Below are 57,210 nucleotides of genomic sequence, written 5' to 3'. Positions count from 1 at the left end.
ACCCGGCTCCGTACCTGATTGACCGGCATTATCTTCGCTATTGCTGCCGCTCTTATATAGGAATTGACCGATGAGATCTTCAAGCACCATCGCTGACTTGGTGTCCTGAATCACACCCCCGTCTTTCAGGATCGCGGTGCCCATTTCTTCATCTTCAAACCCAATGTTCAGCGCCAGATACTGTTCGCCCAGCAAGCCGGAGGTACGAATGGCCAGAGAGCTGGTATCAGGAATATGATCGTAGCGCTGCTGAATATCCATCGCCACACGTGGCAGGTACGTTTTCTCGTCCAGCGAAATATCCGCTACGCGGCCAACCACTACGCCGCCAATTCTGATCGGAGAACGCGCTTTCAGCCCGCCAATGTTGTCAAACGTCGCATACAGACGATACGTTGGCTCGCTACCAATCGATTTAAGATCGGCGACTTTCAGGCATAAAAAGAGGATGGCAGCCAGCGCGATCAACATAAACACACCAACCCAGACTTCAGTTTTCTTTGTTTGCATCGACTCAGTTCCCAAACATCAGTGCTGTCAGCACAAAATCCAATCCCAGTACCGCTAACGACGAGTGCACGACGGTTCGGGTCGTTGCACGGCTGATCCCTTCAGACGTCGGGATCGCGTCATAGCCGTTAAACAGTGCAATCCAGGTCACGGTAATCGCAAATACGATACTTTTAATCACGCAGTTCAAGACATCTTGACGCCAGTCAACCGCGCCCTGCATGGCAGACCAGAAGAACCCACTGTCGATGCCTTTCCAGTCCACACCGACCAGCGCGCCGCCCCAAATGCCCACCGCGACAAAAATCACCGCCAGCAGTGGCATGCTGATTAACCCTGCCCAGAAACGCGGCGCGACAACGCGGCGCAGCGGATCGACCGCCATCATCTCCATGCTGGAGAGCTGCTCTGTCGCCTTCATCAGGCCAATTTCTGCTGTCAGCGCGGAGCCCGCACGGCCTGCGAACAGCAATGCCGTCACCACCGGACCAAGTTCACGCAGCAGCGACAGTGCCACCATCATGCCCAGGCTGGCCTCAGCGCTGTAAGTCGTCAGGATAAGATAGCCCTGTAACCCCAGCACCATGCCGATAAAGAGGCCGGAAACCATGATGATAAGCAGCGACTGCACGCCCACGCTGTAAAGCTGTTTCACCAACAGCGGCCACTGTTTTCTGAATTCGGGTTTACCCACCAGCGCATTAAACAACATCAGCCCGGCGCGCCCAAACGAGGCACTGGTGGAAATTCCCTGACGCCCCAACGACGCCAACGTCCGTAATAACATGACTGCGTTAACCCCCTGAACCAAGCAGCGACGTTTTATAGTCACCCGCCGGAAAACGGAAAGGCACGGGCCCGTCGGCGATACCATCCAGGAACTGACGAACCTGCGGGTCATTGTTTGCCCTCAGTTGGTCCGCTGTCCCTTCCCCGACCACCCGCTTATCGGCCACGATGTACGCGTAATCGGCAATGCTCATCACCTCCGGCACATCGTGAGAAACCACAATGCAGGTCACGCCCAATGCATGATTCAACTCATCGATGAGCTTCACCAGTGTCCCGAGCGTAATCGGGTCTTGCCCGACAAAAGGCTCATCAAACATAATCAGCTGCGGGTCGAGCGCGATGGCTCTCGCCAACGCCGCGCGCCGCGCCATGCCGCCGGAAAGCTCCGCTGGCATCAGTTTCGCCGCACCGCGTAGTCCCACCGCCTCCAGTTTCATCATGACGATGCTACGCAACAGTTCTTCCGGTAGTTTGGTATGTTCACGCAGCGGCCAGGCGACATTATCAAACACGTTCAAATCGGTGAATAACGCACCGGACTGAAACAACATGCTCATTTTCTTGCGCGCGTTGTACAACTCACTGCGCGACAACGTCGGGATATTCTCGCCATCAAACCAGATTTCGCCGCTGTCTGGCGGTAGTTGTCCGCCAATCAGGCGCAACAATGTAGTTTTACCGATACCGGAAGGCCCCATGATCGCGGTGACCTTGCCTTTAGGCACATTCAGCGTGATGTCCGTAAAAATCTCTCGCTCTCCGCGCCGAAAGCTAAGACCACGGATCTCGACCAGATTAGTTGCCTCATGGTTCATTATTTCCATTCCTTACCCATCAGTACGCTCATACAGAGGTCTTTTACTCCAGCCTAACGGCTGGCTTTCATCAAGGTGCGAGTTTTACAAAAACTTACCGTAAGTTCTTGTCCAAAATGGCGGCACAAACCGTTACTGGGTTTTACTTATCGCGACAGGTTTTACTTTTTCGCCAAGCACCGTCAGAATTAGCACTCATCACAGAAAATGCTTTTTGTGCGAAAATCGTCCAGAAATACTGACTTATTCGACAACAGGCCGGTGATTATATCCTATTAAAGGACGCTGCATGCTTTTTGCAACACTACTCTTGTTCGTTGGTTTGCTATTACTGGTTTACGGTGCCGATCGTCTTGTCTATGGTGCCGCCGTGCTTGCGCGTTCTCTTGGCTTACCGCCTTTCGTTATCGGCATCACCATTGTCGGCTTCGGCACCTCGCTACCCGAGCTGATCGTTTCGGTTACCGCCGCGTTGAACGATCAGAACGACATGGCCGTCGGTAATGTTCTGGGTTCCAATATCACCAATATCTTACTCATTCTCGGCAGCGCAGCACTAATTCGCCCGCTAACGGTACATTCGGCCATCCTGCGCCGGGAATTGCCGCTCATGTTGTCCGTCACTTTATTGTGTGGCGTTTTACTGCATGATAGCTACCTGAGCCGCACCGACGGCATCATGCTGCTCTTTGCCGCCATTCTGTGTCTGGTGTTGATACTTCGCATGGCACAACAGGCGCAGTGGGAAGGCGGCGATAGCCTGACGCGCGAACAGCTGGCGGAACTCCCGCAGGATGACAGCAGCCAGATGGTCGCCGTGCTGTGGTTGATTCTCGGCATGATTATTTTACCCATGGCCGCCCGTATGGTGGTGGATAACGCTACCGTCATTGCACGCTACTTCGATGTCAGTGAGTTAACTATCGGGCTGACCATATTGGCGATTGGCACCAGTTTGCCTGAGCTTGCTACCGCCATCGTCGGGACGCTGAAGAAAGAAGATGATATTGCGCTGGGCAACCTGATTGGCTCGAACATTTTTAATATTGCGATTGTTCTGGGCGTACCTGCTCTGCTCTCGCCGGGCGCACTGAACCCTCAGGCTTTTCAGCGCGACTATTGGGTCATGCTGGCGGCGAGCGTGCTGTTAACCGCCCTGTGCCTCAGCAAAAAACGCCGTATAGGACAGGGCGCAGGCGCATTATTATGCTGCGCGTTCGTCGCCTATCTGACGGCCCTGTTCTTTTTTTCATAAGAACCTGTTTTTCATAAGACGCTCTGTATTTCATCATAATCAGGACTATTGGTATGTCACAGTTTGAACAAGATGCTCATCTAAAACAGCAGTCTGACCGTGCACTATCCGACCATGCACCACGAGCCGATCACACGCGACAAAAGGCTCATGAACTACCAGCCGATTTCGACTTCCAGCAAGCAGGCAAGCAAGTACTGAGTATCGAGCGCGATGGGCTTGCGCAATTAGACCAGTACATTGATGACAACTTTACCCTCGCCTGCAAAAAGATATTCGATTGCCAGGGCAAAGTGGTGGTAATGGGAATGGGCAAATCCGGCCACATCGGCTGCAAGATTGCCGCGACCTTCGCCAGCACCGGTACGCCTGCTTTTTTTGTTCATCCGGGCGAAGCCAGCCACGGTGATCTCGGCATGGTGACGCCGCACGATATCGTGATTGCTATTTCCAACTCTGGCGAGTCCCATGAAATTCTGTCGCTGATTCCGGTTCTGAAACGCCAGAAAGTGTTCCTGATCTGCATGACCAGCGCACCAGAAAGTACGATGGGCAAGGCTGCGGATATTCACCTGTGCGTTCACGTCCCGCAGGAAGCCTGCCCACTCGGTCTGGCGCCCACCACCAGCACCACCGCAACGCTGGTCATGGGAGACGCGCTGGCTGTCGCGTTGTTACAGGCGCGCGGCTTTACTGCCGAAGATTTCGCCCTTTCTCACCCCGGTGGCGCACTTGGCCGCAAACTTTTACTGCGCGTCAGCGATATCATGCATTCGGGTGATGAGATTCCCCATGTCCCACACGATGCCTCACTGCGTGATGCGCTGGTGGAAATTACGCGCAAAAATCTGGGTATGACGGTAATCTGCGAGGCGGATATGAAAATTCAGGGCATCTTTACCGATGGTGACCTGCGCCGCATCTTCGACATGAATATTGACTTGAACAGCGCGCGCATTGCTGATGTGATGACCGCGGGCGGCATCCGGGTCACACCGCAAACGCTGGCGGTGGATGCACTTAACCTGATGCAGTCGCGCCACATCACCTCAGTGCTGGTGGCAGAAAACGATCGTCTGGTCGGGATCGTCCACATGCACGATATGCTGCGGGCTGGCGTGGTTTAAAAAGAAAGGATAATAGTGAATGAGTGAAGTCAGGGCGCAAACCGATACCTGCTATGGGCCTGTCGATCAACAGGTACTGGATAAAGCCCGTGAGGTTCGCCTGTTAATTTGCGACGTTGACGGCGTGATGTCCGATGGTCTGATTTATATGGGTAATCACGGCGAAGAGCTGAAAGCCTTTAACGTCCGCGACGGCTATGGCATTCGCTGCTTACTGACGTCCGATATTGAGGTTGCCATCATTACCGGCCGTTCAGCAAAACTGCTGGAAGATCGGTGTAAGACGCTGGGCATTAACCATCTTTATCAGGGGCAATCGGATAAGGTTTTGGCCTTCAACGATCTGTTGGATAAACTGTCAGTAACGGCAAATCAGGTGGCGTATATCGGCGACGACATGATCGACTGGCCAGTGATGGCGCAGGTCGGGCTGAGCGTTGCCGTGGCAGACGCCCATCCGCTGCTGTTACCACGTGCAGATTATGTCACCCGCATTGCGGGAGGCCGTGGCGCAGTACGTGAGCTGTGTGATTTGATTCTGTTCTCGCAGGACAAGCTGGAGCATGCCAAAGGGTTGTCAATATGAGTAAAACCAAGCGTTGGCTCACCGCTTTTCTGGCCCTGTTGGTGCTTATCCTCATCGGCTGGAATATTGCAGATGACGACACGGTAGCAGCACCGGGTGCAAACGACCCCGCCGTGCCGGTTTATACCAGCGAAAAGACGAATACGCAGGTATACAGCCCTGCGGGTAAGCTGAGCTACAGACTGATTTCGGAAAAAGCGGAGTATTTCAACGACGAGCAGTTGAGCTGGTTTACCAAGCCTGTCGCCACGCTGTTCAATGAACAAGGCACCGCAACCTGGTCAGTACGCGCCGATCGCGCCAAGCTGACAAAAGACAAGATGCTCTATCTGTACGGCAACGTTGAGGTGAATAGCCTGACGAAAGACGCACAGCTTCAGCGCATCACAACGAATAATGCCCAGGTGAATCTGGTCACGCAGGACGTCTCTTCCGATGATGAAGTCACCCTGTACGGCGCCAGCTTCACGTCAAGCGGAATGAAAATGCGCGGGAATCTGCGTAACAAAACGGCCGAGTTGATCGAAAAGGTAAAAACCTCTTATGAAATCCAAAACCAATAATCTGATGCGTAACACCCTGATCGCCAGCTCGCTGTTCGCCGTCAGCGTTTCCGCCTTTGCCGTGACCGGCGATAGCAATCAACCTATTCACATTGATTCAGCACAGCAATCTCTGGACATGCAGGGCAACACGGTGACGTTCACCGGTAATGTTGTCGTGAAGCAAGGCACGATTGAAGTAAAAGCCGACAAGGTCGTCGTGACGCGTCCACAGGGCGCGCAAGGCAGTGAAGTGGTGGAAGGTTACGGTAACCCTGTGACGTTCTACCAGATGCAGGACAACGGCAAACCGGTAAAAGGTCACGCGCAGAAAATCCGCTACGAGCTGGCCACTGACTTTCTGGTGCTGACTGGCAATGCCTATCTGGAACAGCAGGACAGCAATGTCAAAGGCGATCGCATCACTTATCTGGTGAAACAGCAGCAGATGGAAGCGACCAGCGACAAAGGAAAACGCGTGACGACGGTGTTGGTTCCTTCCCAGCTTCAGGAGAAAGAGAACAAGAGCCAGCCTTCTCGTTCTCAGCAACCGCAACCACGGGTCACTGAATAAGTTATGGCAACATTAACCGCAGAAAATCTGGCCAAGGCGTACAAAGGCCGTAAGGTCGTGGAAAACGTCAGTCTCACCGTGAATTCCGGTGAAATCGTCGGCCTGCTTGGGCCGAACGGTGCTGGCAAAACGACAACGTTCTACATGGTCGTAGGCATCGTTCCGCGTGATGAAGGACGCATCGTCATCGACGATGACGACATCAGCCTGCTTCCTTTGCACGAACGCGCGCTGCGCGGCATCGGCTATCTGCCGCAGGAAGCCTCTATCTTCCGTCGCTTAAGCGTGTATGACAATCTGATGGCGGTCTTACAGATCCGTAAAGATCTGACGACCGAACAGCAGGAAGATCGTGCCAATGAGCTAATGGAAGAATTCCATATTATTCATTTGCGCGATAGTCTGGGACAATCGCTGTCCGGTGGAGAAAGACGCCGCGTAGAAATTGCGCGTGCGCTGGCAGCGAATCCGAAGTTCATCCTGCTGGATGAACCGTTTGCGGGCGTAGACCCGATCTCCGTACTGGATATTAAAAAAATCATTGAGCATCTGCGTGACAGCGGGCTCGGCGTGTTGATTACCGATCATAACGTCCGCGAAACGCTTGATGTCTGTGAACGAGCCTACATCGTGAGTCAGGGCAACCTGATCGCCCACGGTTCACCGACCGATATTCTGGCCGATGAACAGGTGAAACGCGTCTATCTGGGCGAAGGCTTCCGACTCTGATAGGGTAATATTTTATCTTTGCAGTACTTATGGGACGTTAGCGCGATTTATGAAGCAAGGTTTGCAACTCAGGCTTAGCCAGCAACTGGCCATGACTCCACAGCTCCAACAGGCGATCCGCCTGTTGCAACTGTCCACGCTTGAATTGCAACAGGAGATTCAACTGGCGCTGGAAAGCAATCCGTTGCTCGAACAAACGGATCAGCACGACGAAATCGAGTCATTTGAAAAGGCAGACAGCGATTCGCTGGATACCGGCGAAGCCCTTGAACAAAGAGACATGCCGGAAGAATTGCCGCTCGATGCCACTTGGGATGAAATCTACTCCGCAGGCACGCCGTCGGGCACCGGCACCGACTATCGCGATGAAGAACTGCCGATTTATCAAGGCGAAACCACGCAAACGCTTCAGGATTACCTGATGTGGCAGGTTGAGCTAACGCCGTTTTCAGACACCGACGCGGCTATCGCAACCTCTATCGTCGATGCAGTCGACAACACGGGTTACCTGACCGTACCGTTGCAGGACATTCTTGACAGCATCGGTGACGACGACGTGACGCTGGAAGAGGTTGAAGCCGTGCTAAAACGCGTGCAGCGCTTCGATCCCGTTGGCGTCGCCGCTCGCGATCTGCGTGATTGTCTGCTGGTGCAGCTTTCCCAATTCGCCGACGACACGCCACGCCTGACCGAAGCGCGTCTGATCGTCAGCGATCATCTCGATCTGTTAGCCAACCATGATTTCCGCAGCCTGATCCGCGTTACTCGTCTGAAAGAAGAGGTGCTGAAAGAAGCGCTGGCGCTAATCCAATCGCTCGATCCCCGTCCGGGACAATCGATCAACACCGGTGAATCCGAATACGTGATTCCTGATGTGCTGGTACGTAAAGTTCAGGGGATCTGGGCCGTCGAACTGAACACCGACAGCGTTCCCCGGTTGCAGATTAACCAGCAGTATGCCGCGCTGGGTAACAGCGCGCGCAACGACAGCGACGGGCAGTTTATCCGCAGCAATCTGCAAGAAGCGCGCTGGCTCATCAAAAGCCTGGAAAGTCGCAATGACACGTTGCTGAAGGTCACCCGCTGCATCGTCGAACAGCAGCAGGATTTCTTCGAGCAGGGCGAAGAATTCATGAAGCCCATGGTACTGGCAGACATCGCTCAAGCGGTGGATATGCATGAATCCACCATCTCACGCGTGACGACACAGAAGTTCCTGCACAGCCCGCGCGGCATTTTTGAGCTAAAATATTTCTTCTCCAGCCACGTTAATACCGATAGCGGCGGAGAAGCCTCGTCAACGGCAATCCGCGCGTTGGTGAAGAAGCTTATTGCAGCGGAAAACCCCGTGAAGCCACTGAGCGATAGCAAGCTTACGGCACTGCTCTCCGATCAGGGCATCATCGTGGCGCGTCGAACCGTTGCAAAATACCGAGAGTCTTTATCTATCCCACCGTCGAATCAGCGTAAACAACTGGTTTGATCTCAACAGAGAAGGAAGACACTATGCAGCTCAACATTACCGGACACCACATCGATATCACTGAACCACTGCGTGATTTTGTGAATGGCAAATTTGCCAAATTAGAGCAGTATTTTGACCGGATTAATCAGGTCAATGTGGTATTGAGAGTGGAAAAAGTTCAGCAAATTGCCGAGGCCACGCTCCACGTGAATGGCGGCGAGCTGCATGCAACCTCAGAGGCGGCAGATATGTACGCCGCGATAGATTTATTGATTGATAAGCTGGCGAGACAGCTCAATAAGCATAAAGATAAACTCAAGCAGCACTAATTTTCTTCTTTGCCATTTGGCAAAGGACAAACTCGGCCCATCCATCGGGTGGGTCGGGATCACCAGAAGTGAAAGCGTCGTTAAGTGAAAATAAAATGAACCACGATCCCGTATTGCAGCTCAGCACCGTATTACGTCCTGAGTGCACCCGAAGCACCGTCCACTGCCAGAGTAAGAAACGGGCATTGGAAATTATCAGTGAGCTGGCCGCCAGGCAGCTTAACATTCCTTCGCAGATTATCTTTGATGCCATCCTAACTCGGGAGCGGATGGGCAGCACAGGAATCGGCGGCGGCATTGCCATTCCTCACGGTAAGCTGGAAGACGATAATGCGCTGGGTGCCATCGGTGTTTTCATCCAGTTAGAGCAACCGATCGCTTTCGATGCCATTGATAATCAGGCCGTTGATCTGCTTTTTGCCTTGCTGGTTCCAGCGGAACAATGTAAAACCCATTTGCATACCCTGTCGCTTGTTGCCAAGCGGCTGGCGGATAAAACGGTTTGCCGACGCCTGCGTGCGGCGCAAAGCGATGAAGAGCTGTACCAGATTATGACGGAAGCCGGTTAAGCCGGATGGTTGTCATGTTCACGATGACGGGCGATTCGCCGTGGATTCAGAGAATGCTTGCAATCCCTGCGCTAAGCCGTCATTTTTTTAGCTATACATCACTTTATAAAAACAGTGGCAATGTAAATTCGCCATCACGTTGCCAGAGGGGAGTCGTCAGATGGTGCTGATGATTGTCAGTGGTCGCTCAGGTTCAGGGAAATCTGTCGCCCTGCGCGCACTGGAAGATATGGGGTTCTACTGCGTAGATAACCTGCCAGTGGTTCTACTGCCAGAACTGGCTAATACGCTTGCGGCACGTAACATTTCCGCAGCAGTCAGCATTGACGTGCGCAATATGCCGGAATCACCCGAGATCTTCGAGCATGCCATGGAGCAACTGCCGCCAAGCTTCTCGCCTCAACTGCTGTTTCTGGATGCCGATCGCAATACGCTGATCCGTCGCTACAGCGACACTCGTCGCCTTCACCCGCTCTCCAGCAAGAATCTGTCACTGGAAAGCGCGATTGATGAAGAAAGCGACCTGCTGGAGCCGCTGCGTTCACGCGCCGACCTGATTATCGACACCTCAGAGATGTCGGTACATGAACTGGCCGAAATGTTGCGAACCCGACTGCTCGGCAAGCGGGAACGTGAGCTCACGATGGTGTTCGAATCGTTCGGCTTCAAGCACGGTATCCCTATCGATGCGGATTACGTCTTTGACGTGCGCTTCCTGCCGAACCCACATTGGGATCCGAAACTGCGCCCGATGACCGGTCTGGATAAGCCCGTTGCGTCCTTCCTCGACAGGCACACCGAAGTTCACAACTTCATCTACCAGACTCGCAGCTATCTGGAACTGTGGCTGCCGATGCTGGAAACCAATAACCGCAGCTACCTGACTGTCGCCATTGGCTGTACCGGCGGTAAACACCGTTCCGTCTACGTCGCCGAACAGCTGGCAGACTACTTCCGCTCACGCGGTAAGAACGTACAGTCTCGCCACCGTACGCTGGAAAAACGTAAACCCTCGTAAGAATCGGCAAACCAGACCAACCAGGTAACCTATGACAGTCCGGCAAACGGTTGAAATCAAAAACAAGCTGGGCATGCACGCTCGCCCAGCCATGAAGCTGTTCGAGCTGGTGCAGAGCTTTGATGCAGAAGTGATACTGCGTAATGACAGCGGCACCGAAGCCGAAGCCAGCAGCGTGATTGCCATGCTAATGCTGGACTCGGCCAAAGGGCGGCTCATCGAGGTAGAAGCGACAGGCCCTGATGAAGAGCAGGCGCTTGCCGCCGTCATTGGGCTGTTCGAAGCCGGGTTCGACGAGGACTAGCATTTCCTTAGCAGGCTATCTGCCAGCCTTAGTGCTTCACTTTCCTCTCCGAACCTCCTACTATCTACCTCTATAAATCATAATATTTTCTTATACCCCCTGCTCCTTTGGGCGCGGGGGGTTATTTTTATATCATCTGAAAATACCAACTGGAGAGGAGTATGACGAAACCTAACCTGACAATCAGTGAATTGGATGCAGAACGTCTGGATATGTTATTGGAGCAGCCCGCCTTTGCGGACAGCGATATCGCACAGGCGTTGAATGAGGAGCTGGATCGGGCGGACATTCTGCCTGCGGCATCGATTCCCTCACATGTCGTCACCATGAATAGTCGGGTGCGTTTCCGCGATCTGAATACCAACGAAGAGCACATCCGTACGCTGGTTTATCCGGCCGCGGTGAAGGACAGTCAAGAACCGCTGTCGGTGATGGCTCCGCTGGGTGCGGCACTATTGGGAATGCATGTGGGAAACTCGATCACCTGGCAGTTGCCAAACGGTGAAGAAACACGAATTGAAGTACTAGAACTACTCTATCAGCCAGAAGCCGCAGGCGAGTACCACCGCTAAACCAGCGAGGTGCTACCCTGCTATAAATGCGTGCTAATAAGGCATAGAGTAACAGCCGTCGGACACTGCCGACGGCGACGGTTACTCACAAAGGGCAGGCTTATTCTCCTGCGATCTTCATCTCTGGCAGCAGCACGGAACCACACTGGATATTGCTTCGGGTTTCGATATCATTCCCCACCGTCACAATATTGCGCAGCATGTCTTTCAGGTTACCCGCGATAGTAATCTCGCTGACCGGATACTGAATTTCGCCGTTTTCGACCCAGAAACCGGATGCTCCACGGGAATAATCCCCCGTCACACCGCTCACACCCTGCCCCATCAGTTCGGTCACCAGCAGGCCTTTGCCCATCTGTTTCAACATACCGTTGAAATCCAGCCCCTGTCCGGCAATCCGCCAGTTATGAATGCCCCCCGCATGGCCGGTGCTCTGCATTCCCAGCTTACGCGCGGAGTAGCTTGTCATAAGCCAGGTCTGCAACACGCCCGCCTTCACAATGTCACGCGCCTGCGTCCGCACGCCTTCGCTGTCGAACGGCGTAGAGGCCAGCCCTCTCAGCAGATGCGGTTGTTCCTCAATCGTCAGCCACTCCGGCAGAATCTGCTGACCTAGCTTATCCAGCAGGAAAGTGGATTTACGATAAACGCTGCCGCCGCTGATGGCACCAACCAAATGGCCAAACAGGCCCGTTGCCACTTCCGCAGAAAACATCACCGGTGCCTGCATGGTAGGCAGCTTACGCGGTGACAGGCGGGATAACGTGCGGCGCGCGCACTCTTCGCCCACCCATTCCGGGCTGCGCAAGTCATCCAGCGCACGGCCAACGGTGTAGGCATAATCGCGCTCCATATCGCCATTCACTTCGGCAATCACGCAGCTGGACATAGAATGACGGCTAGAGCAGTAACTTTTCAGCAGACCGTGGCTATTGCCGAACACCTTAACGCCGTAGTGGCTGTTAAAGCTGCCGCCTTCGGTGTTGGTAATGCGCTTATCCGCCTGTAATGCGGCCTGCTCTGCGCGGGCGGCTAATTCAATACCGCGATCCGCATCCAGCTCGGTTGGGTGGAACAGATCCAGATCCGGCGCGTCGAACGCCAGAAGATCGCGATCCGCCGGGCCAGCAAACGGATCGACAGAGGTATAGCGAGCAATATCCAGCGCGGCCTGTACGGTACGAGCTATCGCATCTGGACTGAGATCGGTAGACGATGCGCTGCCTTTACGCTGTTGGTGATAAACCGTAATACCCAACGCGCCATCGCTGTTGAATTCAACATTTTCAACATCACCATAACGGGTACTGACGCTAATGCCCGTCGTTTTTGACACCGCGACTTCTGCCGCATCAGAACCGGCACGCGCCAGTTCCAGCGCCTGAGCCACCGCGAGCTCCAGCGCTTTACGCTGCTCTGCAACCTGAGTAGTTATCGTCATTGTTCTGCCATAATGAGTGGAAGAAAGCTCACCATCATCCCCACTCGAAAAATATGAGTAGAGAGAAATATGCTCTAAATAATTCAAGTTTCAGGAAGGCGGCAAGCGAAGGAATCCCGATGAGCTTACTCAAGTAAGTGATTCGGGTGACTGAACGCAGCCAACGCACATGCAACTTGAAGTATGACGAGCATAAAAAGGTGTAGCATAATGCTTTCTAGTCTAACAGGATCTACGGACAATTTCGCACAAAGCCCAAACCTGTTAGTATCAGCCTCTTTTTTCTGGTGGGCACGCTGTTCACCATCCCGGAGCCGCTACGCGTAGCGTTAAGAATTGCTCCTGGACACTTTTTAGGAGCCAACCATGAAGCAAAAGTACGAAGACTGGCTGAATGACGTCCCAGATAACCAAGAAGACGACGAAGATGATGAAATTATCTGGGTCAGCAAAAGTGAAATAAAGCGCGATGCCGAAGCGCTGAAAGATCTCGGCGCGGAGCTGGTCGATCTGGGCAAAAACGCGCTGGAGAAGATCCCGTTGGATGACGATCTGCGTGCGGCGGTGGAACTGGCGCAGCGGATCAAGAAAGAAGGCCGCCGCCGTCAGCTACAGCTGATTGGTAAAATGCTGCGCGCCCGCGATCCAGAACCGATCCAAACCGCGCTGGATAAGCTGAACAACCGTCATAATCAGCAGGTAGCGTTATTCCACAAACTGGAACAGCTGCGCGACCGTCTGATTGAAGAGGGTGACGATGTGGTTCCCGATATTCTGGCGCTGTATCCTCACGCTGACCGTCAGCAGTTACGTTCTCTGGTGCGCAATGCGCAGAAAGAGAAAGCGACGAATAAGCCGCCAAAATCCGCCCGCCAGATCTTCCAGTATCTGCGCGAACTGGCTGAAACCACAGACTAACGACGGCGATCGTGGGATGAGGAGTCTGACTCACTCATCCCACGTATTACCTATCTTGTTTTCCGGTATTCAATCGGATTCGATCAATGCCGATCACAACATCCTTTCAGATCACAACCCGCCCAAATGCCAGGTTTTCACTTCCAGAAACTCGTCCAGCCCCAGAACCGAGCCTTCGCGACCTAATCCTGACTCTTTCACACCGCCGAAGGGAGCTAATTCGGTTGAAACCGCGCATTCGTTAATACCAATCATGCCGCTCTCCAGCGCTTCAGCCACGCGGAACACACGCTGCAAATTCTGGCTGTAGAAGTAGGCGGCCAGACCAAACGGCGTATTGTTGGCGCGCTGAACCACTTCTTCTTCCGTTTTGAAGCGGAAACAGGGAGCAACCGGACCAAACGTTTCTTCCTGCGCCAGCAGCATCGCTTCGTTAGCATCAACAATCACCGTTGGCTCAAAGAAGCTATGGCCCAGCTTGTGCCGTTTACCACCGACAACCGCCTTGCCTCCCTTTTCCACCGCGTCATTGACGTGCTTTTCCACCTTCTCGACCGCAGCATCATCAATCAGCGGACCGAGCACGACGCCGTCATCCATACCGTTGCCGACCTTCAGCTTCTTCACTTCTTCTGCGAGCAGAGAGACAAACTCATCGTAGACGCCGTCCTGAATATAAAACCGGTTAGCGCTAACACAAACCTGACCTGCGTTACGGAAACGGTTAGCTATCGCGCCTTTTACTGCGGCCTGAATATCTGCGTCATCAAACACGATATAAGGCGCGTTGCCGCCCAGCTCCATCGACACTTTCTTCATGGTCTCTGCGGCATTGCGCACCAGCGTTTTCCCTACTTCAGTCGAACCAGTGAAGGAAATTTTGCGCACTTTATCGCTCGCCATGACGGTATCGCTGATCGCCTGCGTGTCGCCCGCCACGCCGTTGAGTACACCATCCGGCACACCCGCCTGCTGTGCCAATGCCAACAGCGCAAACGCAGACAGCGGCGTGTTGTTGGCGGGTTTTATCACACCGGTACATCCTGCGGCTAGCGCCGGCCCCAGCTTACGCGTCAGCATCGCCAGCGGGAAATTCCACGGCGTAATGGCAACAACGACGCCAACGGGTTCACGCGTGGCGTAAATCTTCGATCCGGGTTTCGCAGGCGGAATAATCTCACCGTTAGCCCGCTTGCCCTGCTCAGCAAACCACTGAATGAAATTCGCCGCGTAGACGACTTCGCCTTCGGCTTCCTGCACAGGCTTGCCCTGTTCGGCGGTCATCAGCTCCGCCAGATAGCGCTTATTCTCCAGAATCAACTCGTACCAGCGATACAGAATTTCAGAACGTTCTTTCGCGGTTTTACGCTTCCAGGCAGGAAACGCGGCATAGGCAGCGTCAATCGCCGCCTGCGTCTCTTTCTTTCCCGCTTTCGCCACGCTGGCAATCGACTCGCCCGTCGCCGGATTCATAACCTCGAAGGTAGCGCCGCTCTGCTGCCATTTCCCCGCAGCAAAGTAGCCCGTTTTGAACAGTTCATGATCCTGCAAATTTTGTCCTGACATCGTGTTACCTCCTGAAAAGGGTCATATTCCATGACGTTATGAGGGAAGCTATAGATAATTCAGTATAGAAGTGATGGGCGAGAGCTGCGGTACTCTCGGATTAATCGTCAGAGTTATCGCTCCACCTCGCCCACTGAGATTAGTTGCTCAGCGCATGCTGATAATCACGCAGGATCCCGGTCAATCGTCCCACCGGCGCTGTCACGCTCGGGGGAAGCTGCTGTTCTGTCAGCATCTGCTGATAGCGTTCAAGTTCATCCAACAGCTGCGTGAAATAGCGGCTGCGCGTGCTATCGCGTCGGGCCAAAATCACCTGCTCCGCCGTTGCACGAATCTGGCGATGGAAGGCAGACAGCACCGCGTTTTGCGGAATATCCAGCGTTCTCAGACGCTGGTGCATGATGATCAGCCACAGTGCGAGGCGATACTTGGCAATATCGTCAGGGAAGCGGTTCAACAGCAGGAACAGCTGCTGATACAGCGCAGGCAGGTGGTTTTCTTTGCGACGCGCCGTGTTGGTCGTTAGCGCCGAGACCGCGCCATACACAAAGCGGTTCAGCAGCGTTCTCCCCGTGTGTGCCTTGGTGTTATCCCGGATCAACAGGATCACCATCAACGCCAGAAAACAGCCGATGATCTGGCCGATCGCGCTATCCAGAAACTGGCTAACGTTGAACGTCATCGGGTTATCCAACACCAGAATATTGATCGTACTGGCCAATGCACCCAGTGAGCCGAGACGACGTTTTTGCACTTCAAGGCCGAGGAAGAAGGCCATTGCTCCCAGACTCAGGCATAGCAACAGCATACTTTGTTGCGTTGACGGCATGATAAACATAAACATCAACGCCCCCAGCGGCAGCGCGTAGATCGTCCCGAAAAGAAAATCCTTCGCCATCATCTGCGGGTTCGGCAACCGCATGGCAAGCGACGTCACCACCGCAATCATCACCATACACACGCTGCCAGAGGTCCAGCCCGTGCTCAGCCAAAATAGGCAGCCCAGCGCCGTCGCCACGCCAGTGCGTAAGCCATTAATCATGGCGTGATGCGTTTCGGCCGATGGCACTTTAATTTCCACCTCGCTGTTAAGCACGTCGGCTTCAATCGTATTGATACGCCCGTTGGTCTGCACGCCCTTCGCCAACAGCAGGTAGCGCGTCGCCGCTCCGACCCAACTGATCAGCATCGGCGGCACGTCACGACTGTCCGCCGCAATCAGTTGGCGCAACGCTTTCACACGGCAATGCACATCGCGAAACGACTCAACAGGCTGATCCAACACCAGTTTCAGGCTGCTTTTTACGGGAGTCGGAGCGTCCTGCAAAATCAGGTAGGTTTCACACGCCTGTGTAATCATCGTGAGCGATTGCGTATGCAGCGACGTTAAACGGCGATTGCTGTTCTGCCAGCGCGAGGACTCTAACATCAGGCTGCTGTGCATGCCTTTTAGCGCGGTTGTTTTGCGTACCAGTGCGTGCCATGCCGCATCTATCGCATCTTTCTCCGCCCCGCTCATGCAGAGTTGCAGTAACCGATACTGATCCACCAATAGTTCGCCGATACTGCGGTCAACGTCCTGCTTGATCGAGCGCGGCGAGAACAACAAATCCGCCAGAATCGCACAGACGATGCCCAACACAATCTCACTACAGCGTTCCACGGCAAACTGCGGCGTCAGCAGCGGTGTCCCCTGCGTCGACACAATAATAATCAACGCGGTATAGCCCGCCAGTCCAAACACATAGGCGTTTTCGACTTTAACCAGCGAGGAAACCCAGGTGCAGAGGCCAGCCCAAATACAGCACAGCATCAACATCACAACCGGTGCGCGAACGGTCGCGATAATGATGACAAGTGCGCCGATACAGCCGATAAAGGTGCCGACGACACGTAGCATGCCACGATGGCGAATGGCGCCAGAAAATGGCTCACCGCCCGCAGCAAACGCCGGACCAGCAGCGACAATCGCCGCCGTCAGCACCGACCAGCGCGGCGTTTCCAACTGGAGATGGAACCCCAGAAACAGAGACAGCACGATCGCGAAGCTCAGCTTGAAAGCAAAGCGCAAGCGTGCAAACTGTGGCGTCGTAAAGAACATAGAGCCTGTTAGCGACGGAGTTTTCATCATCGCCTCACTTAGCCGAACTCACGCAGACGATACAGGAGACGGATGAGCGGCGAAGGCGTTTTATCATTGTTGACCTGCTCACCGGTGATCACCACGGTGGCCGTGGTGCCAGCCGGGTAGAGGTCGCCCATTTGGCGATCGAGGCGAATTTTTACCGGCACACGCTGCGCCAGGCGCACCCACTCCAGATTGGAATCCACGTTAGCCAGGCCTTTACTGTTCGCGCTGTTACTGTTGTTATTCACCCCAGCCGCCACGCTATCAACCGTGCCGTAAAATATCTTTTCGCTACCCAGCGGCGTAATTTCCACACGGTAGCCACGACGCACGCCTTCAAGCTTGGTTTCTTCCATGTACGCCAGCAGATAGAACGAATCCTTCTTCACCAGCGCTACCGCCGTGTTACCTCGTTCAATGAACTCACCGCTCTGCACATGCAGGTTGGTCACCCAGCCGTCGGCAGGGGCGCGTACCACGGTGCGTTCCAGCTCCAGTTGCGCTAGTGACAATACCGCCTGCGCTTTAGCAAGCTGGTGCGTGGCGGTTTCCAATGCATTACTGGACTGATCGATATTTTCCTGTGACATCGCACTGATGCCCAGTCGCGCCCGACGCCCTGATTCCCGACGTTTTTCCGTCACCAGCGCCTGATAGTAGGCAACATCGGCTTCCGCTTGCGCCACGGCCTGATGGTAGCGCGGCTGATCGATGACAAACAGCACGTCACCTTTGTTCACCAGCTGATTGTCCGTCACGCGAACATCGCTCAGTAACCCGCTGACGTCCGGCGCGATTGCCACGACATCCGCCGTAAATTTGGCATCACGCGTCCAGGGTGATTCGGTATAGAACGCCCAGACACGAAAAATGGCCACGATCGCACACAGCACAATCACCAACGTGATAACCACGCGGCTCAGTTTTTTGATCAGCACGGCCTGCTGTTTAAACAAGGGTAACAAAAACGCTTTCACAGACACCTCACAGACCGTAACGGAACAGTAAATAAAACAGACAGCAGAACAGCGCGCTGTTAAACAGCGCAGGATGCCAGACGAAGTCATAGATCCCCGTCGGTTGCAGCAGGCGATTCACGACAAAAAACAGGGTCAGCGATACCAGCAAGACAAAAAATACGGGGGGAAATGACAGCCCGAACAGCACCATAACCGGGAGTGAACTCATCCTCTTTTCCTTTTTCTATTAGAGAGCGGTAACGAGCAGGTGCGCTACCGGGTGGTAAATTATGTCGTCTGGCGCGGCCTTTTCAGCACCGACAACAGAGCCTCATCCCGCAGGCGAGTAGCCAACGGATGGGATAGCGTTAAACTGATGAATAGCGATGTCAGCAGGGGCTGACTAACGATGGGAAATCAGCGTATTACTCTAATTGGGTAAATAAACACAATCATTGAATGGCTCTGTTCTGCCCAGAACCACCGGATAGGCTATATTATGGATGCTTATTATCACCTTATCTACATAGCGTGATCTAAATCACTTTTAAGCCAGAGTGAATAATGGAAAGACTAAAGAGTATGTCGGTGTTTGCCCGCGTGGTGGAATTTGGTTCTTTTACCGCAGCTGCCCGTCAGTTACAGATGAGCGTATCCGCCGTCAGCCAGACCGTAACCAAGCTTGAAGATGAGCTACAGATTAAGCTGCTTAATCGCAGTACGCGCAGCATTGGTTTGACGGAAGCAGGGAAAATCTATTACCACGGCTGTCGCCGCATGCTGCATGAGGCGCATGAGGTTCATGAGCAGCTTTATGCCTTCAACAACACGCCGATCGGCACGCTGCGCATCGGCAGTTCTTCTACGATGGCGCAGAATGTGTTGTCCACCATGACTGCCGCCATGCTGAAGGAATATCCTGGTTTGTCCGTCAATCTGGTCACCGGAATTCCCGCTCCCGATCTGATTGCCGACGGGCTGGATATCGTTATCCGCGTCGGCGCGCTACAGGATTCCAGCCTGTTCTCGAAACGCTTAGGCTCGATGCCGATGGTGGTCTGTGCCGCAAAAAGCTATCTGGCCCAGCACGGCACGCCGGATAAACCGGCAGATATGGTGAATTTTTCCTGGCTGGAATACAGCGTACGGCCCGACAGCGAATTCGAGCTGATCGCCCCGGAAGGCATTTCGACCCGCGTCACGCCACAAGGGCGCTTTGTCACTAACGACCCACAAACGCTGGTGCGTTGGCTTAAGACCGGCGCGGGTATCGCGTACGTGCCGCTCATGTGGGTCGTGGATGAAATTAACCGCGGTGAAATCGAGATCCTGTTTAACCGCTACCACTCCGACCCGCGCCCGGTCTACGCGCTCTACACCCGCAAAGACAACCTGCCGCTGAAAGTACAAGTCTGCATTAACTACATGACGGAATACTTCAAAAACGTCGCCCTGACCTATCAGGGCTATCGGCAGGATCATCGCGAGGAAAAAAAGTAGGTTTTGCAAAGAGGAAAATGCGAGGCGTTTCCCTCTTTCATACAAAACACATCCCGATCCCACCATTCTTGCGTTATATCTCTTCCCTTCGTTCAGGAAAGTAAAATCACATGGATAACGTACGAATAAATTCGTACAATATAGGTGAGGAATGGGATTCAAGGATGCCAAAAAGCAGCTTATTGTCTGTTTGCAGTCAGGTAATGTGCTGCATGAAGCCAGAGGGAACATCAGCACGAAGAATTTGCTGGCAACCGGACAAACATCAATAACAGAACTCATTGATATTATTTATCAATCTGCCGGGCCATCTTACTCCTCTTCACCCCATCATTTTGCAGCGCATATTGATGTTCATATCATCCGTTGCCGTTATCGGGGAATATCGTGGTATATCAAATGGTATTTTACCGAGCCGGATTGTGTCTTTATTAGCGTCCATCATTGAGGCGATGACATGAAAATTTTCAAAGTCGGCGATACACAAGCCGCTCTCTGTAACACATGCCAGTCACTTGAAACTGCGACATTTCAGCTTAAAGACGTCCCGTTCAGCGATAATAGCGGTGTGGTGAGGCAGGTTTTGGTTGGCGTTTGCGAACGCTGCGAAAATGTTGCCATCATCCCCCATCAGTCGACCCCCATGATTAAGAAAGCGCTGGATGTGCAGCGTAAAGCGCTGGAAAGTCGAGTGCCCGCGCACATGATAGACATCCTGAATCTGGCAAGTTGCGAATTAGGTGGGGAGCCCGATTTTATTCCCACGCTGATGAAATATTATCTGCACACGCTGGCAGCTGACCACGCAGCGGCAAAAGATATCCCGCGTTTTCTACAAAGTGATTTGGCAAAAGGAAAATCCGAGAAACGTCTTTCGCTTAAAGGCAGGCATGTCGCGACAGACATTGATGTACTAAAAACCGCGACAAATATCTCCAGCACCACAGATCTGTTAAAAGGCATTGTTCTCAAGATTAAGGAAGACGTTTTGGTACAGCGGGATGAAATACACATCAAGCAGCTCAAATCGATTATTGCCGCGGTGTCCTGATTGTGTGTTCCGTTACATAGCAACCCCTGAAAAAAACCGCGCTAATAACGCGCGGTCTTAAAGGAAACTCAGGACTCAGAGCAAATTACGCGGTGCCGCCGACGGTCAGGCTTTCCAGCTTCAGCGTAGGCTGACCCACGCCGACAGGCAGACTTTGCCCTTCTTTGCCGCATACGCCGACGCCTTTATCCAGCGCCAGATCGTTGCCGACCATTGAGATCTGCTGCATCGCTTCAATGCCGGAGCCAATCAGCGTGGCACCTTTGACTGGCGTGGTGATACGACCTTTTTCGATCAGGTAGGCTTCGGATGTCGAGAAGACGAACTTGCCAGAGGTAATATCCACCTGACCGCCGCCAAAGTTTGGCGCATACAGGCCGTATTCGACGCTGGAGATAATCTCTTCCGGCGTGGATTTCCCGGCCAGCATATAGGTGTTCGTCATACGCGGCATCGGCAGATGCGCATAAGATTCGCGACGACCGTTGCCCGTTGGCGCAACGCCCATCAGACGCGCATTCAGCTTGTCCTGCATATAGCCTTTCAGAATACCGTTTTCGATCAGGACATTGTATTGCCCTGGAACACCTTCATCGTCCATCGAGAGCGAACCACGACGCCCGGTCAGCGTGCCGTCGTCCACCACCGTACACAACTCTGACGCAACGAGTTTCCCCATCTGCCCGCTGAATACTGATGTACCGCGACGGTTAAAATCACCTTCCAGACCATGACCCACTGCTTCATGCAGCAATACACCCGGCCAGCCAGCGCCCAACACCACTGGCATTGGCCCAGCAGGAGCGGCCACCGCTGACAGGTTAACCAGCGCCATACGCACAGCTTCTTTTGCCCAGGCGTCAACGCGTGCTTCGCCGTCAGCCACTTCCCAGAAATAGTCATAGCCGCCACGCATGCCGCCGCCGCTGGAACCGCGTTCGCGTTTGCCCTCAGATTCGACCAGCACGCTGATCGACAGACGAACCAGCGGGCGAACATCCGCCGCCAGCGTACCGTCCGTCGCTGCCACCAGCACCAGCTCATACACGCCGGTCAGGCTGGCTGACACTTCCTGTACGCGCGCATCTGCGGCACGTGCAACCGTGTCGGCACGCTGCAACAGCGCAATTTTGTCCTCACGCGTCAGGCTATCCAGTGGGTTCAACGTTGGATAAAGCGCATGATGCGATACCGCTCCCAACGTGTGCGCAGTCCCTGTGCCTTGTTCCCGCACAATGCTGCGTGCAGCCTGCGCGCTCTGATGTAATGCGTTCAGCGTGATCTGATCGGCATAAGCAAACCCGGTCTTTTCACCGTCAATCGCACGGATACCCACGCCCTGATCGATATTGTAAGAACCGTCTTTAATGATGCGATCTTCCAGTACCCAGGACTCATGGTAGCTGGACTGGAAATAGAGATCGGCATAGTCCAGTCGACGCTCATTAAGCGACCCCAGCACAGCAGCAAGATCGTCAAGATTCAATTTATTGGCGGTGAGTAACTGCTCACTGACAAACGAAAGGCTCATAGTTTTTCACTCTTTATCAGATAATCGGCTGAGTACGCTGCGCTGCCCCAACGGCATTATTCGCCTTTCTTCTTGTTCGGCTCACGCAACACTTCCTGAATCTTTGGCTGATCGAGGCTACCGGAAATCTGGTAGCGAATCAGCGAAATCTTGTTCCATAGCGGTGCCAGCACTTTACTGGCAGCAAACACCGCGGCCCCGACAACCGGGTTAACGGCAAATGCGGTCGCCACGCCCACCGTCGCGGAAATTTCCGGGGCGATAACCGCTTCCATATTGACCTGTCGCTTAGCGAGATCGAGATCGCCTTTTATCGCGATATCGGCCTCCAGACCGTCGACCAACATATCATCAGTATGCAACACGCCGTCTTTAATCCATGCCGTGTTGCGAATCGAGTCGAAGTAAAATCCGCGACCAAACGTATCGCTAAAATCGAACCGCAGCTTACGCATCAGCGCATCAAAGCTCAATAAACGCAGCAATTGACCCGCCTGACCCGCGCCCACTTCGGCAATTTCACCTTTACCAATGCGCGTGTGCAATATTCCACTCAGGCTGGCAATATCCGGCGCCCAAGGCGTACCGCGCCAGTACAGATCGTAGTCCACATCGAAAGAACCGGCTTTCAGCGGTGAATCAACGCCAAACCAGTTAGCGTTCTGCTCCAGGCTATCCCCCGTCAGACGGCCTTTTAGCGCCGTCCGTACGCCTTCCGCGTTTTCCTGCCAGGAACCGTTTACCGTCAGACGGGCTTTGCCCGTATCAATCATACCGTCTGCCAGCGTTAATTTTTCCTTTTCTGTCAGCAGCGTTCCCTGAATACGTCCCATATTCTGCCCGATAATCCAGCACTGGCGACAGTTAACCGCCAGCGACGGCCAGTCTTCAAAGCTGATACTCGGGTCGTTTAGCGGTGATTTTTTCTCTGCTAATGCCACCGGGTTGGTCGCTTCATTCCCTTTCCACTGAGGATTGTAGTAGAGATAATTGATGTCGCTGCGCCACATGCCACGATTGGGTATCTCAACCGTTCCGTCAATTTCGCGTCCTTTTGCCTGCACTTCACTGCCAGCAAGCGTATTTTTACGCGTGATCTCCAGATCGTGCCACTGCTGCCCCAGCAGCTGTAGCTCAGGCGTCCGCAGCGTCACCGCTTCAGGAAAACGGAAAGCGCTCTGCGCTTTTTTCCCTTCTGCCGATGTCGAGGCTCGCAGCGAAGGCAGAAGCCCCAGCCAGCTTTCAGCATCCAGCGGCGGAAGATCGAGCACCAGCGAAGAATCGTCTGGCAATGCAGGCGCCACCGTTGCCCCGTTCTGCCAGCTTGCCCGCGCCAGCGTCACGGTATCGCCTTTCAGCAGCCATTGGCTATTGAAGTGGTTATCCTTGCCCAGCCGTCCCTGCATCGCGAAACCATTCAGGTCACCGCTGGCTTTTACCTCCAGCGGCAGGCGCTCGCCAGCGGGTTTACTTAGCGGGTTAGGTAAGTGACTACTTACTTTATTGAGATCAGCTTGTACATCAACATCATAGGTTGTTTTACCAGAATGCGGCAGGTTGACGGCCACCGTACTCTTCCAGCCAGCTGTGCCGGACAGGGCTTTGCTGGCCGATGCCGGTAAACCGGGCAAGAGCGCAGGCTGCCAGTCGCCCTGCAAGCCAACATTCACCAGAAAAGCCTTCGCTTGCTCTTCCGTCGTGAAATTGACCGCCATTGGCTGATTCATCCAGTTCGCCTGAAGCGTGTCACTGCGTAAGTTGCCGTTTTCATAGCGGAACTTACCGGTGAGATTCTTAATCGTGGTATCTAGCGGCTTGATGTAGAGGCTGTTATTGTTCAGCGCAATATCACCGCTGGCGCGAACATCATCACCAGCAAGCGGAATATCCAGATGCAGTGTGCCTTTCACCGGCCCGCCAATTTTCAGCTCATCCAGCGCCGCACCCAGCGAGGATTTCAGCGGCGTCTGATTAAAATAGTTCCCTACTTCCGGCCCCGGACCATCCAGTTCACCATCGACGAGCAGCATCTCTTTTTCATAATCGGGAATGACCGCGCTAATGTTTTTGCCTTCCACCTTGCCCAGCCAGGTTTGCGGTGCAAACATCCACAGGCCGTTGTTGGCAAAGTCCAGATTGATATCCAGCGGCGTCAGCGCAGGCCAGCCCGGCTGAAATTCAAAAGTGGCATCTTTAACCGGCACCCAGACTTCAAACTGGCCTTCGTTGTGCGTATACGGGAAGTGCTGCGGATTACCAGCAAAAATCAGCGTGGCGTTATCGACACGGCCGCCTTTCAGCGCACCGCTCAGATAGTCCACCAGCTCGGTGCCCATAAACAGTTCAGGGTAATAGCGCCAGGCATCCGCCGCATCGGTCAGCCGAATACCCGCCAGAATATCCAGCTTCGGCTCCTGCTTAGCGGGCTGTTCATAGCGGAAATCGCCGTTAGCCCATAGCGATTTCGCCTGCACGTCCAGCCCGTGACTCCAGAGCGCCAGACCCTGTGCATCATTACGCCAGTCAATCGTGCCGCTGGCCTGCTTGATTTCCAGCGGCGCACGGAACATATCCACATAGGGCAGCGTACTCTGATTTAACGCGACGCTGACCTGACCACGCTCGGCGCTACCGTGCGCAGAACCAGAGAAATGATCGACCCCCGGCAGTAATTTCCACTGCTTCCAGCTCACATCCTGCCAGTTGGCCTGAAAGCGGGTTCGCTCCGGCTGTTGCAGAGGGATATCGACAGCAACAGTATTCAGTGTGCCCGTCGGTTGCAGTTCATCCCAGCGCGCTTTCAATTCTGGCGTCGTCCCGGACAGCAATGGGAGCAGCGTACTGACCCGCTCCAGCGCCAGATTGCTGGCTCGAACGCGCAGCGCTTCCTGTCGATCGGGCCCTAACATGTGTTCATTTTTTGGCAGCCAGAGAGCAGAGAGCCGACCTTTCGGCCAGGCGACACCATCCGTTGCCAGATTCAATTCAGGCACATCGACCTGCCAGCCATTTTCCTGACGGCTGACGTGCAGCGTCATGTCATCCACATTCAGGCGATGCGCATCGCTACCTTCACCCCAGTTGGCCGTTCCGTGATTGAGGAACACATCACCGCTGTGGATATCGCCGTCACGGACGTTCAACCAGGCTGCCAGACTAAAATCGGCACTTTCCAGCCCGGTCGTGTTTTTCATCCAGCGGCTGAGCCAGGGCTTCATATCGATATTGTCAGCCTGCAGGTAGAACGTGCCGTTGCTGAGCAGCCCCTGATCGTCGTGCAAGTCCATACGCATCTGCACGACGCCGTGCTGACCATTAAAACTCGACAGGCTGATCAAGCCTTCTGCCCGGTGGCGCTTCTCGGAATTCAGCCAGGTCAGTTGCGGGATACTCAGCTCCGCGCGGGAACCGGAAGGGGTAAGAAAGGTAATGTGGCTATCACGCAGGTCAAAGTGGTCAAACTGGCGCAGAAAAAGATCGCTGACCTTCCCTGACTCCATCAGTTTGCTATCCTGCTTCTGCCCGGTAAATTGGCTATTAATATCCAGTTTTAACTGGTGAAACGTGAGATCGCGAAACTGCCAGCGCCCGTGCAGCAGCGACTGCCACACATCCAGCGCCAGCGTAATACGGTCAACCTGCCAGTCCGATTCCGGCAGGGACGTGCGAAGCTTTTCAATTTCCAGCGTGGGGCCAAAGGACTCCCAGCGCCCCGTCATCGAGCCGATTTCTAACGGAACACCGGCAGCAGAGTGCGCCCAGGCCACCAGCTGTGGCCGGAAGTGATCGAGCTGTGGCAGCACCAGTCTTAAGCCGCTGACTAACAGCGCTACCATCACGACAAGAGTGGCACCCGTGATGATGAGTATTCCGGGCAGTCGCCTCACTAATTTCTCCTTCTTTCGTCGCCGACGACGAGCGCACGAATTTACATCATGACGACGTCAAACTGCTCCTGGCTATACAGGGGTTCGATTTGTACTTTGACCTGTTTGCCGACGAAAATCTCAACCTCAGCTAACGCGTGCGACTCTTCACTTCTCAGCGCTTCCCCGACTGCCGGTGAGGCATAGACCAGGAAACGATCGGTGTCATAAGCGTGGTGGACACGCACGATTTCACGCATGATTTCATAGCAGACGCTTTCTACCGTCTTCACCGTGCCACGACCATGACACGTCGGGCATTCATGACACAGCACGTGTTCGATACTCTCACGCGTGCGTTTACGCGTCATCTCCACTAATCCTAGTTGAGAGAAGCCGCTAATACTGGTTTTGACCCGATCTTTACTCAGCGCCTGCTCCAGAGAATGCAGCACCCGCCGACGGTGATCTTCATTATTCATATCGATGAAGTCGATAATGATGATGCCGCCGAGGTTACGCAGACGCAGCTGTCGTGCAATCGCCTGCGTCGCTTCCGTATTGGTATTGAAAATGGTTTCATCCAGGTTGCGGTGGCCGACGAATGCCCCCGTGTTGATGTCGACGGTCGTCATCGCTTCTGTCTGATCGATGATCAAATAACCACCGGATTTCAGCTCAACCTTTCTGTCCAGCGAACGCTGAATCTCATTTTCCACATCAAACAGGTCAAAAATCGGCTGTTTACCCGCATAGTGTTCAAGTTTGCGGGTCATCTCTGGGATGTATTCGGCGGTAAATTCCAGCAGCGCTTCATACGTCAGTCGGGAGTCAATCCGAATGCGATCCAACGCGGCACCCGCAAAATCACGCAAAATTCGCTGGGCGAGCGCCACTTCACCGTAGAGCTTACATTTGGTCTGGTTGCGCTTTTTGCGCTCCATCACCTTGCCCCACAGACGCTTCAGGAACGCCGCATCCTGCGAGAGCTCTTCTTCACCGACGCCTTCCGCCGCGGTACGAATGATGAAACCACCGTCATCATCGCAATACTCGGCGACCGTTTTCTTTAAGCGCTCGCGTTCCGCTTCGCTCTCAATCCGCTGTGACACGCCGACGTGCGATGCGCCGGGCATAAACACCAGATAGCGTGACGGCAGCGTGATATCGGTCGTCAGACGTGCGCCTTTGGTTCCCAGCGGGTCTTTGACCACCTGCACCATGAGATCCTGCCCCTGACGCACCAGTTCGGCGATATCACGGACGTGAAAATTCTTCTGTTCGTCACCGGCAACACATTCGGTGTGCGGCATGATATCGGACGCGTGCAGGAATGCCGCTTTATCCAGACCGATATCCACAAACGCCGCCTGCATGCCCGGCAGGACGCGACTCACGCGGCCTTTATAAATGTTGCCGACAATGCCGCGCTTCGCATCACGCTCAATATGAATTTCTTGCAGAATGCCGCCATCGATATAGGCAACGCGCGTTTCTGACGGTGTAACGTTTACCAGTAACTCAGCAGTCATGTTTTCCTCTTGCACTCCGCAACGCAGCAAAATTACTGAATAGCTCATGGGTTTCTACCAGCGGCAGCCCAACTACCGCGTAATAGCTCCCGTTAAGCGACCGGACAAAGCATCCACCTTTGCCCTGAATACCGTAAGCTCCGGCTTTATCCATCGGTTCGCCGCTGGCGATATACCGTTCGATATCCTGCTGCGAGAGCGGACGGAAGACGACATCGGTTACCACCAGACAGCTCAATACATCGTCTTTATCTGCCAGCGCGACGGCCGTCATCACCTGATGTGATTTCCCGGACAGCTGACTCAGCATCTCTGCAGCATGGGCTTCATTCTGTGGTTTTTCCAATACCTGGCCGTTCAGTACCACAATGGTGTCGGCACCCAGAACCGGCAAATCAGACGGAGCCGCCACGACACCCGCAGCCGCTTTCTCATGCGCCAGACGCCGGACATAAACTTCCGCCGCCTCCTCCGGTAACCGCTGTTCTTCCACCGCGATATTCAGTACAGAAAAAGGAATATCGAGCTGCGTGAGCAGTTCGCGACGGCGAGGAGAAGCGGAGGCCAGATAAAGCTGAGTCATGAATCACCTTATTGCACAGTAAACTGACGACGAATTTTACGCATCAGCAGGAACAGCCACGGCCAGAGTACGCCATCAACGACGCTATTCCAGAATGTTTCCGGTCGGAAAGAGACATTAATAACTAAAAATTCTGCCCAGAATACCGTGAGGTCCATCAGCAGCGACAACAACATGACGATTAACGCCTGCTGCCATAGCGCCATATTTCGGAATAGCTGGAATTTAAAGGCGACCAGATAAGCAATAATGCTCAGCGCCAGCGCCCGTACTCCCAGTGTAGACCCAAGAATCAGGTCCATAATCAGACCTAATATAAATCCTGTGCCGACATTCACCCGATGTGGCAATGCCATCACCCAGTAAATGAGAAACAGCGTCAGCCAGGAGGGGCGAAACATGTAGATTTCATCCGGCCACGGCATAATCTGCAAAACCATGGCGATCAGAAAAGAAAGCCAGATAATCCAGTTGCCATGCCTGCGATAACGATTCATTGGCGGCCTCTTTGCGGCTCGGCGGTAGGCGCAGCGGTATCAGGAGGAAGCGGCGGTCCCATGTCGTCAGGCGACGGTAAAACCTGCGGCATCATCTGCATCAGACGCTCATTGGCAACCCGATGAACTTCCGCTGGCGGCAGCGCCGTATTGGAGTTGTTTTCCACGCCCCACAGTAAGAGCAGATAGCGCAGACGCTGTAGCCCTGCGGTCGGACGTGCCTGAATAATCGTATAGGCTCGCTGTGTATCGGCCTTGACCGATGACACGACACCAACGGGATACCCTTCGGGGAAACGACCGCCCAGACCCGATGTGACCAGCACGTCACCCACTCGGATGTCGGTATTGTTAGGCAAGTGTTCGAGTTGCAGATCGTCGGCGCAGCCATTGCCGGCGGCGATCACGCGGATATCATTGCGTAGCACCTGAATCGGCAACGCGTGGGAAACATCACAAATCAACAAAACCCGGCTGGTAAACTGACCAACCGCCACAACCTGACCCACCACGCCTTTATCGCTGATGACCGGTTGCCCTTCATACACGCCGTTCGCCTGACCTTTATCAATCACCACCTGATCGCTATAGGGGTCGGTTCCGGCGGACATCACCTGCGTTACCATTTTCTGCTCATCCTGACGCAGTGGCGAGCCGAGCAGTTCACGTAAGCGCGCATTTTCCTGCTTGAACTGACCTAACAGCAACAGGTCACTGTTTTTCATCAACAGTTCCTGACGCAGCGCGGTATTTTCGAGGCTTAATTGCTCACGGGTTGCCAGTGAGGCAGACATATTATCCAGAACCTGACGGGGCCCATTCGCCAGAAAATAGAATGGACTGACGGTGGTGTCCATGTATGTTCTGATTTTGACGAACGAACCGAGCCGACTGTCCGCAACGATCACGACAATCGCGGTAACGACAGCAAGAAAAAGTCGTAATTGCAGGGAAGGCCCCCTGCTAAAAAGCGGCTTCATAAAATTTGCGTATTCCTCGACAGCAACCTCAAATCGCACCTGGCGATTTTTAACGTCACAAAGCGGTGCCCCGTAGGGCGAATTTCATTGCTCAGGCAAATAAAAAAGGGGTAACCACGAAAGATGAAAAACGCAGGCGTTCATCCATCCGGTCCCCCCTTTTCCAGACAGGATTACTCCTCGCTGAACAAATCGCCACCGTGCATGTCGATCATTTCCAGCGCCTTGCCACCGCCACGGGCGACACAGGTCAGCGGATCTTCAGCCACCACAACCGGAATACCGGTTTCTTCCATCAGCAAACGATCCAGGTTACGCAGCAGCGCACCGCCGCCGGTTAACACCATACCGCGCTCGGAAATGTCGGAGGCCAGTTCCGGTGGACACTGTTCCAACGCCGCCATGACCGCGCTGACGATACCCGTCAACGGCTCTTGCAGCGCTTCCAGAATTTCGTTGGAGTTCAGCGTGAACCCACGCGGTACACCTTCAGCAAGGTTACGGCCGCGCACTTCAATCTCAAGCACTTCATCGCCGGGATAAGCGGAGCCGATTTCATGCTTGATACGTTCTGCCGTTGCTTCACCAATCAGTGAACCGTAGTTACGACGAACGTAATTGATGATCGCTTCATCAAAGCGGTCACCACCAATACGTACAGAAGAGGAGTACACCACGCCGTTCAGCGAGATCACCGCAACTTCCGTGGTACCACCACCGATATCCACCACCATGGAACCGGTCGCTTCGGATACTGGCATGCCAGCACCAATCGCAGCCGCCATCGGCTCTTCGATCAGGAACACTTCACGGGCACCGGCACCCAGCGCGGATTCGCGAATGGCACGACGCTCAACCTGCGTTGCGCCTACTGGTACACATACCAGCACACGCGGGCTTGGACGCATAAAGCTGTCGCTATGCACTTGCTTGATGAAGTGCTGCAACATTTTTTCTGTGACCTGGAAATCGGCAATCACACCGTCTTTCATCGGGCGAATCGCCACGATATTCCCAGGCGTTCTGCCCAGCATCTGCTTAGCGTCATGGCCGACTGCCGCCACGCTTTTTTGAGAACCAGCACGATCCTGACGAATCGCAACCACAGAGGGTTCATTCAGTATGATGCCCTGCCCTTTAACATAAATCAGGGTATTGGCGGTACCCAGGTCGATGGACAAGTCGTTGGAAAACATGCCACGAAATTTCTTAAACATAACTAAAGGATAATCCTGCAAGCTGGGGGCGAAAAATAAATCCGCCTACTTTACCAACCACACGAAGCAGCGACAAGGCACGAAAAGGCTCTGCTTCGGTGAAAAATAAGTCTGAGTTGCGCACGTCGGCGTCAGGGAGAAGGCACAACGTGCTTTCTCCTCAGGCGGCAAGGCATCTTACCACTGTCCACCCGACAGAATTGCGCTAACACAGGACATAAAATCTAACATTTAATCGGATTGCCGCTAACGTAAGCACACACTAACCGATTTAACAACCGCCTCATTCTACGTCAATTTGAACGGGACGTTTATATTAAACACGATGCCGCGGTGAATATTTTTTCAGCTCATCCGTTACAGGGACTGATGCGGCAAAAAAATCGCCTTGCCCACCATAAACTCCCTTGCCCAACAGCATCCGCCACTCCTCTTTGGTTCGCACGCCAGCGGCAAACACCCGCGTTTGCGTCCCTTTACAGGCCTCGGTCAGGCTTTGTACAAACAGCTGATTTTCCGGACGGCGCTCAAGGCTGCGGACCAAACCAGGATGAAGCTTGATGATCTCCACGGGGAGTGACTTGATATACGTCGTACTCACCAGCGTCAAACCCGCCTGCGTAACCGCCAGGCGACAGCCTAATCCCAGGATCAAATTGAGAACCGGGCGCAGGCGGCCGATATATTGACAGACATCTGCCTCTGCAAGTTCAAATAAAATGCACTGACGCTGCGTTTTCGGACATTGCAGCAACATTTCTTTTAGCCAGCGCAGGAAAGGCTTTTGCAAAAGTGAGTCCACACTTACCGGTAAAGCCAGTGTTTCTCCCGGCCAGCTTGCTGATAGGTCAATAATTCGTGCGACAAGCTGCCGATCATAGCTGGCTGCCAGCCCCAGTTGCTGAACCAGCGGCATATACTCCGCTGCGAGCAGTTCCTGTTCCCCGTCATAAATCCGACTCATCATTTCGCGATGATGCACCACGCCCTCTTTTGTCACCGCAGGTTTCTGATACAGCCGTGGGCCACCGCGTGCCAACGTCTGTTCCAGCAAGGTCCGCCATTTCACGCTGCCGCGTCCTTTGTCAGGCACCTGCCTGTCAAACACGCACCAGCTGTTACCGCCCTGCAACACCGCATTACGCGTCGCGTCTTCCACACTCTCCATCACCTGCTCGGCACTTTGCCCGCCGCGATAGGCACAAATACCAATGTGGAGAACGTCCTCGCGATCGATCAACGGACAGGCGGGGAGAATATCGATAGACTTCACCAGCTGCGTGGCAATCGCAGTGGCTTCCTTCAGCGTGCTGTGGGGGAGCAATACGGTGAAATCGCTGCTGAAATAACGCGCCAGCAGCGCAGAGGGATAGCGCATGACAAACGTCGATAGCAGATTGACCAGCGTGAAACGGTATTCCTGAAGCGCACTGGTATAGCCGTGCGTTTCTTGCAAAGTTTCAAAATCAGGTACGCGAATCATCATGACGACGCCGTGCGTCCCCACTTCTTCGCCATCTTCCAGCTGTGTGGTCAATTGATTATCAAAAAACAGACGATTACTCAGCCCGGTTTCAGCATCCTGCGCGGCGAAAGCACGAATTAACGTATCAACCCGCCCGCGTTCCTCACGCGCTTCCACTAAATCAGACAGCAGTTGATCGAGCGCCCCGCTGGTCTTAACTGGCCATTCACGTACCGAGCCCTGCATAACCGATTCTCGCTCACCCTTGAGAATACGCTGTGCGCGTTTTTCCAGCTCTTCCTGTCCGGCAGCCTGCCGACGTAGCCAGCGAATGGAGAAGTACAGCATGAGGAGCATCAGGCCTGCGGCCAGCAATACCGATAGCGTCGACACCACGAAACGCGGTAAACCAATCAGCGGGTCGACATATTTTAAGGCGATCGTCATGTTCAAATGATGCATCAGCGGAAACTCGACCTCATGATAGAGGTGCGTGCGTTCCCAGCCGGCCTCGGGCAGCTGTATTGAATAGAGGGTTGAATCGTTATCCTGAATATCCAACGCCACAATGCCTGCCGTTTTCATCATTCCCGGCAGCCAATATTGAATATTTTCGGGCGATTGCACTAATAGCGCCTGATCGATACTGGCCGTGACCTCGCGTAGCTGCTGCTCGGTTCGCAACTGGCTATAATAACAGAGGCTAAATATGCTACTGAAAAGCATAAGAAAAATGGCGAGAACCGTCAGCAATACTATGAGTATCGAGAACCTGGTCGTAAATCCCATCCCTGCGTCCTATTCCAAATAATTGTTATTTCTGCGAGTTTGTTGTTTTTTATCAGTTCGCATAGGCCAGCAACATAGTACCTTTTTTAACAAACAGTACCTTATTAACAAAGAGTACCTGTAATAACTATACCCTAAATAATTCGAGTTGCAGGAAGGCGGCAAGCGAGGGCATCCCGATGAGCTTACTCAAGTAAGTGATTCGGGTAACTAAGCGATGCCAACGCACATGCGGCTTGAAGAATGACGGGTATATAGTCGTTAATGACTTCCCCATTTTAATCCTGCCACAGGAGATAGCCCATGCAGGCTTTAGTTCTTGAACAGTCAGACGGACTGACCCACGCTCAGATTCGCGAGATTGACGCCGAGCAGCTTCCCACCGGGGATGTAACTGTCGATATCAACTGGTCCGGCATTAACTATAAAGATGCGCTTGCCATTACCGGCAAAGGCAAAATTATCCGTAACTTCCCGATGGTTCCTGGAATCGACTTCGCAGGAACCGTACGCCACAGCGACAGCGATCGGTTTAGCGTCGGCCAGCCTGTTATCCTGACCGGTTGGGGCGTGGGTGAAAACCACTGGGGCGGATTGGCGCAACAGGCGCGCGTGAAGAGCGATTGGCTGGTGCCACTGCCCGCGTCGCTGGATGCGCGTAAGGCCATGATTCTTGGCACAGCAGGCTTTACCGCGATGCTGTGCGTGATGGCGCTGGAAGACGGGGGGATCACCCCGGAAAGCGGCGACATTATTGTGACGGGTGCCAGCGGCGGCGTCGGCAGCACAGCTGTCGCCCTGCTTGCAGAGCTAGGTTATCAGGTCACTGCCGTCAGCGGCCGTGCTGACAACACCGATTACCTGAAGAAACTGGGCGCCAAACAGGTGTTGGATCGCAGCGAATTCAGCGGAAGCCCTCGTCCGCTGGAGAAACAACGTTGGGCTGGCGCGGTGGATACTGTCGGCGATAACGTACTGGCGACGCTGCTGGCGCAGATGGATTACAACGCGACAGTCGCCGCATGCGGCCTGGCTGGTGGTGTTGCGCTGCCAACTACCGTGATGCCATTTATTTTACGTAATGTTCGCCTGCAAGGCGTGGATTCCGTGATGGCACCGCTGGATCGTCGTCAGCAGGCATGGGAGCGTCTGGCTACCATTCTGCCTGAGTCGTTCTATCAGCAGGTGACACAGGAAATCGGGTTGGAAGATGTCCCTGCTGTCGCTGCCGCACTACTGGAAAACAAAGTCACTGGCCGCACGCTGGTGAAAATCAGCTAACGTCTTTTGTTGACGTATTAATTTGCGGAACGAAAACGGTGATAATGGAATAGAAGAGTAAAGCGTCCGCGACAGGGACAAAGGTGTCAGGAGCGCCTTTGAACGTCGCTTGCGACGGCCCTGAAAGGGTGAATCTCAGGGATGAGATTCATATCTACGCGGCTCGAGCGTACATGGATGTATATACAGCGTCTTTACGATCTATCCATTATCATCGCTCAACGCATTATCAGTAATCTCGAACGCTGTTACACCCTGCAAAAAATTATTTCATCTCTTCTGTCGCGGTTTCTACCGCAATTAATCTATAACTAAGTGAACGGTAAGCATTAAAAACGCCACTTTGCGTCAACAATAATAATGACTGGCGGGAGTTCACATGCAAAAACATCGCAAGTTCACGGAAGCCGACGTTACCCCGGAATCCCTCTTCTATCAGCGTCGGCGCGTCTTAAAAGCGCTGGGTATTTCCGCTGCGGCGCTCTCGCTGCCATTTTCCGCACAGGCTGACCTGTTGGCTTGGTTTAAAGGCGGTGATAAACCGAAAGCGCCGCCGGGTAAACCGCTCACATTTAGCCAACCTGCCGACTGGAAACTCGATCTGCCGCTCACGCCGGAAGATAAGGTCACGGGATATAACAACTTCTATGAATTCGGGTTGGATAAAGCCGATCCGGCAGCCAATGCTGGCGGGCTAAAAACCGAAGGCTGGACCGTCAAAATAGACGGCGATGTCGCCAAACCCCTCACGCTGGATATCGACGATTTGCTCAAACGCTTTCCGCTGGAAGAGCGCATCTATCGCTTCCGCTGTGTTGAGGCGTGGTCAATGGTGATTCCGTGGGTCGGGTTTGAGTTAGCCAAGCTGATTAAATACGCCGAACCCACCAGCAATGCCCGCTACGTAGCGTTTCAGACGCTTTACGACCCGGAACAGATGCCGGGACAAAAAGATCGCTTCATGGGCGGCGGACTGGATTACCCCTATGTAGAAGGGCTACGGCTGGATGAAGCCATGAACCCGTTGGCGCTGCTGGCCGTCGGCGTTTACGGCAAGACATTGCCGCCACAGAACGGTGCGCCCATCCGCTTAGTCACGCCCTGGAAATACGGCTTCAAGAACATCAAATCTATCGTGCATATCCGGCTTACTCGCGAACAGCCCCCGTGCACATGGAATCTGGCGGCACCGGATGAGTATGGCTTCTATGCCAACGTTAACCCGCATGTGGATCACCCGCGCTGGTCGCAAGCGACAGAACGCGTCATTGGTTCCGGCGGGCTACTTAACGTTGAGCGCCAACCCACGCTGTTGTTCAACGGCTATGCCGATCAGGTCGCCTCGCTGTATCGCGGTCTGAATCTGCGCGACAATTTTTAGTTAACAACACAAAACATCTAGCTAATAACACAAAACATCTAGCCAATAACACCTTGTCAGGATAGGAATCCACATCAGCATGAGACTGACGTTACAACACATTACCCGGTTAAAAGTGCTACTCCATCTGGCTGGTTTTCTGCCGCTGCTGTGGCTGATATTGTCCGTTGACCAAGGGTGGTTCAGTGCCGACCCGGCCAAAGATATCCAGCACTTTACCGGAAGAATGGCGCTGAAATTGCTGCTGGCGACGCTGCTAGTTACACCATTAGCGCGCTACGGCAAACAGCCGCTGCTTATTCGCTGCCGACGCCTCCTCGGGCTGTGGTGCTTTTTCTGGGCGACGTTACATCTGGTGAGCTATGCGCTGCTGGAGCTGGGTCTGGATCATCTGGCGCTTCTGGGCAAAGAGCTGATATCCCGACCGTATTTAACGTTGGGAATCATAAGCTGGTTGATTTTGCTGGCGCTGGCGGTGACATCACCACAGATAATGATGCGCAAGTTGGGATCGCAATGGCAAAAACTGCATAATTTCGTCTATTTAGTCGCCATCCTTGCGCCTATCCACTATCTTTGGTCAGTTAAAACGCTCTCACCGCAGCCTATTTTGTATGCGCTCGCGGCGCTGATATTGCTGCTGTTTCGTTATAAGAAATTTCGCCAATGGTGGCGCTAAACGCCGCAGCGACACGGGAAAAGCCGGTGACGGACCGCAGTGAGATTCACGCCTTCTCACGGTCTGGCGCAGGAATATCTCCGCAGATAAGACCAGTATTTAGCTGCGAATTGCCACGATATGGTTATAATGCACGACTTTAATTTCTCGGGCCGGACAATTTGCGTCACGAAAGGTGACAAACGAATAGCTTCGCGCTATTTTGTGCGACACCAAGTCAATCGCGGGAGATAGCAGCACAATGGCAGAAAAGTTTCACATTTTGCTCTTGAACGGTCCAAACCTGAATCTGCTAGGAACCCGAGAGCCCGACAAATACGGTAAGACGACGTTAGCAGACATTGTCAGCGAGCTGGAAACACAGGCGCAGGCATTGAACGTGGAGTTTTCCCATCTGCAATCCAATGCGGAACATGTCCTGATCGATACCATCCATCAGGCCAGAGGAAACACCGACTTCATTCTGATTAACCCGGCGGCATTTACCCACACCAGCGTTGCGCTGCGTGATGCCTTGCTGGCTGTCGCGATTCCGTTTATCGAAATTCATCTGTCCAACGTGCACGCACGTGAGCCTTTTCGTCATCATTCCTACCTTTCTGATGTTGCGGTGGGCGTGATATGTGGCCTGGGGGCAGATGGTTATCAGTATGCTTTACAGACGGCGGTAAAACGCCTGTCAACTTCCAATTAAACAAAAGAGTACGGAACCACATCCATGGATATTCGTAAAATCAAAAAACTGATCGAACTGGTTGAAGAGTCCGGCATCGCCGAACTGGAAATTTCTGAAGGTGAAGAATCAGTACGTATCAGTCGTGCCCCAGCAGCGGTTAACTACCCGATGATGCAACAGGCTTACGCTACGCCGATGATGCAGCCACAGCCTGCACTGGCAGCCGCCGTTGCACCAGCGCCAGTGGAAGCTGCAGCAGCACCGGCTGCCATCAGTGGACACATCGTTCGTTCTCCAATGGTTGGAACCTTCTATCGCACCCCAAGCCCGGATGCTAAAGCCTTCGTGGAAGTGGGTCAGCACGTCAATGTTGGCGATACCCTGTGCATCGTCGAAGCCATGAAAATGATGAACCAGATCGAAGCCGACAAGTCAGGCGTGGTTAAAGCCATCCTGGTCGAAAGCGGTCAGCCGGTTGAATTTGACGAGCCACTGGTTGTCATCGAATAACGAGGCTTATCATGCTAGATAAAATCGTTATCGCTAACCGCGGAGAGATTGCGCTGCGTATTTTGCGTGCCTGTAAAGAACTGGGCATCAAAACCGTTGCCGTTCACTCCAGTGCGGATCGCGATTTGAAACACGTATTGCTGGCGGACGAAACCGTGTGTATCGGCCCGGCGCCGTCAACAAAAAGCTATCTGAATATCCCAGCGATTATTTCCGCTGCGGAAATCACGGGTGCCGTCGCGATTCACCCTGGCTACGGCTTCCTGTCCGAAAATGCGGATTTTGCCGAGCAGGTTGAACGCTCTGGCTTTATCTTCATCGGCCCACGCGCAGAAACCATTCGCCTGATGGGCGACAAAGTGTCTGCCATCACCGCCATGAAAAAAGCGGGTGTTCCAACCGTACCCGGTTCTGATGGTCCTCTGACCGACGACATGGACGCTAACCGCGTTCATGCAAAACGCATCGGCTATCCGGTCATCATCAAAGCCTCTGGCGGCGGCGGTGGTCGTGGTATGCGCGTCGTGCGCAGCGACAAAGAGCTGGAACAATCCATCAACATGACCCGTGCGGAAGCCAAAGCGGCTTTCAACAACGACATGGTCTACATGGAAAAATATCTGGAAAACCCACGTCACGTGGAAATTCAGATTCTGGCCGATGGTCAGGGCCACGCCGTCTATCTGGCCGAGCGTGACTGTTCCATGCAGCGTCGCCACCAAAAAGTGGTGGAAGAAGCGCCAGCACCGGGCATCACGGACGAGCTGCGCCGCAATATCGGCGATCGCTGCGCCAAAGCCTGTATCGATATTAACTATCGTGGTGCGGGTACGTTTGAGTTCCTGTACGAAAACGGTGAGTTCTACTTCATTGAAATGAACACCCGTATTCAGGTGGAACATCCGGTAACCGAAATGATTACCGGCGTGGATCTGATCAAAGAGCAGCTGCGCATCGCTGCCGGTCTGCCACTGTCCATCAAGCAGAAAGACGTCAAGGTTCGCGGCCATGCGGTGGAATGCCGTATCAACGCGGAAGACCCGAACACGTTCCTGCCAAGCCCGGGTAAAATCACGCGTTTCCACGCGCCGGGCGGCTTTGGTGTCCGTTGGGAATCGCATATTTACGCCGGTTATACCGTACCGCCGTATTACGATTCCATGATCGGCAAGCTGATCACCTACGGCGAAACGCGCGAAATCGCGATTTCCCGTATGAAGAACGCGCTGGCTGAACTGATCATCGATGGCATCAAAACCAACATCGAACTTCAGATGAAGATCATGAGCGATGAAAACTTCCAGAGAGGTGGCACCAACATCCACTATCTGGAGAAGAAACTCGGCTTGCAGTAAATACTGCGCAATCGAGTCAAAAGGCCAGCTTATGCTGGCCTTTGTTATTTATGCCTCCGAGTCGTCATGCCGTTCGCAAGCGCTGACTAGCACAAGCAAACGAGGTAGGATATATCGTCTTTTTTAGGATGAGATGGTGGTTGCAGAGTGACAAGACAATCCGATTTTGATTTCTCGTGCAGACCATTAATTCCGTACGCACACAATTATAATCACGGGGATTATGAAAGCTGGCACACTCACAGTTGCGCTCAGTTGATTCATACGCTTAGCGGGGTTATTCGGGTTGAAACCCAACAGGGAATCTGGGTGGTTCCACCCTCGCGTGGGGTATGGATACCCGCAGATATTCCACATGCCTTACATATTGTGGGTGAAGTTAAGGCCAGAGTACTTTTTGTCGAACCGCTTGCCAGAGCAGACCTCCCTGTTATCTGTCAGGTCGTGGGGATAACACCTTTATTACGAGAACTCATCATCGATGTCCTGAAACTTCCCGCTAATTATGAGCCAGGAAGTCGGACCGAACGTATTTATGAACTTATCCTTGATGAAATACGTTTGATGAATACGCTTCCTTTTTGTCTTCCTGAGCCGATTTCTGAGCGTCTGAAATTATTGTGCAATGCCGTCCGTCAGGCCCCCTATGAGGCCTGGACTGTGGCCAACGCGGCCGAGCAAATCAACGTCAGCGTAAGAACGCTCAGCCGACATTTTTATCAGCAAACCGGTATGCAATTCAGTGAGTGGGTTCGTCGTGCACGTTTGCTGATTGCGCTAACGCGTCTGGCACAGGGCGAACAAGTCACCCGAGTGGCGCTGGATTTAGGCTATGCCAACCCGGGAGCCTTCAGTGCCATGTTTCGCAGAGTCATGGGCGTGACGCCCGGCAATTACTTCAACCCGTAATCAAACGCCCTGCGGCATTCAACATCGCTTGCAAAGAGGCTCGGGTAACATCGCTGTCAATGCTGACACCCCATGCACATTCACCCGCATGGTTCTGACAGCACACATAAGCCACAGAACGGCTGTCACTACGCTGACCTAACGTGTGTTCCTGATAGCTCACAATATTAAGGTCTGCTTTCACCTCTCGGCAGAGAGCTGTCATGCCCGCAGAGAGAAAACCGTTTCCTGCGCCCTTCAAATTCAGTCTTTTCTCGCGGAAAATGATGTCAGCTGAAAGCGTTGTGTTCTGCCCAAGCTGATTATCGCAGGTATATTTAGTTAACCGAATCAGCGGTAATTCGACTAAACCGTAAGCCTCACGAAATAGCATCCAGACAGCCATCTGCGACATCTCTTTCCCCTCAGATTCAGACGCTTTCTGTACCAGCAGACTGAATGCCTTCTGAAGTTGACGAGGTAAGATGAGGCCATGGTTTTGCTCAAGCAGCCAGGCAGCACCACTTTTTCCTGACTGGCTGTTTACGCGGATAACGGCCTCATAATTGCAACCGATGTCTTCCGGATCGAGAGGAAGATAGGGAATTTCCCATAATGGCGAGGCCGAACGCTGTCGTGCTGCAAACCCTTTTTTAATCGCATCTTGATGCGAACCGGAAAAAGCCGTAAAAGCGAGTTCTCCGGCATAAGGGTGACGTGGTGCGACGGGGAGTTGATTACACTCCTCAACCACTTCCACCACCTTCTTCATGTGGCTGAAATCGAGTTCAGGGGAGATTCCCTGCGTGTAAAGATTAAGCGCCAGCGTCACTAAATCGACATTACCGGTACGCTCTCCATTACCAAACAGGCAGCCCTCAACTCTTTCAGCGCCAGCCAGTAAAGCCAGTTCAGCGCAGGCAATGCCTGTACCGCGGTCATTATGCGGATGCACACTGATACAGACCTTATCTCTACGGGAAAAATGTCGGCAAAAATATTCTATCTGATCGGCATACACATTGGGCGTGTTGACCTCAACGGTCGCGGGAAGGTTGATGATCATGGGACGGCACGCATCAGGCTCCCAGACATCGGCGACGGCCTCGCAAATCTGAAGCGCGAAATCTGGCTCGGTAAAGCAGAACGTTTCCGGTGAATATTGAAAGATCCAGTCAGTCTCCTGCGCCCCAGCACATTGCTGACGGATCTGCTTCGTCGCATTGACCGCAAGCTGAATAATTTCATCGCGTGTCTGACGGAACACCACTTCCCTGAAAACCGGTGCAGTCGCGTTGTATAAGTGAATGGTGGCGCGATGTACACCACTCAGCGATTCAAAGGTACGCGTAATCAAATCTTCTCGCGCCTGCGTTAACACCTGAATCGTCACATTCTGCGGAATACGCTTTTCTTCGATCAATAAGCGAACAAAATTAAAATCAGTTTGGGAAGCAGACGGAAAAGCGACCTCAATCTCTCTGAATCCGCAGGCAATCAGCAGATCCCAAAATTTCAGTTTACGCATTTCATTCATCGGCTCAGCAAGCGCCTGATTACCGTCCCGTAAATCGGTGGAAAGCCAACGTGGCGGCTGAGTTAATGCCTTGTCAGGCCATTGCCGATCTTTTAGACCAATCGGTGGATACGCTTTGTATTTCGATGAAGGGTTATTCAACATGATCGGGCTCCTTTTAATGGAACCCCAGTGTTATCCAGAGAGCCATGAGCACGCTCATCCGAAGGTGACAACTAATGACGCAAAAGTGACAATCATTAAACCGTTCGGCTCCTTTTCCGCGTTTTCACTCTGAAAAAACCGTTATGTTCACTCCCTGTTGGCGCTCGGAGTAAAATGTTCTCGCGTCAAATAATGCGTACCCCACGGCTGGCTTTTACGCTGATGGCGTAATTCTTACTAGTCAATTGGCCCACATGCCGTAAAATTCCCGCTTTCGTCATCACGACGTTCATAACGATACCCATTCTCCCATTCACGGTGGAGCAGAACATGGATACACGCTTTCCTCAGGCGCACAAAGAGGCCCGCTGGGCTTTTGGCCTGACGCTGGTTTATTTAGTGGCCTGGGTGCTTGCCGCCTATTTGCCTGACAACACACAAGGGATCACCGGCCTTCCACACTGGTTTGAGATGGCCTGCCTGCTGCTACCGCTCGCGTTTACGCTGCTGTGCTGGCTGATGGTGCGCGTCATTTTCCGCGATATCTCACTGGAGAGTGACGATGCAAATTGAAATTTTATTGCCGCTGATTGGCTATCTGCTGCTGGTCTTCGGGCTGTCGGTCTATGCGTATCGTCGCCGTCAGGCGGGTAACTTTCTTAACGAGTATTTCCTTGGCGGCCGCTCAATGGGCGGGTTTGTCCTGGCGATGACACTCATCGGTACTTACGTCAGCGCCAGCTCGTTTATCGGCGGGCCGGGTGCCGCGTATAAATACGGGCTGGGCTGGGTGCTGCTGTCGATGATCCAGCTTCCCACCATGCTGCTGTCACTGGGCATTCTGGGGAAAAAATTCGCCATTCTGGCGCGGCGCTACAATGCCATCACGCTGAATGACATGCTGTACGCCCGCTACAACAGTCCGCTGCTGGTGTGGTTTGCCAGCATCAGCCTGCTGGTCGCGTTTATCGGTGCGATGGCCGTGCAATTCATCGGCGGCGCACGTCTGCTGGAAACCGCAGCGAACATTCCTTACGACATCGGCCTGCTGATTTTCGGCGTCACCATTGCGTTGTACACCACGTTTGGCGGCTTCCGTGCCAGCGTGCTGAATGATGCGATGCAGGGCATCGTGATGTTGATCGGCACCGTCATCCTGTTGGTCGGCGTAATCTATGCCGCTGGCGGCCTGCACAGCGCAGTGGATAAGCTGCAACAGATCGACCCAATGCTGGTCTCTCCGCAGGGCAGCGGCGGGATTCTGTCGATGCCGTTTATGGCCTCATTCTGGGTGCTGGTCTGCTTCGGCGTCATCGGCCTGCCAAACACCGCTGTTCGCTGCATCTCTTATCGCGACAGCAAGGCGCTGCACCGCGGGATTATTATCGGCACAATCGTCATCGGCATCCTGATGCTGGGCATGCATCTGGCTGGTGCGCTGGGCCGCGCCGTGATGCCAGACCTGACGATCCCCGATCAGGTGTTACCCGCGCTGATGGTCACCGTACTACCGCCGCTGGCCGCAGGGATCTTTCTCGCTGCGCCAATGGCCGCTATCATGTCCAACATTAATGCGCATTTGCTTCAGGCCTCCGCCACGATCATCAAGGATCTCTATCTCAGCGTGCGGCCAGAGCAGATCGATAACGAACGCCGCATCAAGATCCTGTCCAGCATGACCACCCTGCTGTTGGGCCTGCTGGTGCTGCTGGCCTCCTTACGGCCACCGGATATGATCATCTGGCTGAACCTGCTGGCGTTTGGCGGACTGGAAGCGGTGTTCCTGTGGCCGCTGGTACTGGGTCTGTATTGGGAACGCGCAAATGCCGCGGGCGCGCTTAGCGCCATGTTCACCGGGGCGATTTGCTATACCTTACTGGCTAGCTTCAATCTTCAGCTGGCTGGATATCACCCAATTGTGCCATCGCTGTTACTCAGCCTGATGGCGTTTATTATTGGCAACCGCTTTGGTCATAATCCACCAGCGCCGGTTGCCGCTTCATCTTCACTTTAAATGTAATAGAGACTGCTATGCCGTGGATTCAACTGAAAATAAACACCTCAGGAAATGTTGCAGAACAACTGGGTGACGCCATGATAGAAAGCGGTGCGGTATCCGTTACGTTTCAGGATACGCACGATAATCCCGTGTTCGAACCGCTGCCGGGAGAAACCCGCCTGTGGGGCGATACCGACGCGATTGCGCTGTACGATGCCGAAACCGACATGAATGACGTTATCGCCATGCTGGAGCAAGAACCGCTGCTGGGCGTCGGTTTTAAACACAAAATCGAACAATTGGAAGACAAAGACTGGGAACGCGAGTGGATGGATAACTTCCACCCGATGCAGTTCGGCAAACGCCTGTGGATTTGCCCGAGCTGGCGTGACATTCCTGACCCGACTGCCGTCAACGTCATGCTCGATCCCGGCCTGGCATTTGGCACCGGTACCCATCCAACGACCGCGCTCTGCCTGCAATGGCTCGACGGGCTGGATCTGGAAGGGAAAACCATCATCGATTTCGGCTGCGGTTCCGGCATTCTGGCGATTGCCGCTCTGAAACTGGGTGCTGCACGCGCTATCGGGATTGATATCGATCCGCAGGCGATTCAGGCCAGCCGCGACAACGCGCAGCGCAACGGCGTTTCCGAGCGTCTTGAACTTTATCTGCCGAAAGACCAGCCTGCCGACCTGTCTGCCGATGTCGTCGTCGCCAACATCCTTGCTGGCCCGCTACGCGAGCTGGCACCGCTGATTAGCGATTTGCCAAAAGCAGGCGGTCACCTCGGCCTGTCCGGCGTGCTGGCGACGCAGGCCGACGGCGTCGCAGAAGCGTACGCAGACAAGTTCACACTCGATCCAGTGGCTGAACGCGAAGAGTGGTGCCGCATTACCGGTCAACGCCGCGCATCGTAATAACATTATCCCGCTAGTCCCGCCCACCGTATGTACAACGGTGGGCACACTTCTTCCTGCTATATCTCACGATTGATCCCCATAAACAGGCGTATTATTCAGCTCGGCAAGCGACTGGACGTCACCTGCGCCCGGCGCTCAACGATGCCATATCATTATTTTCAAGGGATGAAAAATGAAAGGTAAACTCTCTGTCGTATTGATGCTATCCGCCAGCTTTTCCGCCTTGGCGGCCGATCCGGTTCACTGGGGCTACGAAGGCAACGGCGATCCCGCACACTGGGGAAAGCTGTCCCCAGACTTCTCGCTGTGTGAAACCGGTAAAAACCAATCTCCCATTAATATCCGGCAAGCGCTGGACGCCCAGCACGCCCCTCTACAGTTAGCTTTCCAGTCTGGGACACAGCAAATTATCAACAACGGGCATACCGTTCAGGTTAACGTTGGCCCGGGGAATACGCTGGTATTGGATAACGAGACATTCACCTTGCAGCAGTTTCACTTTCACGCACCGAGCGAGAATGAAATTGACGGTAAGCAGTTTCCGCTAGAAGGCCATTTTGTCTATAAAGACGCGGCTGGCGCGCTTACCGTTATCGCGTTGATGTTTCAGGAAGGAGAAGCCAACCTGCCGCTAGCCACGACATGGCAGCAGATTCCGGCTCAGGTTAATCAGGCGGAGGACGTGCGCACACCAATCGCGATTCAGGCCTTGTTACCGACATCATTAAACTACTATCGGTTTAGTGGGTCGCTCACCACGCCACCGTGCTCAGAAGGCATTCGCTGGCTCGTGCTGGATCACCCCGTCACCGCCTCTACCGATCAGATAAACCAGTTCCGCTCGGTCATGTATCACGCGAATAACCGCCCCATACAGCCGCTTAATGGCCGAATCATCATCCATTAAGCCACGTCGCGAGGCTGGTCAGACCGTCTGTCGGCCAGCCTCAGGTAAATCAGTACCCTTTTTTGCCACATTAACCAACGCATTTCACTGATAAAGCCTTGATAGGCTGCTGTATCTCCACCAAAAATGACCGCGCTTGCAGATAAAATTCTGTAAGCAGATGAATATTTTATCGTTCAAAAAACCAGCACAGAAGCATAACATACTGTTAAATATGAATAATATTTTCATATACCTCTACGAACTGCATTTTCATTGATCGATAGCCGTAAATTGGTCAAAGTTTGGCCTTTCATCTGACGTAAAAAATGCGTAATATACGCGCCCTTGCAGGCACAGTATGGTCAATTTTTGTCTATGCACATTGGACAATTTCAGCTTAGTAATCGCTTGATAGCAGCCCCAATGGCTGGTATTAGCGATCGCCCATTTAGAGCACTCTGTCATGCGATGGGCGCTGGAATGACCGTGTCTGAAATGCTTTCTTCCAACCCGGAAGTGTGGCGTTCAGACAAGTCGCGTTTGCGAATGGTTCATAGCGATGAACCGGGTATCAGAGCCGTGCAAATTGCCGGTTGTGACCCCGATGAGATGGCGGCGGCAGCGAGAATCAACGCTGATTCCGGCGCGCAGATCATCGACATCAATATGGGCTGCCCGGCGAAGAAGGTGAACCGCAAGATGGCAGGATCTGCGTTGTTGCAGTATCCGGATTTGGTCAAACAGATCCTCTCTTCGGTAGTGAAAGCGGTAGACGTACCGGTAACACTGAAGATCCGTACCGGTTGGGCACCAGAGCACCGCAACTGTGTAGAAATTGCCAAACTGGCTGAAGACTGTGGCATTCAGGCGTTAACCATTCACGGACGCACCCGTGCGTGCCTGTTCAATGGTTTCGCGGAATACGACAGCATTCGGGCAGTTAAGCAGGCCGTTTCCATTCCTATTATTGCGAATGGCGACATTACAGACCCGCATAAAGCCAGAGCGGTTCTTGACTACACCGGGGCTGACGCCCTGATGATAGGACGAGCCGCTCAGGGAAGACCCTGGATCTTTCGGGAAATCCAGCATTATCTGGACACAGGGGAGTTGCTGGCACCGATGCCATTGGCAGAGGTCAAGCGCTTGTTGATCGAGCATATACGGGAATTGCACGACTTTTATGGTCCAGGCAAGGGATTTCGTATCGCTCGTAAGCACGTATCCTGGTATCTCCAGGAGCATGCCCCAAACGACCAGTTTAGGCGCACATTCAACGCCATTGAGGATGCCAGCGAGCAGCTGGAGGCGTTGAAGGCATATTTTGAAAATCTTGCGTAAACAGAAAAAGAGCTGACAGAACTATGTTCGAACAACGCGTGAATTCTGACGTACTGACCGTTTCCACTGTAAACTCTCAGGCTCAGGTAACCCAAAAACCCCTGCGCGACTCGGTTAAACAGGCACTGAAGAACTATTTTGCTCAATTGAACGGTCAGGATGTAAGTGACCTGTATGAGCTGGTATTGGCTGAAGTTGAACAGCCACTGTTGGACATGGTGATGCAATACACCCGCGGTAACCAAACCCGCGCAGCCCTGATGATGGGCATCAACCGCGGTACTCTGCGTAAGAAATTGAAAAAATACGGCATGAACTGATACTAATCAGTTAAGCATTTGAAAAAAGGCGCTTTACCTCTTGGGTTAAGCGCCTTTTTCTTTGCCTTCTATTTAGGCAGCAACAGCCTTAGTCATGGCAACGAAAGCAGTAAATGCAAAATCAAGAAAGCTTGAGGCGAGAGTGCAACATGATATTTCTGAAGCAATGGAAAAAGTAAAAGAACCGGATGAAAGTACGGGGCAATTTATCGTTTCTGCCATGCAAGGTGAGATCAAACGCCGCCAGCGCAAACAGACCAAAGACTGAGCGTTGTTACGGTGACTATAATTAAAATTGTGTAATTGCCCATTTTATATGTTCATTCCAACAACGGAGAAAGATAAATTATGGGCGAAGATAAACTCAAACCCTTGCCTCTTACCAGTCAGAATTTGGTTGCAGTATTTAAAACCATTTCTGCTTCAGGATAATTAACTTCTTCAATTTTATGGCGAAAAAACTGTGCAAAATCCTGATCGTCGATACACCTCTGTCTCAGTTGCGCAAGTCGCAGACTACGTTGATCCATATAACTCTGATACTCTTTTTCAATCTGCTCCTGAATTTCCACATCATTAATTCGGGAAGGTTGTGCTATTTCTTTCCAGCGGTAAATCTCTTCACGAGATGGTTTCACCGTGCCGTCATTTTGCATTTGTACTTCGAATTTAGCCTTAATTCTTTCGTAATTACTTCGGGCTGGAGGAAGCATAGCTTCAATACGCATCTCGCGCTCAACTTCAGAAACCAGAGCTTCAAGTAACATTTTTTCTAGACTGATAGCAGATTTAAAATCAGCCAAAGCCAATTGTTTCACTCTTGCACTTTCTACATACCGATCAAGCTCTATCACCCTGTCAGAAAACGTACTGAGGTGCTGAGCCAAACTTTTTCTCGGTGCTGCAAACTGTGGTTTGGCAGGCAAAGTATAGTGTGGCGTTGCAGCGATAGCCGCTTTCACCTGCTTAATAGCTTTATCTGGTGTGTTAAACACCACTTTCGCAGGAATGCGTAAAACTCTGTAGCCCTGTTCAACCGAATATTCGTCCCGAATACGATCGCGCTCAATCTGCTCAGGGGACGAGTGCCACGCCGCACCGTCTATCTCAATCACCTGACGACCGTTCGCCAGAAAATCAAAGCGGTAGTTGCCAGCACTTACCTGCATTTCCAGTGTTAACTCTGGGGAGATTAACTTACCGCAGTCAGGCTTCAGATTGAACGCACCTACCATCACGCGAAGAAAACTCTCTTCCGCTGGAGACTCACAACCTAAACAGAATTTGCTGAGCCAGTCCTTATCATCTGCCTTTGCATCACGCCAAGTAGGAATGGGAGGGGCGGGGATAATGGAGGGTGTCTTCAGGTCTTCATAGATAGTCCATATAAGCCAGCCAATAATCAACAGCATGAATGGAAAGAAGAAGCTGACTAGCAACAAAACCGCGATGATCCCAACGCGGCACCAGATAGTTTTATTTTTATTCTCCTGCACACAATGCCCTTGTTGTTATAAATATTCTGATTATTAGCCGCTCCGGTATCATGGCCTATCATTCGTGCTCAATTTATTGAATAAAAGTAAGCATCAAAACACCTCAACCAGCTCAAACTCTTCAAACACCAGCAGCATATCTGGGGCGAAGGTGCCTTCTCTTTCGAAAAACGTCTGATGGCCTTCGCGCCAGAAAGCCAGGCTTTTATCTCCTTCGCCCTCTTTCGCCGCCATCTCAGCGGTAACGTCGCAGTAGCGCACCAGTGTTAACGAACGCGTCCGAATCACGCAGGAGGGCTGTCCGGCACCGTCCAGAACGATGTTGTAATCGCCGACCTGTGGCGTTTCCTCGTTTTTAAACGCGTGATACGAGCTACAGGTTGCGGTTTTATGCCCTTCCAGTACCAGTTGCAGAAGCTCATCTGCCAGCGCGGGGCTGTCGCCAAATGACCAGCGTAGCGCGTCTGGGTATTGCTCTAATCCTTGTTTATGGCTCATCATCTTCCTCTGTTTATAAGGCTATGATTGCTCTGTGTTCTCGCACCATGATAGCCATAAAGCGGCCATCAGGTAATATCCACTTCTACCCAGAGCGCGGCATGGTCGGACGCAGCCGTGTCCCATGATGTCACTTCCGGTAGCGGCGTAACGGGTTCCGCGCCCTCTTTGGCGGCAATCTTGTCGATATTATAAATGCCCCGACGCTCGACACCCCACTCCACCACCGCCTGATGCAGCGGTGCAGATAAGAAAATGTAGTCCAGTTGGTTTAACCGCGCACCTTTCTTTCCTCCAGCGAAATAGTAGGTGTAGCGCTCTTTTTCCGGGTGTTCAGGGTCAATAACCGGGTGTAAATCCGACAGAGAAAACAGCGGAGCCAAGCTGTGCCAGGGGTTTGACGAATCCTCGTTCAAATCGCCGAGAATGACCACGTAATCCTTCTTGAGATCGTAAGTCTGTTGCACAATCTCCGCGACGCGTTCGGCCTGATCGCGACGCTTCTCCGCTCCACGCTGCCGCTCTTCTTCCGTTTGACCGCTCTGGCTTTTGAAATGGTTACACAGAATATAAATCGGCTGTTTGAGACCGGCATCCAGCGTCACTTCGAGACAATCACGACTAAATACCGGATCGAAACGCTTTCCGGCATCAAAAATATGCGTGCGGAGCTGGGCAATCCGATAGCGCGTCAGGCAGGCGACATCAATGCCACGTGGATCGTTCGGGCTGTCGATCATCACGAACTGGCTGAATTTATTTTCCCCCAATACCTGATTGTTGAAATCACGCAGGACGTCCATGTTTTCGACCTCAACTGCGCACAGAATGTCGGCGTTAAGCAGGGTGATAATCTTGCCCGTATTCTTACGCTGCTGGCTGCTGAACTCCTGCGCCTTAAACACGATTTCGCCGATCCAATCTCCGCGTCCCCGGCAGCTTTTATTGATCCTAAATCCGGTGCCGGCGTCCTCTTTTTTCCATCGCCCCAGCGTACCCGCGTCAGTACGGATATCAATATAAGGGCGCAGTGCGATAGACAGGCGGAACACCTGATCTTTTAGGGCATCATCGTATTGGGGCTGTTCGAGAAGGTGCTGAAGCTGCCTGACCTGCTGCAACAAGGCGTCAATCTGCTTGGAATCGGGGAGGTTGAGAATCGCGGTACGGTGGAACAGGTTCTCGACATTATAGCTGGCGATGCGGATCTTCATTGTTGTCTCCTGCTAGATAGTGGCAAAAGCAATGATGTCCTTTTAAGAATAGAAGTGCATTGTGACAGTTGGACAGCATTCCCGGCAGCAATAGACTTTTTCTATCGTTCTTTCACTCAACATGGTTAAAACGTGTTAGACGCACTATATTCACTACAAAAGTAAGGTTCGCGACAAAAGTGCACACGCCATGAGTACTATATTCACTTCTGATATAAATAATCACACAACGTGATTTATAAACAGATGTTTTGTCGCGTAGATTCGTTATTAACAAAAGTTATAAGCACATCGCTGCACACCACTCACAGGAATTCATAATGAAAAAAATACGTTTTGCTTTACTGACCAGCGCCCTGCTTGCTACCAGCGTATTCGCTCATGCCGATGACCTTAGCGCCATCAAGTCCGCAGGGGTTATCAAGATCGGCACGGAAGGCACCTACGCGCCTTATACCTATCATGATAAATCAGGCCAGCTGGTTGGTTTCGATGTGGATATTGGCCGCGCGGTAGCAGAGAAGCTCGGCGTGAAAGCCCAGTTCATTGAAGGCCGCTGGGACGGTTTAATCGCCGGTATTGATGCCAAGCGCTACGATGCGGTCATCAATCAGGTTGGCATAACCAAAGAGCGTCAGGCCAAGTATGATTTCTCCAAGCCGTATATCGATTCCAAGGCGGTGCTGGTTGTCCGTGGCGATAACACCACCCTCAAAGATTTCAGCGATCTGAAAGGCAAAAAAGCGGCTCAGAGCCTGACCAGTAATTATTCTAAGCAAGCCACCAGCTACGGTGCGGACATTGTGCCGACGGACGGTTTTAACCAGTCTCTGGATCTGGTGCTCAGCGGCCGTGCCGACGCCACGTTAAACGACAATCTGTCATTCCTGGATTTCAAAAAGCAGAAACCGGATGCCAACGTGAAGATTGCAGCGACCTCAAAAGACGGTGAACCTTCTGCGATTCTGGTGCGTAAAAATCAGGAACCACTGGTGGAGGCATTGAATAAAGCTCTGGATGAAATTAAAGCAGACGGCACCTATAAAACGATATCTGTGCGATACTTCGGGGAGGATGTTTCTCAATAATCGCACTGTTATCAGCGCATACCGTTATCGGAGCTCGTTTTCATGCCGCCTTGGCTACAACTCATGGCAGACTCCTTCTGGAGTCTGCTTTCTGCGGGACTTAAATTCACTGTCCCTCTGGCGATTCTGTCTTTCATCTTTGGCTTAGCCCTCGGCATTCTCATCGCGCTGGTTCGCCTTTATGGCCCCAAGCCGCTGAAATGGCTGGGTGATTTCTACGTTTGGGTTATCCGTGGCACGCCGCTACTGGTGCAGCTTTTCCTGATTTTTTATGGGCTGCCCAGCGCGGGGATTACTCTGGATGCGTTTCCTGCCGCACTCATTGGCTTCACCGTCAGCGTGGGTGCCTATAGCTCAGAGATCGTACGCGGGGCAATCTTGTCTGTCCCGAAAGGCCAATGGAATGCCGCCTATTCTCTCGGCATGAATGGCAGACAGGCGATTCGCTGGGTCATCTTCCCGCAATCCGTTTTCGTGTCGCTGCCGCCGCTTTCCAATACGTTTATTTCCTTAATCAAGGATACGTCGCTGGCCGCTGTCATTACCGTACCGGAGATGTTCTTATCCGCTCAGCGCATCGTTTCCGTGACCTATGAACCTCTGATTCTGTATGTCGAGGCTGCGCTGATTTACCTGATGTTTAGCACCGTGCTAAGTCAGCTACAGGTGAAACTCGAAAAGTATTATCAGCGCCACATCACGCACTAACACTTCCCGCATCAGCCCACGCCATCCGCTGGGCTGATGACATTACCGCGTTCCCGGACTCTCCCTGCTCAACAGGCAAACCTGAAGACGCCTCACGATCTCCATTTTGACGCACTAAAAGAGGGCGCATCAGCCTCTTTGCATTTGTCACGGTGCGTGCATACCTAATTAGAATTACCTACTTAGATCAATAAGCATTCCTTTTCGTCTTCATTATCAAGCAAATAGAAAATTGGCATTTTATTTGCTTTGCTCTGCTCACGTCGGCATACCGACAGACAGGTATGGTGCACCTCATTGTGCACCGCAACACAACTGTGTACTGCAACAACAGCAGATAACTCTAGACGCTAGGATGATTATGAAAAGAATAGTGATTTCTACTCTGGTTGCTGGCGCATCACTCTTTGCCGCAATCAATCAAGCCCATGCAGGTGCAACGCTGGACGCCATTCAGAAGAAAGGATTTGTGCAATGCGGTATCAGTGATGGTTTGCCCGGCTTTTCCTATGCGGACGCTAGCGGCAAATACTCCGGCATTGATGTTGACGTGTGCCGCGGCCTTGCTGCCGCCGTATTCGGCGACGCCAATAAAGTTAAATACACGCCGCTGACGGCAAAAGAACGCTTCACTGCGTTGCAATCCGGCGAAGTTGACGTGCTGTCGCGCAACACGACCTGGACTTCCTCCCGCGACGGCGGCATGGGCATGCTCTTTACTGGCGTCACCTACTACGACGGCATTGGCTTCCTGACGCACAACAAAGCAGGCTTAAGCAGTGCAAAAGAGCTGGACGGCGCAACCGTCTGTATTCAGGCCGGCACCGATACCGAACTGAACGTCGCTGACTACTTCAAGACCCATAAAATGCAGTACACCCCCGTCACGTTCGACCGCTCTGATGAAAGTGCCAAAGCGCTGGAGTCTGGCCGCTGCGATACGCTGGCATCAGATCAGTCACAGTTGTATGCATTGCGTATCAAGCTGAGCAAACCTGCTGAATTCATCGTTCTGCCAGAGGTGATTTCCAAGGAGCCGCTGGGCCCGGTGGTGCGCCGTGGTGATGAAGAGTGGTTCTCGATCGTACGCTGGACGCTGTTCGCCATGCTGAACGCCGAAGAGATGGGTGTGACCTCGAAAAACGTCGACCAACTGGCAGCAAAACCCACCACGCCAGATATGTCCCACCTGCTGGGCCACGAGGGCAGCTACGGCAAAGATCTCAAATTACCGAACGATTGGGCCTTCAAAATCATCAAACAGGTCGGCAACTACGGCGAAATCTTCGAGCGTAATGTCGGTATGGGCAGCGAGTTGAAAATTAAGCGCGGCCTGAACGAACTGTGGAACAAAGGCGGTATCCAGTACGCGCCAGCGGTACGTTAATTATCAGAAAAACCTGGGCGCAGTGGATCGCTGCGCCCCTCAGTACCCCCGTTTCGAGGTTTCAGCATGCTACAACGCCCAACCGTAAAAGGTGATTTATCACTGACTAATCCAGCGGTGCGCGCCTGGCTATATCAAATTGTCGTTGTTATCGCGGTATTGGCTGTCGCAGCCTACCTGTTGCACAACACCGTGACCAATCTGGCACAGAGGGGCATCACCTCTGGCTTCGATTTCCTGAATAAAAGCGCCGGCTTTGGCATCGTCCAGCACCTGATTGACTATCAACAAGGCGACACCTACGCCCGCGTGTTTCTTGTTGGGCTATTCAATACGCTTCTGGTTTCGGCGTTGTGTATCGTGTTTGCGTCGATTCTCGGCTTCACTGTTGGTCTGGCACGACTGTCCGACAACTGGCTACTACGAAAAATATCTAACGTTTACATCGAGATATTTCGTAATATCCCGCCGCTATTGCAAATCTTCTTCTGGTATTTTGCCGTATTGCGAAATCTACCGGGGCCACGCCAGTCAATTAGCGCGTTTGATGTCGCCTTTCTCAGCAATCGTGGTTTCTATCTACCCTCTCCTGAATTGGGACCGGGTGCGGCGGCATTTTTTCTTTCTCTCATTATTACGCTAGTGGTGACATGGGGCGTTTTCCGGCGTAACCAGCGCTATCATGCGTTAACCGGTCAGCCACGCAGAACCTGGCCGCTGACGTTAGGCCTGTTGCTTGGGTTGTGTGCGCTCAGCCACCTGATTTTCGGCCCGGCCTTCCACTGGGATATGCCGGAATTAAAAGGCTTTAATTTCCGTGGCGGCATGGTGCTAATCCCCGAACTGGCAGCGTTAACCGTCGCACTCTCGGTCTACACTTCATCGTTTATCGCCGAGATCATTCGTTCAGGCATCCAATCGGTTTCCCACGGTCAACACGAGGCGGCACGCTCTCTCGGCTTACCGAACCCCGTGACGCTACGCAAAGTGATCCTCCCACAGGCGCTGCGGGTCATCATTCCACCGCTGACCAGCCAGTACCTCAATATTGTGAAGAACTCGTCGCTGGCTGCCGCGATTGGCTATCCCGATATGGTGTCGCTGTTCGCGGGAACGGTGCTGAATCAGACCGGTCAGGCTATCGAAACTATCGCCATTACCATGTCGGTCTACCTCATTATCAGCCTGCTGATCTCGCTGCTGATGAACCTGTATAACCGCAAGATCGCGTTAGTCGAACGCTAAGAGGACGCCATGACGATGAACCATTATACGCAAGGCCGTCAGTCCCCTCTGTTCAAAGCGATGCAGTGGGCGCGGCGTAATCTCTTCTCCAGTATCAGTAATAGCCTGTTAACACTGTTTTGCCTCTGGCTATTGTGGGTTGCCATACCGCCGCTGCTCAACTGGGCTATCTTTCAGGCTAACTGGATTGGTACAACTCGCAATGACTGTACGCGTGAGGGGGCCTGCTGGGTCTTCATTCATGCCAGATTTGGGCATTTCATGTATGGGCTGTATCCAGCGGCGGAAGTTTGGCGCATCAACTTTGCACTCGCTATCGGGTTGCTGAGTATCCTGCCGATGTTCCTGAAAAGTATCCCCTATCGCGGACGCTATATTGCCGTCTGGGCAGTGGCGTATCCGCTCATTGCCTGGTGGTTGCTTTACGGCGGTTTTGGCGGGCTCAGCCGAGTGGAAACCTATCAGTGGGGCGGGCTCACGTTAACGCTGATTATCGCCGCCGTGGGTATTGCGGGTGCGTTACCACTTGGCATCTTGCTCGCATTAGGGCGGCGTTCCACGCTGCCGATCGTTCGTATGCTTTCCGTCGTGTTCATCGAATTTTGGCGTGGCGTACCGCTCATCACCGTGCTTTTTATGTCATCCGTGATGCTGCCGCTGTTTTTAACGGAAGGCACCACGATCGACAAACTGCTAAGAGCGCTGGTCGGCGTTATCTTATTCCAGTCCGCCTATGTCGCCGAGGTCGTTCGCGGTGGCTTGCAGGCGCTCCCTAAAGGACAGTACGAAGCCGCTGAATCCCTGGGCTTAAGCTATTGGCGTATGCAGGTGCTGGTCATCCTCCCGCAAGCACTGAAAATGGTTATCCCGGGTCTGGTGAATACCATTATTTCTCTCTTTAAAGACACGAGTCTGGTGATCATCATCGGCCTTTTCGATCTATTCAGCAGTATCCAACAGGCAACGGTCGATCCCACCTGGCTGGGGATGTCGACAGAAGGCTATGTCTTCGCCGCCATGGTCTATTGGATTTTCTGTTTCAGCATGTCGCGCTATAGCCAACATCTGGAAAATCGTTTTAACACCGGACACAAGTCACACTGAGGCCATCCATGAATCAGACTGCATTAACTCAATCAACCGATCACATGATTACCTTAGAGAATGTGAATAAGTGGTACGGGCAATTTCATGTGCTTAAAGACATCAATCTGCAGGTCAGGCAGGGGGAACGCATTGTGCTGTGTGGTCCTTCCGGCTCGGGGAAATCAACCACCATACGCTGCATTAATCATCTTGAAGAACATCAAGCAGGACGGATTGTCGTTGATGGTATTGAAGTGAATAATGATTTACGCAACATCGAAAAAATTCGTACTGAAGTCGGCATGGTTTTCCAGCATTTCAATTTGTTCCCGCACTTAACCGTGTTGCAGAACTGCACGCTGGCACCATGCTGGGTGCGCCACACACCTAAGAAAGAAGCGGAAGAGTTAGCAATGCACTATCTGGAACGCGTGCGTATCGCCGCCCATGCGCATAAATTTCCGGGGCAGCTATCTGGAGGCCAGCAGCAACGCGTGGCCATCGCACGCTCACTGTGTATGAAGCCCAAAATTATGCTGTTTGACGAACCGACGTCTGCGCTGGATCCTGAAATGGTAAAAGAGGTACTCGATACTATGCTTGGGCTGGCGCAGGACGGGATGACGATGCTCTGCGTCACGCATGAAATGGGGTTTGCAAAAACTGTCGCTGATCGGGTGATCTTTATGGATCAGGGAGAGATCGTGGAACAAGCGCCGCCGGATATCTTCTTTTCCAACCCTCGTTCAGAACGTACTCAGGCATTTCTCTCACAAATACTGCACTAATCGGAAGTACTCTGCCTGCGTGTCCTACGCAGGCCTTCCCCCAGCATCGCCATTATCATGGATCTCAAAGTTCGCGTTATCGCATAACTAACGCAAACTGTGAGGCAGGAAGGTTTCTGCATCCAAAAAGCTGCCCTATGTCCCGTATTTGCTACGGCTATCTACCTGATACACCGCAATAGATCCACAACGGCGAGCAAATCGTTGCAGATAACCTCCAAAATTCCCCATAGCAAAAAGCCCCTGTCTTTCGACAGGGGCTTTCCACTTGTTTGATGCCTGGCAGTTCCCTACTCTCACATGGGGAAGCCCCACACTACCATCGGCGCTACGGCGTTTCACTTCTGAGTTCGGCATGGGGTCAGGTGGGACCACCGCGCTATCGCCGCCAGGCAAATTCTGTTTCATTCCAGCCGTTACTATGGTGACTTTATCTTTCTCGTCATCACGCAACCACCAGAACCAATCTCTGAACAAGCTGAACATCGTTCTCTATGAGTCTTTAAAACACCTTCGGTGTTGTAAGGTTAAGCCTCTCGGGTCATTAGTACTGGTTAGCTCAACGTA

The 57,210-nt window shown here is 53.0% G+C and carries 56 protein-coding genes and 1 rRNA gene (1 of these 57 only partly in view); 36 read left to right on the top strand and 21 right to left on the bottom strand.

What is annotated here, in order from left to right; translation table 11 throughout:
- The 3 genes in view from mlaD to mlaF are tightly spaced (at most 7 nt apart) and all read right to left on the bottom strand, a layout consistent with a single transcriptional unit that may run on beyond the window.
- A protein-coding gene (gene mlaD, locus ACIPUG_RS18180; protein WP_014913859.1) for an outer membrane lipid asymmetry maintenance protein MlaD crosses the window boundary here: on the bottom strand, positions 1–510 show its 5' portion. 57 nt of this gene lie to the left of the window's left edge; only the first 510 of its 567 coding nucleotides appear in the window; it begins with the start codon at positions 508–510; the stop codon falls past the left edge of the window.
- Positions 511–514: 4 nt separating this feature from the next.
- The gene (mlaE, locus tag ACIPUG_RS18175) at positions 515–1,297 is read right to left on the bottom strand and encodes a lipid asymmetry maintenance ABC transporter permease subunit MlaE (protein ID WP_010296655.1); all 783 of its coding nucleotides are present in this window, start codon (positions 1,295–1,297) and stop codon (positions 515–517) included.
- 7 nt (positions 1,298–1,304) lie between these two features.
- Positions 1,305–2,117 carry a phospholipid ABC transporter ATP-binding protein MlaF gene (gene mlaF / locus ACIPUG_RS18170; protein WP_039282825.1) on the bottom strand — a complete coding sequence of 271 codons (813 nt, stop codon included), beginning with the start codon at positions 2,115–2,117 and terminating at the stop codon, positions 1,305–1,307.
- A gap of 289 nt (positions 2,118–2,406) precedes the next feature.
- On the opposite strand from mlaF, the gene ACIPUG_RS18165 reads away from it, so the two are divergent.
- The 12 genes from ACIPUG_RS18165 to rnk all read left to right on the top strand — a co-directional run bounded on the left by ACIPUG_RS18165 (position 2,407) and on the right by rnk (position 11,187).
- Complete coding sequence (locus tag ACIPUG_RS18165; protein WP_400339586.1) at positions 2,407–3,372, top strand: calcium/sodium antiporter; 966 nt, start codon at positions 2,407–2,409, stop codon at positions 3,370–3,372.
- Between the two features lie 53 nt (positions 3,373–3,425).
- Positions 3,426–4,499, top strand: coding sequence for an arabinose-5-phosphate isomerase KdsD (gene kdsD / locus ACIPUG_RS18160; RefSeq protein WP_014913856.1), 1,074 nt, complete (start codon positions 3,426–3,428; stop codon positions 4,497–4,499).
- Between the two features lie 19 nt (positions 4,500–4,518).
- On the top strand, positions 4,519–5,085 hold the full coding sequence (gene kdsC, locus ACIPUG_RS18155) for a 3-deoxy-manno-octulosonate-8-phosphatase KdsC (RefSeq protein ID WP_010296644.1): 567 nt from the start codon (positions 4,519–4,521) through the stop codon (positions 5,083–5,085).
- Positions 5,082–5,648: an LPS export ABC transporter periplasmic protein LptC gene (gene lptC / locus ACIPUG_RS18150; protein ID WP_014913855.1), complete on the top strand. Its 567-nt coding sequence runs from the start codon at positions 5,082–5,084 to the stop codon at positions 5,646–5,648. Before kdsC ends, lptC begins: the two co-directional genes overlap by 4 nt.
- The gene (gene lptA / locus ACIPUG_RS18145; protein WP_014913854.1) at positions 5,629–6,201 is read left to right on the top strand and encodes a lipopolysaccharide ABC transporter substrate-binding protein LptA; all 573 of its coding nucleotides are present in this window, start codon (positions 5,629–5,631) and stop codon (positions 6,199–6,201) included. Before lptC ends, lptA begins: the two co-directional genes overlap by 20 nt.
- Before the next feature lie 3 nt (positions 6,202–6,204).
- Positions 6,205–6,930 (top strand): LPS export ABC transporter ATP-binding protein, encoded by a 726-nt coding sequence (gene lptB, locus ACIPUG_RS18140; RefSeq protein ID WP_010296638.1) that lies wholly within the window; start codon positions 6,205–6,207, stop codon positions 6,928–6,930.
- A 49-nt stretch (positions 6,931–6,979) separates the two neighbouring features.
- Positions 6,980–8,413, top strand: coding sequence for an RNA polymerase factor sigma-54 (rpoN, locus tag ACIPUG_RS18135; protein ID WP_010681574.1), 1,434 nt, complete (start codon positions 6,980–6,982; stop codon positions 8,411–8,413).
- Between the two features lie 23 nt (positions 8,414–8,436).
- Positions 8,437–8,724: a ribosome hibernation promoting factor gene (hpf, locus tag ACIPUG_RS18130; protein ID WP_010296634.1), complete on the top strand. Its 288-nt coding sequence runs from the start codon at positions 8,437–8,439 to the stop codon at positions 8,722–8,724.
- 95 nt (positions 8,725–8,819) lie between these two features.
- Complete coding sequence (gene ptsN, locus ACIPUG_RS18125) at positions 8,820–9,293, top strand: PTS IIA-like nitrogen regulatory protein PtsN (protein WP_039279069.1); 474 nt, start codon at positions 8,820–8,822, stop codon at positions 9,291–9,293.
- A 160-nt stretch (positions 9,294–9,453) separates the two neighbouring features.
- Complete coding sequence (rapZ, locus tag ACIPUG_RS18120) at positions 9,454–10,311, top strand: RNase adapter RapZ (RefSeq protein WP_010296630.1); 858 nt, start codon at positions 9,454–9,456, stop codon at positions 10,309–10,311.
- Between the two features lie 31 nt (positions 10,312–10,342).
- Complete coding sequence (npr, locus tag ACIPUG_RS18115; RefSeq protein ID WP_010296626.1) at positions 10,343–10,615, top strand: PTS phosphocarrier protein NPr; 273 nt, start codon at positions 10,343–10,345, stop codon at positions 10,613–10,615.
- A gap of 161 nt (positions 10,616–10,776) precedes the next feature.
- The gene (gene rnk, locus ACIPUG_RS18110) at positions 10,777–11,187 is read left to right on the top strand and encodes a nucleoside diphosphate kinase regulator (RefSeq protein WP_010681571.1); all 411 of its coding nucleotides are present in this window, start codon (positions 10,777–10,779) and stop codon (positions 11,185–11,187) included.
- Positions 11,188–11,287: 100 nt separating this feature from the next.
- Here rnk and pmbA read toward each other — a convergent pair whose 3' ends face one another.
- Positions 11,288–12,628 carry a metalloprotease PmbA gene (gene pmbA, locus ACIPUG_RS18105; protein ID WP_010681570.1) on the bottom strand — a complete coding sequence of 447 codons (1,341 nt, stop codon included), beginning with the start codon at positions 12,626–12,628 and terminating at the stop codon, positions 11,288–11,290.
- A 366-nt stretch (positions 12,629–12,994) separates the two neighbouring features.
- Between pmbA and yjgA the strand changes: the two genes are divergently transcribed.
- The gene (yjgA, locus tag ACIPUG_RS18100; RefSeq protein WP_010681569.1) at positions 12,995–13,546 is read left to right on the top strand and encodes a ribosome biogenesis factor YjgA; all 552 of its coding nucleotides are present in this window, start codon (positions 12,995–12,997) and stop codon (positions 13,544–13,546) included.
- Between the two features lie 111 nt (positions 13,547–13,657).
- Here the strand turns inward: yjgA and ACIPUG_RS18095 are convergent, their stop codons facing one another.
- The 4 genes from ACIPUG_RS18095 to aaeX all read right to left on the bottom strand — a co-directional run bounded on the left by ACIPUG_RS18095 (position 13,658) and on the right by aaeX (position 18,428).
- Positions 13,658–15,112, bottom strand: coding sequence for an NAD-dependent succinate-semialdehyde dehydrogenase (locus ACIPUG_RS18095; RefSeq protein ID WP_400339582.1), 1,455 nt, complete (start codon positions 15,110–15,112; stop codon positions 13,658–13,660).
- Between the two features lie 139 nt (positions 15,113–15,251).
- Positions 15,252–17,240: a p-hydroxybenzoic acid efflux pump subunit AaeB gene (aaeB, locus tag ACIPUG_RS18090; RefSeq protein ID WP_400339599.1), complete on the bottom strand. Its 1,989-nt coding sequence runs from the start codon at positions 17,238–17,240 to the stop codon at positions 15,252–15,254.
- Positions 17,241–17,251: 11 nt separating this feature from the next.
- On the bottom strand, positions 17,252–18,217 hold the full coding sequence (aaeA, locus tag ACIPUG_RS18085) for a p-hydroxybenzoic acid efflux pump subunit AaeA (protein WP_205593317.1): 966 nt from the start codon (positions 18,215–18,217) through the stop codon (positions 17,252–17,254).
- A 7-nt stretch (positions 18,218–18,224) separates the two neighbouring features.
- Complete coding sequence (aaeX, locus tag ACIPUG_RS18080; RefSeq protein ID WP_005975424.1) at positions 18,225–18,428, bottom strand: p-hydroxybenzoic acid efflux pump operon protein AaeX; 204 nt, start codon at positions 18,426–18,428, stop codon at positions 18,225–18,227.
- 335 nt (positions 18,429–18,763) lie between these two features.
- Here aaeX and aaeR point away from each other — a divergent pair, with 335 nt between their 5' ends.
- The 3 genes from aaeR (at position 18,764) to ACIPUG_RS18065 (ending at position 20,750) form a co-directional block, all read left to right on the top strand.
- Positions 18,764–19,699, top strand: a complete 936-nt coding sequence (gene aaeR, locus ACIPUG_RS18075; protein ID WP_039279052.1) for an HTH-type transcriptional activator AaeR — start codon at positions 18,764–18,766, stop codon at positions 19,697–19,699.
- A 151-nt stretch (positions 19,700–19,850) separates the two neighbouring features.
- Positions 19,851–20,147 (top strand): hypothetical protein, encoded by a 297-nt coding sequence (locus tag ACIPUG_RS18070; protein ID WP_400339579.1) that lies wholly within the window; start codon positions 19,851–19,853, stop codon positions 20,145–20,147.
- Between the two features lie 9 nt (positions 20,148–20,156).
- Positions 20,157–20,750: a hypothetical protein gene (locus tag ACIPUG_RS18065; protein WP_205531635.1), complete on the top strand. Its 594-nt coding sequence runs from the start codon at positions 20,157–20,159 to the stop codon at positions 20,748–20,750.
- A gap of 85 nt (positions 20,751–20,835) precedes the next feature.
- Here ACIPUG_RS18065 and tldD read toward each other — a convergent pair whose 3' ends face one another.
- From tldD to csrD, 8 genes are all read right to left on the bottom strand, one after another.
- Complete coding sequence (gene tldD / locus ACIPUG_RS18060) at positions 20,836–22,281, bottom strand: metalloprotease TldD (protein ID WP_039556310.1); 1,446 nt, start codon at positions 22,279–22,281, stop codon at positions 20,836–20,838.
- A gap of 56 nt (positions 22,282–22,337) precedes the next feature.
- A complete protein-coding gene (gene yhdP / locus ACIPUG_RS18055; protein ID WP_400339576.1) occupies positions 22,338–26,168 on the bottom strand; it encodes an AsmA2 domain-containing protein YhdP in 3,831 nt (1,276 codons plus the stop codon).
- A gap of 41 nt (positions 26,169–26,209) precedes the next feature.
- A complete protein-coding gene (gene rng, locus ACIPUG_RS18050; protein WP_010300332.1) occupies positions 26,210–27,679 on the bottom strand; it encodes a ribonuclease G in 1,470 nt (489 codons plus the stop codon).
- Complete coding sequence (locus ACIPUG_RS18045) at positions 27,669–28,262, bottom strand: nucleoside triphosphate pyrophosphatase (protein WP_205532727.1); 594 nt, start codon at positions 28,260–28,262, stop codon at positions 27,669–27,671. Before ACIPUG_RS18045 ends, rng begins: the two co-directional genes overlap by 11 nt.
- A gap of 8 nt (positions 28,263–28,270) precedes the next feature.
- Positions 28,271–28,759, bottom strand: coding sequence for a rod shape-determining protein MreD (gene mreD / locus ACIPUG_RS18040; RefSeq protein ID WP_012772977.1), 489 nt, complete (start codon positions 28,757–28,759; stop codon positions 28,271–28,273).
- Complete coding sequence (gene mreC, locus ACIPUG_RS18035; protein ID WP_014913839.1) at positions 28,756–29,739, bottom strand: rod shape-determining protein MreC; 984 nt, start codon at positions 29,737–29,739, stop codon at positions 28,756–28,758. The genes mreD and mreC overlap by 4 nt, the downstream gene beginning before the upstream one ends.
- Positions 29,740–29,912: 173 nt before the next feature.
- On the bottom strand, positions 29,913–30,956 hold the full coding sequence (mreB, locus tag ACIPUG_RS18030; RefSeq protein WP_010300322.1) for a rod shape-determining protein MreB: 1,044 nt from the start codon (positions 30,954–30,956) through the stop codon (positions 29,913–29,915).
- Between the two features lie 316 nt (positions 30,957–31,272).
- The gene (gene csrD / locus ACIPUG_RS18025; RefSeq protein ID WP_039282847.1) at positions 31,273–33,210 is read right to left on the bottom strand and encodes an RNase E specificity factor CsrD; all 1,938 of its coding nucleotides are present in this window, start codon (positions 33,208–33,210) and stop codon (positions 31,273–31,275) included.
- A gap of 303 nt (positions 33,211–33,513) precedes the next feature.
- Here csrD and ACIPUG_RS18020 point away from each other — a divergent pair, with 303 nt between their 5' ends.
- From ACIPUG_RS18020 to ACIPUG_RS17990, 7 genes are all read left to right on the top strand, one after another.
- Positions 33,514–34,491 (top strand): MDR family oxidoreductase, encoded by a 978-nt coding sequence (locus ACIPUG_RS18020; protein ID WP_039462606.1) that lies wholly within the window; start codon positions 33,514–33,516, stop codon positions 34,489–34,491.
- Positions 34,492–34,870: 379 nt separating this feature from the next.
- Positions 34,871–35,872 (top strand): protein-methionine-sulfoxide reductase catalytic subunit MsrP, encoded by a 1,002-nt coding sequence (gene msrP, locus ACIPUG_RS18015; RefSeq protein WP_039462605.1) that lies wholly within the window; start codon positions 34,871–34,873, stop codon positions 35,870–35,872.
- Between the two features lie 79 nt (positions 35,873–35,951).
- The gene (msrQ, locus tag ACIPUG_RS18010; protein ID WP_014913834.1) at positions 35,952–36,551 is read left to right on the top strand and encodes a protein-methionine-sulfoxide reductase heme-binding subunit MsrQ; all 600 of its coding nucleotides are present in this window, start codon (positions 35,952–35,954) and stop codon (positions 36,549–36,551) included.
- Positions 36,552–36,792: 241 nt separating this feature from the next.
- Positions 36,793–37,245, top strand: a complete 453-nt coding sequence (gene aroQ / locus ACIPUG_RS18005) for a type II 3-dehydroquinate dehydratase (protein ID WP_010681552.1) — start codon at positions 36,793–36,795, stop codon at positions 37,243–37,245.
- 24 nt (positions 37,246–37,269) lie between these two features.
- Positions 37,270–37,737: an acetyl-CoA carboxylase biotin carboxyl carrier protein gene (gene accB / locus ACIPUG_RS18000; RefSeq protein WP_010681551.1), complete on the top strand. Its 468-nt coding sequence runs from the start codon at positions 37,270–37,272 to the stop codon at positions 37,735–37,737.
- A gap of 11 nt (positions 37,738–37,748) precedes the next feature.
- Positions 37,749–39,092, top strand: a complete 1,344-nt coding sequence (accC, locus tag ACIPUG_RS17995; RefSeq protein ID WP_012772968.1) for an acetyl-CoA carboxylase biotin carboxylase subunit — start codon at positions 37,749–37,751, stop codon at positions 39,090–39,092.
- Between the two features lie 147 nt (positions 39,093–39,239).
- Positions 39,240–40,001 carry a helix-turn-helix domain-containing protein gene (locus tag ACIPUG_RS17990; protein ID WP_039279012.1) on the top strand — a complete coding sequence of 254 codons (762 nt, stop codon included), beginning with the start codon at positions 39,240–39,242 and terminating at the stop codon, positions 39,999–40,001.
- Here ACIPUG_RS17990 and leuA read toward each other — a convergent pair.
- Entirely contained in the window at positions 39,991–41,661 is a 1,671-nt protein-coding gene (leuA, locus tag ACIPUG_RS17985; protein WP_400339571.1) for a 2-isopropylmalate synthase, read from the bottom strand. The two genes, ACIPUG_RS17990 and leuA, sit on opposite strands and share 11 nt — an antisense overlap.
- A 330-nt stretch (positions 41,662–41,991) precedes the next feature.
- Here leuA and ACIPUG_RS17980 point away from each other — a divergent pair, with 330 nt between their 5' ends.
- The 7 genes from ACIPUG_RS17980 to ACIPUG_RS17950 all read left to right on the top strand — a co-directional run bounded on the left by ACIPUG_RS17980 (position 41,992) and on the right by ACIPUG_RS17950 (position 47,401).
- Positions 41,992–42,234 (top strand): YhdT family protein, encoded by a 243-nt coding sequence (locus tag ACIPUG_RS17980; protein ID WP_400339568.1) that lies wholly within the window; start codon positions 41,992–41,994, stop codon positions 42,232–42,234.
- Positions 42,224–43,675 carry a sodium/pantothenate symporter gene (gene panF / locus ACIPUG_RS17975; protein WP_400339565.1) on the top strand — a complete coding sequence of 484 codons (1,452 nt, stop codon included), beginning with the start codon at positions 42,224–42,226 and terminating at the stop codon, positions 43,673–43,675. The genes ACIPUG_RS17980 and panF overlap by 11 nt, the downstream gene beginning before the upstream one ends.
- A gap of 17 nt (positions 43,676–43,692) precedes the next feature.
- A complete protein-coding gene (prmA, locus tag ACIPUG_RS17970; protein ID WP_400339563.1) occupies positions 43,693–44,580 on the top strand; it encodes a 50S ribosomal protein L11 methyltransferase in 888 nt (295 codons plus the stop codon).
- A 175-nt stretch (positions 44,581–44,755) separates the two neighbouring features.
- Positions 44,756–45,490 (top strand): carbonic anhydrase, encoded by a 735-nt coding sequence (locus ACIPUG_RS17965; protein WP_400339561.1) that lies wholly within the window; start codon positions 44,756–44,758, stop codon positions 45,488–45,490.
- Positions 45,491–45,847: 357 nt separating this feature from the next.
- Complete coding sequence (gene dusB, locus ACIPUG_RS17960; RefSeq protein ID WP_010681537.1) at positions 45,848–46,813, top strand: tRNA dihydrouridine synthase DusB; 966 nt, start codon at positions 45,848–45,850, stop codon at positions 46,811–46,813.
- Positions 46,814–46,836: 23 nt separating this feature from the next.
- Positions 46,837–47,133: a DNA-binding transcriptional regulator Fis gene (fis, locus tag ACIPUG_RS17955; RefSeq protein WP_005975342.1), complete on the top strand. Its 297-nt coding sequence runs from the start codon at positions 46,837–46,839 to the stop codon at positions 47,131–47,133.
- A gap of 94 nt (positions 47,134–47,227) precedes the next feature.
- Positions 47,228–47,401: a YlcI/YnfO family protein gene (locus ACIPUG_RS17950; protein WP_400339559.1), complete on the top strand. Its 174-nt coding sequence runs from the start codon at positions 47,228–47,230 to the stop codon at positions 47,399–47,401.
- A gap of 118 nt (positions 47,402–47,519) precedes the next feature.
- Here ACIPUG_RS17950 and ACIPUG_RS17945 read toward each other — a convergent pair whose 3' ends face one another.
- The 3 genes from ACIPUG_RS17945 to ACIPUG_RS17935 all read right to left on the bottom strand — a co-directional run bounded on the left by ACIPUG_RS17945 (position 47,520) and on the right by ACIPUG_RS17935 (position 50,341).
- Positions 47,520–48,629 (bottom strand): endonuclease domain-containing protein, encoded by a 1,110-nt coding sequence (locus tag ACIPUG_RS17945; RefSeq protein WP_400339556.1) that lies wholly within the window; start codon positions 48,627–48,629, stop codon positions 47,520–47,522.
- Positions 48,630–48,722: 93 nt separating this feature from the next.
- A complete protein-coding gene (locus tag ACIPUG_RS17940; RefSeq protein WP_400339553.1) occupies positions 48,723–49,127 on the bottom strand; it encodes an ASCH domain-containing protein in 405 nt (134 codons plus the stop codon).
- A gap of 68 nt (positions 49,128–49,195) precedes the next feature.
- Positions 49,196–50,341: an endonuclease/exonuclease/phosphatase family protein gene (locus ACIPUG_RS17935; RefSeq protein WP_400339551.1), complete on the bottom strand. Its 1,146-nt coding sequence runs from the start codon at positions 50,339–50,341 to the stop codon at positions 49,196–49,198.
- 320 nt (positions 50,342–50,661) lie between these two features.
- On the opposite strand from ACIPUG_RS17935, the gene ACIPUG_RS17930 reads away from it, so the two are divergent.
- The 6 genes from ACIPUG_RS17930 (at position 50,662) to ACIPUG_RS17905 (ending at position 56,643) form a co-directional block, all read left to right on the top strand.
- The gene (locus ACIPUG_RS17930; protein WP_039278965.1) at positions 50,662–51,429 is read left to right on the top strand and encodes an amino acid ABC transporter substrate-binding protein; all 768 of its coding nucleotides are present in this window, start codon (positions 50,662–50,664) and stop codon (positions 51,427–51,429) included.
- Between the two features lie 42 nt (positions 51,430–51,471).
- Entirely contained in the window at positions 51,472–52,137 is a 666-nt protein-coding gene (locus ACIPUG_RS17925) for an amino acid ABC transporter permease (RefSeq protein WP_014913817.1), read from the top strand.
- A gap of 361 nt (positions 52,138–52,498) precedes the next feature.
- A complete protein-coding gene (locus ACIPUG_RS17920) occupies positions 52,499–53,524 on the top strand; it encodes an amino acid ABC transporter substrate-binding protein (protein WP_039278959.1) in 1,026 nt (341 codons plus the stop codon).
- A 66-nt stretch (positions 53,525–53,590) separates the two neighbouring features.
- Positions 53,591–54,769: an amino acid ABC transporter permease gene (locus ACIPUG_RS17915; RefSeq protein WP_040034145.1), complete on the top strand. Its 1,179-nt coding sequence runs from the start codon at positions 53,591–53,593 to the stop codon at positions 54,767–54,769.
- Between the two features lie 9 nt (positions 54,770–54,778).
- Positions 54,779–55,873, top strand: coding sequence for an amino acid ABC transporter permease (locus tag ACIPUG_RS17910; protein ID WP_320696918.1), 1,095 nt, complete (start codon positions 54,779–54,781; stop codon positions 55,871–55,873).
- 8 nt (positions 55,874–55,881) lie between these two features.
- Positions 55,882–56,643 (top strand): amino acid ABC transporter ATP-binding protein, encoded by a 762-nt coding sequence (locus ACIPUG_RS17905; protein ID WP_039462574.1) that lies wholly within the window; start codon positions 55,882–55,884, stop codon positions 56,641–56,643.
- A 277-nt stretch (positions 56,644–56,920) separates the two neighbouring features.
- Here ACIPUG_RS17905 and rrf read toward each other — a convergent pair.
- Positions 56,921–57,036: ribosomal RNA gene (gene rrf, locus ACIPUG_RS17900) — 5S ribosomal RNA — on the bottom strand.
- Between the last annotated feature and the right edge of the window lie 174 nt (positions 57,037–57,210).

It is taken from the genome of Pectobacterium sp. CHL-2024, assembly GCF_044751765.1.
Classification (GTDB): Bacteria; Pseudomonadota; Gammaproteobacteria; order Enterobacterales; family Enterobacteriaceae; genus Pectobacterium; species Pectobacterium brasiliense.
The sequence above is the reverse complement of the archived record's forward strand: the minus strand, read 5'-3'. Positions and strand labels throughout refer to the sequence as shown.

Excerpts from the sequence above, each read along its gene's own strand:
- ACIPUG_RS17930 (WP_039278965.1), top strand. The coding sequence starts at position 50,662 with ATGAAAAAAATACGTTTTGCTTTACTGACCAGCGCCCTGCTTGCTACC.
- csrD (WP_039282847.1), bottom strand. The coding sequence starts at position 33,210 with ATGGGATTTACGACCAGGTTCTCGATACTCATAGTATTGCTGACGGTT.
- fis (WP_005975342.1), top strand. The coding sequence starts at position 46,837 with ATGTTCGAACAACGCGTGAATTCTGACGTACTGACCGTTTCCACTGTA.
- mlaE (WP_010296655.1), bottom strand. The coding sequence starts at position 1,297 with ATGTTATTACGGACGTTGGCGTCGTTGGGGCGTCAGGGAATTTCCACC.
- ACIPUG_RS17915 (WP_040034145.1), top strand. The coding sequence starts at position 53,591 with ATGCTACAACGCCCAACCGTAAAAGGTGATTTATCACTGACTAATCCA.
- ACIPUG_RS17940 (WP_400339553.1), bottom strand. The coding sequence starts at position 49,127 with ATGAGCCATAAACAAGGATTAGAGCAATACCCAGACGCGCTACGCTGG.
- tldD (WP_039556310.1), bottom strand. The coding sequence starts at position 22,281 with ATGAGCCTTTCGTTTGTCAGTGAGCAGTTACTCACCGCCAATAAATTG.
- dusB (WP_010681537.1), top strand. The coding sequence starts at position 45,848 with ATGCACATTGGACAATTTCAGCTTAGTAATCGCTTGATAGCAGCCCCA.
- kdsC (WP_010296644.1), top strand. The coding sequence starts at position 4,519 with ATGAGTGAAGTCAGGGCGCAAACCGATACCTGCTATGGGCCTGTCGAT.
- aaeX (WP_005975424.1), bottom strand. The coding sequence starts at position 18,428 with ATGAGTTCACTCCCGGTTATGGTGCTGTTCGGGCTGTCATTTCCCCCC.
- ACIPUG_RS17925 (WP_014913817.1), top strand. The coding sequence starts at position 51,472 with ATGCCGCCTTGGCTACAACTCATGGCAGACTCCTTCTGGAGTCTGCTT.
- ACIPUG_RS18065 (WP_205531635.1), top strand. The coding sequence starts at position 20,157 with ATGAAAATTTTCAAAGTCGGCGATACACAAGCCGCTCTCTGTAACACA.
- prmA (WP_400339563.1), top strand. The coding sequence starts at position 43,693 with ATGCCGTGGATTCAACTGAAAATAAACACCTCAGGAAATGTTGCAGAA.
- panF (WP_400339565.1), top strand. The coding sequence starts at position 42,224 with ATGCAAATTGAAATTTTATTGCCGCTGATTGGCTATCTGCTGCTGGTC.
- ACIPUG_RS18095 (WP_400339582.1), bottom strand. The coding sequence starts at position 15,112 with ATGTCAGGACAAAATTTGCAGGATCATGAACTGTTCAAAACGGGCTAC.
- ACIPUG_RS17910 (WP_320696918.1), top strand. The coding sequence starts at position 54,779 with ATGACGATGAACCATTATACGCAAGGCCGTCAGTCCCCTCTGTTCAAA.
- ACIPUG_RS18045 (WP_205532727.1), bottom strand. The coding sequence starts at position 28,262 with ATGACTCAGCTTTATCTGGCCTCCGCTTCTCCTCGCCGTCGCGAACTG.
- mreC (WP_014913839.1), bottom strand. The coding sequence starts at position 29,739 with ATGAAGCCGCTTTTTAGCAGGGGGCCTTCCCTGCAATTACGACTTTTT.
- ACIPUG_RS17980 (WP_400339568.1), top strand. The coding sequence starts at position 41,992 with ATGGATACACGCTTTCCTCAGGCGCACAAAGAGGCCCGCTGGGCTTTT.
- accB (WP_010681551.1), top strand. The coding sequence starts at position 37,270 with ATGGATATTCGTAAAATCAAAAAACTGATCGAACTGGTTGAAGAGTCC.
- aaeR (WP_039279052.1), top strand. The coding sequence starts at position 18,764 with ATGGAAAGACTAAAGAGTATGTCGGTGTTTGCCCGCGTGGTGGAATTT.
- ACIPUG_RS18070 (WP_400339579.1), top strand. The coding sequence starts at position 19,851 with ATGGGATTCAAGGATGCCAAAAAGCAGCTTATTGTCTGTTTGCAGTCA.
- pmbA (WP_010681570.1), bottom strand. The coding sequence starts at position 12,628 with ATGACGATAACTACTCAGGTTGCAGAGCAGCGTAAAGCGCTGGAGCTC.
- lptB (WP_010296638.1), top strand. The coding sequence starts at position 6,205 with ATGGCAACATTAACCGCAGAAAATCTGGCCAAGGCGTACAAAGGCCGT.
- msrQ (WP_014913834.1), top strand. The coding sequence starts at position 35,952 with ATGAGACTGACGTTACAACACATTACCCGGTTAAAAGTGCTACTCCAT.
- mlaF (WP_039282825.1), bottom strand. The coding sequence starts at position 2,117 with ATGAACCATGAGGCAACTAATCTGGTCGAGATCCGTGGTCTTAGCTTT.
- aroQ (WP_010681552.1), top strand. The coding sequence starts at position 36,793 with ATGGCAGAAAAGTTTCACATTTTGCTCTTGAACGGTCCAAACCTGAAT.
- yjgA (WP_010681569.1), top strand. The coding sequence starts at position 12,995 with ATGAAGCAAAAGTACGAAGACTGGCTGAATGACGTCCCAGATAACCAA.
- ACIPUG_RS17905 (WP_039462574.1), top strand. The coding sequence starts at position 55,882 with ATGAATCAGACTGCATTAACTCAATCAACCGATCACATGATTACCTTA.
- mreD (WP_012772977.1), bottom strand. The coding sequence starts at position 28,759 with ATGAATCGTTATCGCAGGCATGGCAACTGGATTATCTGGCTTTCTTTT.
- rpoN (WP_010681574.1), top strand. The coding sequence starts at position 6,980 with ATGAAGCAAGGTTTGCAACTCAGGCTTAGCCAGCAACTGGCCATGACT.
- mreB (WP_010300322.1), bottom strand. The coding sequence starts at position 30,956 with ATGTTTAAGAAATTTCGTGGCATGTTTTCCAACGACTTGTCCATCGAC.
- rapZ (WP_010296630.1), top strand. The coding sequence starts at position 9,454 with ATGGTGCTGATGATTGTCAGTGGTCGCTCAGGTTCAGGGAAATCTGTC.
- ACIPUG_RS18165 (WP_400339586.1), top strand. The coding sequence starts at position 2,407 with ATGCTTTTTGCAACACTACTCTTGTTCGTTGGTTTGCTATTACTGGTT.
- leuA (WP_400339571.1), bottom strand. The coding sequence starts at position 41,661 with ATGTTGAATAACCCTTCATCGAAATACAAAGCGTATCCACCGATTGGT.
- ACIPUG_RS18020 (WP_039462606.1), top strand. The coding sequence starts at position 33,514 with ATGCAGGCTTTAGTTCTTGAACAGTCAGACGGACTGACCCACGCTCAG.
- lptA (WP_014913854.1), top strand. The coding sequence starts at position 5,629 with ATGAAATCCAAAACCAATAATCTGATGCGTAACACCCTGATCGCCAGC.
- rng (WP_010300332.1), bottom strand. The coding sequence starts at position 27,679 with ATGACTGCTGAGTTACTGGTAAACGTTACACCGTCAGAAACGCGCGTT.
- lptC (WP_014913855.1), top strand. The coding sequence starts at position 5,082 with ATGAGTAAAACCAAGCGTTGGCTCACCGCTTTTCTGGCCCTGTTGGTG.
- ACIPUG_RS17935 (WP_400339551.1), bottom strand. The coding sequence starts at position 50,341 with ATGAAGATCCGCATCGCCAGCTATAATGTCGAGAACCTGTTCCACCGT.
- aaeB (WP_400339599.1), bottom strand. The coding sequence starts at position 17,240 with ATGAAAACTCCGTCGCTAACAGGCTCTATGTTCTTTACGACGCCACAG.
- msrP (WP_039462605.1), top strand. The coding sequence starts at position 34,871 with ATGCAAAAACATCGCAAGTTCACGGAAGCCGACGTTACCCCGGAATCC.
- ACIPUG_RS17965 (WP_400339561.1), top strand. The coding sequence starts at position 44,756 with ATGAAAGGTAAACTCTCTGTCGTATTGATGCTATCCGCCAGCTTTTCC.
- hpf (WP_010296634.1), top strand. The coding sequence starts at position 8,437 with ATGCAGCTCAACATTACCGGACACCACATCGATATCACTGAACCACTG.
- kdsD (WP_014913856.1), top strand. The coding sequence starts at position 3,426 with ATGTCACAGTTTGAACAAGATGCTCATCTAAAACAGCAGTCTGACCGT.
- ACIPUG_RS17920 (WP_039278959.1), top strand. The coding sequence starts at position 52,499 with ATGAAAAGAATAGTGATTTCTACTCTGGTTGCTGGCGCATCACTCTTT.
- ptsN (WP_039279069.1), top strand. The coding sequence starts at position 8,820 with ATGAACCACGATCCCGTATTGCAGCTCAGCACCGTATTACGTCCTGAG.
- npr (WP_010296626.1), top strand. The coding sequence starts at position 10,343 with ATGACAGTCCGGCAAACGGTTGAAATCAAAAACAAGCTGGGCATGCAC.
- ACIPUG_RS17950 (WP_400339559.1), top strand. The coding sequence starts at position 47,228 with ATGGCAACGAAAGCAGTAAATGCAAAATCAAGAAAGCTTGAGGCGAGA.
- accC (WP_012772968.1), top strand. The coding sequence starts at position 37,749 with ATGCTAGATAAAATCGTTATCGCTAACCGCGGAGAGATTGCGCTGCGT.
- rnk (WP_010681571.1), top strand. The coding sequence starts at position 10,777 with ATGACGAAACCTAACCTGACAATCAGTGAATTGGATGCAGAACGTCTG.